Annotated in this window: 57 protein-coding genes, 1 tRNA gene and 1 pseudogene (2 of these 59 cut by a window edge); 37 read left to right on the forward strand and 22 right to left on the reverse strand. The window is 65.8% G+C overall.

Annotated elements, in window-relative coordinates; genetic code table 11:
* From SLQ31_RS05855 to SLQ31_RS05885, 7 genes are all read left to right on the forward strand, one after another.
* Positions 1 to 506: the 3' portion of a DUF5336 domain-containing protein gene (locus tag SLQ31_RS05855; RefSeq protein ID WP_319430455.1), read on the forward strand. 307 nt of this gene lie to the left of the window's left edge; only the last 506 of its 813 coding nucleotides appear in the window; its start codon lies off the left edge, out of view; the stop codon is at positions 504 to 506.
* Positions 507 to 555: 49 nt separating this feature from the next.
* Positions 556 to 1989, forward strand: coding sequence for a DUF6350 family protein (locus tag SLQ31_RS05860; protein ID WP_319430457.1), 1434 nt, complete (start codon positions 556 to 558; stop codon positions 1987 to 1989).
* A gap of 30 nt (positions 1990 to 2019) precedes the next feature.
* The gene (purN, locus tag SLQ31_RS05865) at positions 2020 to 2649 is read left to right on the forward strand and encodes a phosphoribosylglycinamide formyltransferase (protein WP_319430459.1); all 630 of its coding nucleotides are present in this window, start codon (positions 2020 to 2022) and stop codon (positions 2647 to 2649) included.
* The gene (gene purH / locus SLQ31_RS05870) at positions 2646 to 4229 is read left to right on the forward strand and encodes a bifunctional phosphoribosylaminoimidazolecarboxamide formyltransferase/IMP cyclohydrolase (protein ID WP_319430461.1); all 1584 of its coding nucleotides are present in this window, start codon (positions 2646 to 2648) and stop codon (positions 4227 to 4229) included. The genes purN and purH overlap by 4 nt, the downstream gene beginning before the upstream one ends.
* Positions 4230 to 4293: 64 nt before the next feature.
* The gene (locus SLQ31_RS05875) at positions 4294 to 5676 is read left to right on the forward strand and encodes a sigma 54-interacting transcriptional regulator (RefSeq protein WP_319430462.1); all 1383 of its coding nucleotides are present in this window, start codon (positions 4294 to 4296) and stop codon (positions 5674 to 5676) included.
* Entirely contained in the window at positions 5669 to 7660 is a 1992-nt protein-coding gene (locus SLQ31_RS05880; RefSeq protein WP_319430464.1) for a VWA domain-containing protein, read from the forward strand. Before SLQ31_RS05875 ends, SLQ31_RS05880 begins: the two co-directional genes overlap by 8 nt.
* 402 nt (positions 7661 to 8062) lie before the next feature.
* Positions 8063 to 9952, forward strand: coding sequence for a hypothetical protein (locus SLQ31_RS05885; RefSeq protein ID WP_319430466.1), 1890 nt, complete (start codon positions 8063 to 8065; stop codon positions 9950 to 9952).
* 91 nt (positions 9953 to 10043) lie between these two features.
* Here SLQ31_RS05885 and SLQ31_RS05890 read toward each other — a convergent pair whose 3' ends face one another.
* The 7 genes from SLQ31_RS05890 to SLQ31_RS05920 form a co-directional block, all read right to left on the reverse strand.
* Positions 10044 to 10643 (reverse strand): DUF1707 domain-containing protein, encoded by a 600-nt coding sequence (locus SLQ31_RS05890; protein WP_319430468.1) that lies wholly within the window; start codon positions 10641 to 10643, stop codon positions 10044 to 10046.
* A 64-nt stretch (positions 10644 to 10707) separates the two neighbouring features.
* On the reverse strand, positions 10708 to 11475 hold the full coding sequence (locus SLQ31_RS05895; RefSeq protein ID WP_319430470.1) for an enoyl-CoA hydratase family protein: 768 nt from the start codon (positions 11473 to 11475) through the stop codon (positions 10708 to 10710).
* Between the two features lie 35 nt (positions 11476 to 11510).
* The gene (locus SLQ31_RS05900) at positions 11511 to 12680 is read right to left on the reverse strand and encodes an acyl-CoA dehydrogenase (RefSeq protein ID WP_319432865.1); all 1170 of its coding nucleotides are present in this window, start codon (positions 12678 to 12680) and stop codon (positions 11511 to 11513) included.
* Between the two features lie 5 nt (positions 12681 to 12685).
* Positions 12686 to 14677, reverse strand: coding sequence for a biotin carboxylase N-terminal domain-containing protein (locus tag SLQ31_RS05905; RefSeq protein ID WP_319430472.1), 1992 nt, complete (start codon positions 14675 to 14677; stop codon positions 12686 to 12688).
* A 7-nt stretch (positions 14678 to 14684) separates the two neighbouring features.
* The gene (locus tag SLQ31_RS05910; protein ID WP_319430474.1) at positions 14685 to 16280 is read right to left on the reverse strand and encodes an acyl-CoA carboxylase subunit beta; all 1596 of its coding nucleotides are present in this window, start codon (positions 16278 to 16280) and stop codon (positions 14685 to 14687) included.
* Positions 16277 to 17434 carry an acyl-CoA dehydrogenase family protein gene (locus SLQ31_RS05915; protein WP_319430476.1) on the reverse strand — a complete coding sequence of 386 codons (1158 nt, stop codon included), beginning with the start codon at positions 17432 to 17434 and terminating at the stop codon, positions 16277 to 16279. The genes SLQ31_RS05910 and SLQ31_RS05915 overlap by 4 nt, the downstream gene beginning before the upstream one ends.
* A complete protein-coding gene (locus SLQ31_RS05920) occupies positions 17431 to 19116 on the reverse strand; it encodes an acyclic terpene utilization AtuA family protein (protein ID WP_319432867.1) in 1686 nt (561 codons plus the stop codon). The genes SLQ31_RS05915 and SLQ31_RS05920 overlap by 4 nt, the downstream gene beginning before the upstream one ends.
* A 220-nt stretch (positions 19117 to 19336) precedes the next feature.
* Here SLQ31_RS05920 and rpmF point away from each other — a divergent pair, with 220 nt between their 5' ends.
* The 6 genes from rpmF (at position 19337) to SLQ31_RS05950 (ending at position 25208) form a co-directional block, all read left to right on the forward strand.
* Complete coding sequence (gene rpmF / locus SLQ31_RS05925; RefSeq protein ID WP_319430479.1) at positions 19337 to 19510, forward strand: 50S ribosomal protein L32; 174 nt, start codon at positions 19337 to 19339, stop codon at positions 19508 to 19510.
* An 82-nt stretch (positions 19511 to 19592) separates the two neighbouring features.
* Positions 19593 to 20279 (forward strand): response regulator transcription factor, encoded by a 687-nt coding sequence (locus SLQ31_RS05930; RefSeq protein ID WP_319430481.1) that lies wholly within the window; start codon positions 19593 to 19595, stop codon positions 20277 to 20279.
* Positions 20279 to 21823 carry a HAMP domain-containing sensor histidine kinase gene (locus SLQ31_RS05935; protein WP_319430483.1) on the forward strand — a complete coding sequence of 515 codons (1545 nt, stop codon included), beginning with the start codon at positions 20279 to 20281 and terminating at the stop codon, positions 21821 to 21823. Before SLQ31_RS05930 ends, SLQ31_RS05935 begins: the two co-directional genes overlap by 1 nt.
* A gap of 63 nt (positions 21824 to 21886) precedes the next feature.
* Positions 21887 to 23350: a S1C family serine protease gene (locus tag SLQ31_RS05940; protein ID WP_319430485.1), complete on the forward strand. Its 1464-nt coding sequence runs from the start codon at positions 21887 to 21889 to the stop codon at positions 23348 to 23350.
* A 50-nt stretch (positions 23351 to 23400) separates the two neighbouring features.
* Positions 23401 to 23928 (forward strand): MogA/MoaB family molybdenum cofactor biosynthesis protein, encoded by a 528-nt coding sequence (locus tag SLQ31_RS05945; protein ID WP_319432869.1) that lies wholly within the window; start codon positions 23401 to 23403, stop codon positions 23926 to 23928.
* A 641-nt stretch (positions 23929 to 24569) separates the two neighbouring features.
* Entirely contained in the window at positions 24570 to 25208 is a 639-nt protein-coding gene (locus SLQ31_RS05950) for an MspA family porin (protein WP_319430487.1), read from the forward strand.
* A gap of 70 nt (positions 25209 to 25278) precedes the next feature.
* Here SLQ31_RS05950 and mscL read toward each other — a convergent pair whose 3' ends face one another.
* On the reverse strand, positions 25279 to 25734 hold the full coding sequence (mscL, locus tag SLQ31_RS05955) for a large-conductance mechanosensitive channel protein MscL (RefSeq protein ID WP_319430489.1): 456 nt from the start codon (positions 25732 to 25734) through the stop codon (positions 25279 to 25281).
* A gap of 150 nt (positions 25735 to 25884) precedes the next feature.
* On the opposite strand from mscL, the gene SLQ31_RS05960 reads away from it, so the two are divergent.
* Complete coding sequence (locus SLQ31_RS05960; protein ID WP_319430491.1) at positions 25885 to 26091, forward strand: hypothetical protein; 207 nt, start codon at positions 25885 to 25887, stop codon at positions 26089 to 26091.
* Position 26092: 1 nt separating this feature from the next.
* Here the strand turns inward: SLQ31_RS05960 and SLQ31_RS05965 are convergent, their stop codons facing one another.
* Positions 26093 to 26746, reverse strand: a complete 654-nt coding sequence (locus tag SLQ31_RS05965) for an SAF domain-containing protein (protein WP_319430493.1) — start codon at positions 26744 to 26746, stop codon at positions 26093 to 26095.
* A 205-nt stretch (positions 26747 to 26951) separates the two neighbouring features.
* Between SLQ31_RS05965 and SLQ31_RS05970 the strand changes: the two genes are divergently transcribed.
* Positions 26952 to 28085: an EAL domain-containing protein gene (locus SLQ31_RS05970; RefSeq protein WP_319430495.1), complete on the forward strand. Its 1134-nt coding sequence runs from the start codon at positions 26952 to 26954 to the stop codon at positions 28083 to 28085.
* 17 nt (positions 28086 to 28102) lie between these two features.
* On the opposite strand, the gene SLQ31_RS05975 is transcribed toward SLQ31_RS05970, so the two are convergent.
* Positions 28103 to 28450 carry an FmdB family zinc ribbon protein gene (locus SLQ31_RS05975; RefSeq protein ID WP_319430497.1) on the reverse strand — a complete coding sequence of 116 codons (348 nt, stop codon included), beginning with the start codon at positions 28448 to 28450 and terminating at the stop codon, positions 28103 to 28105.
* A 165-nt stretch (positions 28451 to 28615) separates the two neighbouring features.
* A complete protein-coding gene (locus SLQ31_RS05980) occupies positions 28616 to 29221 on the reverse strand; it encodes a 5-formyltetrahydrofolate cyclo-ligase (protein ID WP_319430499.1) in 606 nt (201 codons plus the stop codon).
* 63 nt (positions 29222 to 29284) lie between these two features.
* On the opposite strand from SLQ31_RS05980, the gene SLQ31_RS05985 reads away from it, so the two are divergent.
* The 6 genes from SLQ31_RS05985 (at position 29285) to SLQ31_RS06010 (ending at position 34015) form a co-directional block, all read left to right on the forward strand.
* The gene (locus SLQ31_RS05985) at positions 29285 to 30205 is read left to right on the forward strand and encodes a UTP--glucose-1-phosphate uridylyltransferase (protein WP_319430501.1); all 921 of its coding nucleotides are present in this window, start codon (positions 29285 to 29287) and stop codon (positions 30203 to 30205) included.
* Positions 30206 to 30254: 49 nt separating this feature from the next.
* Complete coding sequence (gene glp, locus SLQ31_RS05990) at positions 30255 to 31508, forward strand: gephyrin-like molybdotransferase Glp (RefSeq protein WP_319430503.1); 1254 nt, start codon at positions 30255 to 30257, stop codon at positions 31506 to 31508.
* Positions 31509 to 31524: 16 nt separating this feature from the next.
* Entirely contained in the window at positions 31525 to 32178 is a 654-nt protein-coding gene (locus SLQ31_RS05995) for a GNAT family protein (RefSeq protein ID WP_319430505.1), read from the forward strand.
* 145 nt (positions 32179 to 32323) lie between these two features.
* Positions 32324 to 33364, forward strand: coding sequence for a gephyrin-like molybdotransferase receptor GlpR (glpR, locus tag SLQ31_RS06000; RefSeq protein ID WP_319430507.1), 1041 nt, complete (start codon positions 32324 to 32326; stop codon positions 33362 to 33364).
* Between the two features lie 51 nt (positions 33365 to 33415).
* A tRNA-Ala gene (locus SLQ31_RS06005) sits at positions 33416 to 33488 on the forward strand.
* 101 nt (positions 33489 to 33589) lie between these two features.
* Positions 33590 to 34015 carry a PPOX class F420-dependent oxidoreductase gene (locus SLQ31_RS06010; RefSeq protein WP_319430509.1) on the forward strand — a complete coding sequence of 142 codons (426 nt, stop codon included), beginning with the start codon at positions 33590 to 33592 and terminating at the stop codon, positions 34013 to 34015.
* Positions 34016 to 34035: 20 nt separating this feature from the next.
* Here the strand turns inward: SLQ31_RS06010 and SLQ31_RS06015 are convergent.
* Positions 34036 to 35430: pseudogene (locus SLQ31_RS06015) on the reverse strand (serine hydrolase domain-containing protein); the annotation flags it as partial.
* A 19-nt stretch (positions 35431 to 35449) separates the two neighbouring features.
* Positions 35450 to 35872 carry a PPOX class F420-dependent oxidoreductase gene (locus SLQ31_RS06020; protein ID WP_319430511.1) on the reverse strand — a complete coding sequence of 141 codons (423 nt, stop codon included), beginning with the start codon at positions 35870 to 35872 and terminating at the stop codon, positions 35450 to 35452.
* Positions 35873 to 35906: 34 nt separating this feature from the next.
* Between SLQ31_RS06020 and SLQ31_RS06025 the strand changes: the two genes are divergently transcribed.
* From SLQ31_RS06025 to SLQ31_RS06035, 3 genes are all read left to right on the forward strand, one after another.
* Complete coding sequence (locus tag SLQ31_RS06025; RefSeq protein ID WP_319430512.1) at positions 35907 to 36392, forward strand: DUF5313 domain-containing protein; 486 nt, start codon at positions 35907 to 35909, stop codon at positions 36390 to 36392.
* Positions 36393 to 36575: 183 nt separating this feature from the next.
* A complete protein-coding gene (locus SLQ31_RS06030; protein ID WP_319430513.1) occupies positions 36576 to 38030 on the forward strand; it encodes an aldehyde dehydrogenase family protein in 1455 nt (484 codons plus the stop codon).
* 19 nt (positions 38031 to 38049) lie between these two features.
* Complete coding sequence (locus SLQ31_RS06035; protein ID WP_319430515.1) at positions 38050 to 39456, forward strand: aldehyde dehydrogenase family protein; 1407 nt, start codon at positions 38050 to 38052, stop codon at positions 39454 to 39456.
* Positions 39457 to 39516: 60 nt separating this feature from the next.
* On the opposite strand, the gene SLQ31_RS06040 is transcribed toward SLQ31_RS06035, so the two are convergent.
* Positions 39517 to 39867 carry a hypothetical protein gene (locus tag SLQ31_RS06040; protein WP_319430517.1) on the reverse strand — a complete coding sequence of 117 codons (351 nt, stop codon included), beginning with the start codon at positions 39865 to 39867 and terminating at the stop codon, positions 39517 to 39519.
* 235 nt (positions 39868 to 40102) lie between these two features.
* On the opposite strand from SLQ31_RS06040, the gene SLQ31_RS06045 reads away from it, so the two are divergent.
* From SLQ31_RS06045 to SLQ31_RS06075, 7 genes are all read left to right on the forward strand, one after another.
* Positions 40103 to 40705: a TetR/AcrR family transcriptional regulator gene (locus tag SLQ31_RS06045; protein ID WP_319430519.1), complete on the forward strand. Its 603-nt coding sequence runs from the start codon at positions 40103 to 40105 to the stop codon at positions 40703 to 40705.
* Positions 40706 to 40776: 71 nt separating this feature from the next.
* Complete coding sequence (locus SLQ31_RS06050; RefSeq protein ID WP_319432873.1) at positions 40777 to 41424, forward strand: hypothetical protein; 648 nt, start codon at positions 40777 to 40779, stop codon at positions 41422 to 41424.
* Between the two features lie 124 nt (positions 41425 to 41548).
* Positions 41549 to 43078 carry a MorD protein gene (locus tag SLQ31_RS06055; RefSeq protein WP_319430521.1) on the forward strand — a complete coding sequence of 510 codons (1530 nt, stop codon included), beginning with the start codon at positions 41549 to 41551 and terminating at the stop codon, positions 43076 to 43078.
* The gene (locus SLQ31_RS06060; protein ID WP_319430523.1) at positions 43075 to 43860 is read left to right on the forward strand and encodes a CbbQ/NirQ/NorQ/GpvN family protein; all 786 of its coding nucleotides are present in this window, start codon (positions 43075 to 43077) and stop codon (positions 43858 to 43860) included. The genes SLQ31_RS06055 and SLQ31_RS06060 overlap by 4 nt, the downstream gene beginning before the upstream one ends.
* Positions 43861 to 43875: 15 nt before the next feature.
* The gene (locus SLQ31_RS06065) at positions 43876 to 44007 is read left to right on the forward strand and encodes a hypothetical protein (protein ID WP_319430525.1); all 132 of its coding nucleotides are present in this window, start codon (positions 43876 to 43878) and stop codon (positions 44005 to 44007) included.
* On the forward strand, positions 44004 to 44705 hold the full coding sequence (locus SLQ31_RS06070) for a hypothetical protein (protein ID WP_319430527.1): 702 nt from the start codon (positions 44004 to 44006) through the stop codon (positions 44703 to 44705). The genes SLQ31_RS06065 and SLQ31_RS06070 overlap by 4 nt, the downstream gene beginning before the upstream one ends.
* 21 nt (positions 44706 to 44726) lie before the next feature.
* The gene (locus tag SLQ31_RS06075) at positions 44727 to 45146 is read left to right on the forward strand and encodes a hypothetical protein (protein ID WP_319430529.1); all 420 of its coding nucleotides are present in this window, start codon (positions 44727 to 44729) and stop codon (positions 45144 to 45146) included.
* Here the strand turns inward: SLQ31_RS06075 and SLQ31_RS06080 are convergent.
* Complete coding sequence (locus tag SLQ31_RS06080) at positions 45143 to 46135, reverse strand: alpha/beta hydrolase (RefSeq protein ID WP_319430531.1); 993 nt, start codon at positions 46133 to 46135, stop codon at positions 45143 to 45145. The genes SLQ31_RS06075 and SLQ31_RS06080 overlap by 4 nt on opposite strands.
* A 20-nt stretch (positions 46136 to 46155) precedes the next feature.
* Here SLQ31_RS06080 and SLQ31_RS06085 point away from each other — a divergent pair, with 20 nt between their 5' ends.
* The gene (locus SLQ31_RS06085; protein ID WP_319430533.1) at positions 46156 to 46671 is read left to right on the forward strand and encodes a GNAT family N-acetyltransferase; all 516 of its coding nucleotides are present in this window, start codon (positions 46156 to 46158) and stop codon (positions 46669 to 46671) included.
* Here the strand turns inward: SLQ31_RS06085 and SLQ31_RS06090 are convergent.
* Positions 46654 to 47316: a hypothetical protein gene (locus SLQ31_RS06090; protein ID WP_319430535.1), complete on the reverse strand. Its 663-nt coding sequence runs from the start codon at positions 47314 to 47316 to the stop codon at positions 46654 to 46656. The genes SLQ31_RS06085 and SLQ31_RS06090 overlap by 18 nt on opposite strands.
* Positions 47317 to 47451 (reverse strand): hypothetical protein, encoded by a 135-nt coding sequence (locus tag SLQ31_RS06095; protein WP_319430537.1) that lies wholly within the window; start codon positions 47449 to 47451, stop codon positions 47317 to 47319.
* Between the two features lie 141 nt (positions 47452 to 47592).
* On the opposite strand from SLQ31_RS06095, the gene SLQ31_RS06100 reads away from it, so the two are divergent.
* Positions 47593 to 48384 (forward strand): hypothetical protein, encoded by a 792-nt coding sequence (locus SLQ31_RS06100; protein ID WP_319430539.1) that lies wholly within the window; start codon positions 47593 to 47595, stop codon positions 48382 to 48384.
* On the opposite strand, the gene SLQ31_RS06105 is transcribed toward SLQ31_RS06100, so the two are convergent.
* Entirely contained in the window at positions 48365 to 48982 is a 618-nt protein-coding gene (locus tag SLQ31_RS06105) for a helix-turn-helix domain-containing protein (RefSeq protein ID WP_319430541.1), read from the reverse strand. The genes SLQ31_RS06100 and SLQ31_RS06105 overlap by 20 nt on opposite strands.
* A 90-nt stretch (positions 48983 to 49072) precedes the next feature.
* Here SLQ31_RS06105 and SLQ31_RS06110 point away from each other — a divergent pair, with 90 nt between their 5' ends.
* Both SLQ31_RS06110 and SLQ31_RS06115 read left to right on the forward strand, forming a co-directional pair.
* Positions 49073 to 49990 (forward strand): metal-dependent hydrolase, encoded by a 918-nt coding sequence (locus SLQ31_RS06110; RefSeq protein ID WP_319430543.1) that lies wholly within the window; start codon positions 49073 to 49075, stop codon positions 49988 to 49990.
* Complete coding sequence (locus tag SLQ31_RS06115) at positions 49990 to 51126, forward strand: hypothetical protein (RefSeq protein ID WP_319430545.1); 1137 nt, start codon at positions 49990 to 49992, stop codon at positions 51124 to 51126. The genes SLQ31_RS06110 and SLQ31_RS06115 overlap by 1 nt, the downstream gene beginning before the upstream one ends.
* On the opposite strand, the gene SLQ31_RS06120 is transcribed toward SLQ31_RS06115, so the two are convergent.
* Positions 51015 to 51599, reverse strand: coding sequence for a TetR/AcrR family transcriptional regulator (locus SLQ31_RS06120; RefSeq protein WP_319430547.1), 585 nt, complete (start codon positions 51597 to 51599; stop codon positions 51015 to 51017). The two genes, SLQ31_RS06115 and SLQ31_RS06120, sit on opposite strands and share 112 nt — an antisense overlap.
* Positions 51600 to 51784: 185 nt before the next feature.
* Here SLQ31_RS06120 and SLQ31_RS06125 point away from each other — a divergent pair, with 185 nt between their 5' ends.
* Positions 51785 to 53005: a cytochrome P450 gene (locus tag SLQ31_RS06125; protein ID WP_319430549.1), complete on the forward strand. Its 1221-nt coding sequence runs from the start codon at positions 51785 to 51787 to the stop codon at positions 53003 to 53005.
* Between the two features lie 5 nt (positions 53006 to 53010).
* Here the strand turns inward: SLQ31_RS06125 and SLQ31_RS06130 are convergent, their stop codons facing one another.
* Together SLQ31_RS06130 and SLQ31_RS06135 are read right to left on the reverse strand one after the other, a co-directional pair.
* On the reverse strand, positions 53011 to 53502 hold the full coding sequence (locus tag SLQ31_RS06130) for a hypothetical protein (RefSeq protein ID WP_319430551.1): 492 nt from the start codon (positions 53500 to 53502) through the stop codon (positions 53011 to 53013).
* The gene (locus tag SLQ31_RS06135; protein WP_319430553.1) at positions 53499 to 54497 is read right to left on the reverse strand and encodes a TNT domain-containing protein; all 999 of its coding nucleotides are present in this window, start codon (positions 54495 to 54497) and stop codon (positions 53499 to 53501) included. Before SLQ31_RS06135 ends, SLQ31_RS06130 begins: the two co-directional genes overlap by 4 nt.
* Here SLQ31_RS06135 and SLQ31_RS06140 point away from each other — a divergent pair.
* Positions 54460 to 54960, forward strand: a complete 501-nt coding sequence (locus tag SLQ31_RS06140; RefSeq protein WP_319430555.1) for a hypothetical protein — start codon at positions 54460 to 54462, stop codon at positions 54958 to 54960. The genes SLQ31_RS06135 and SLQ31_RS06140 overlap by 38 nt on opposite strands.
* 184 nt (positions 54961 to 55144) lie before the next feature.
* On the opposite strand, the gene SLQ31_RS06145 is transcribed toward SLQ31_RS06140, so the two are convergent.
* Positions 55145 to 55960 carry the 3' portion of a PE-PPE domain-containing protein gene (locus SLQ31_RS06145; RefSeq protein WP_319430556.1) on the reverse strand. The gene runs 528 nt beyond the window's last position, so the window shows 816 of its 1344 coding nt (coding positions 529-1344); its start codon lies off the right edge, out of view — the gene reads right to left on this strand; its stop codon occupies positions 55145 to 55147.

Consider the following 55960-nt stretch of genomic DNA (forward strand, 5'->3'; position numbering starts at 1 on the left):
GGGATTACGGCGGCGTCATCGCGGCCGCATCCGGCGTCGCGCTGTTGACGGCGATCGCCCAGGTGGTCGGAAAGCCGACCGGTTTCACCGTTGGTTGGGGACTGTGGGTGATGATCGCCTTCACCCTGTTGCAGACGATCGCGGCGGTGGCGGCGCTGCTGCTGGAAGCCGGGATCATCACTGCTCCGGTGCCTCGGCCCCGCTACGAACAGTTCGGTCAATACGGCCCGCCCCCCGGCGGCTACTACGGCCAGCCCGGCCCCCAGGGCCCGCCGCAGGGATTTCCGCCCCGGCCGGGTTACCCCTCGCAGTACGGCGGCGGCTATGCGTCGGGTCCGTCGACCGGCGGGTTCGGTGGGCTCGGTGCGCAGAGTGGTCCGCCCACTCCGCCGACCGGTTTCCCGAGCTTCAGCCCCCCGCCGCCGTCCGGCCAGCAGCCCCCCGCGCAGCCGGATCAACCGCAGGCGCCGTCATCGTCGCCGTCATCGGGTCCCACCCCGTCGTAACCGGGCGCTCGTCGCGCTGCATGTCTGACTGGCGCGACGAGTGACACGGATGGAGGACAAGCGACCAGTCGGGGCGCGCCAGGCACGTGACCTGGTTCGGGTCGCGTTCGGCCCGTCGTTGGTGGCGCTGGTGGTCATCGCCGCGGTGACACTGCTGCAGTTGGTCATCGCCAACAGCGATATGACCGGCACCCTCGGTGCCATCGCCAGCATGTGGCTGGCCGTGCACCAGGTGCCCATCTCGATCGCCGGCCACCAGTTGGCGGTTCTGCCGCTGCTGCCCGTGCTGCTGATGATCTGGGGCACTGCCCGCACCACCGCGCGGGCGACCTCCCCGCGGGCCTCCTGGTTCGTGACCCGCTGGATCGTCGCCTCGGCCCTTGGCGGTCCGATGCTGTTCGCCGCGATCGCACTGGCCGTGATCCACGACGCCTCATCGGTGATCACCGAATTGCAGACGCCCAGCGCACTGCGCGCGTTCTCCGGCGTGCTGGCCGTGCACGGCATCGGTGCGCTGATCGGCGTGGGGTCACAGGTCGGGTGGCGCGCGCTGCGCGCCCTGCGGCTGCCGCTCTGGCTCGGCGATACCGTTCGCGCCGCGACCGCGGGACTGCTGGCGCTGCTGGGGCTGTCCGGTGCGGTCACTGCGGTATCGCTGGTTGTGCACTGGGGCACCATGCACGAGCTGTACGCGGTGACGGACTCGCTGTTCGGTCAGCTCAGCCTCACGCTGTTGTCGGCGCTGTATGTGCCCAACGTGATCGTCGGGGCGTCGGCGATGGCGGTCGGCTCCAGCGCGCACATCGGCTTTGCGACCTTCAGTTCTTTCACGGTGTTCGGCGGGGACATCCCTGCGCTGCCGATCCTGGCTGCGGTACCGACGCCACCGCTGGGCCCGGTGTGGGTGGCGCTGCTGATCGTCGGCGCGGCCTCCGGGGTCGCGGTGGGTCAGCAGTGCGCGCGCCGGCCACTGCACTGGCCGGCCGCACTGGCCAAGCTCGCTGTCGCATCGCTGCTGGCGACCGTCACGATGGTCGTGCTGGGCTACGCCGGCGGCGGCCGGCTCGGCAACTTCGGCGACATCGGGGTGGACCAGAGCACGTTCGGGCCCGGGGTGTTCTTCTGGTTCTTTGCCGTCGGCACTGTCACGGTCGTGATGACCGGCGGCGTCCGGCGTCGCCCCAAGCGGGTGAAGCCACCCGAGCCGGTACTCGCGGAAGAAGTGGCCGAGCCTTCCTTCTTCGAGGACGGCGACTTCGAGGACGGCGAAGCGCTGACCACGCCCCTTCCCGACCTGGACGACGAGCCCGACGTTGCCGACGAGCCCGAGTCGCACACCGAGCCAGAACCCGAATCTGACCCCGAGCCTGAGCCGGTGCCGTCGGCGCCCCCACCGCCGGTTCGGCCCGCGCCCGACCTGGAGGACCTCGAAGACCTGATGATCGTCGACGACGACATCGAGACCGGGCCGCCCGAGCGTTGACCGCCCGTCGTTCCCGCTAGGCTCATCGCCGTGCAGCAACCCATCCACGTCCTCCCGAGCGCGCCGGCACGGCTCGTCGTCCTGGCGTCGGGGACCGGGTCGTTGCTGCGCTCACTGCTGACGGCCGCTGTGGGCGACTATCCCGCGCGCGTTGTCGCCGTCGGGGTGGATCGTGACTGCCCGGCCGTGGACATCGCCCAAGCCGCGTCGATCCCCACCTTTCGCGTGCGACTCAAGGATTACCCCGATCGCACCGACTGGGACGCCGCGATCACGGAAGCCACCGCAGCGCACAGCCCCGATCTCATCGTGTCCGCGGGTTTCATGAAAATACTTGGCCCAGAATTTCTTTCGCGTTTCCTTGGCCGCGTCGTCAACACCCATCCGGCGCTGCTACCGGCCTTTCCCGGCGCGCACGCCGTGCCCGATGCGCTGGCCTACGGGGTCAGGGTCACCGGCTGCACCGTGCACCTGGTGGATGCCGGCGTGGACACCGGCCCCATCGTCGCCCAGGCGGCGGTCGAGATTCGCGACGGTGACGACGAGGCTTCGTTGCATGAACGCATCAAAGTCGTCGAACGACGGCTGTTGGTGGATGTACTGGCGGCGCTCGCGACGCGCGGCGTGACCTGGAGTGGCAGAAAGGCGACCATAGGATGACCTCGGGGACATTGATCGGGAAGAGGCCGATCCGGCGAGCGCTGATCAGCGTGTATGACAAGAGCGGATTGATTCCGCTCGCTCAAGGTCTGCACGATGCGGGCGTGGACATCGTGTCGACCGGGTCGACCGCCAAAACCATTGCCGACAAGGGTATTCCGGTGACTCCAGTGGAGTCGGTCACCGGCTTCCCCGAGGTTCTCGACGGCCGGGTCAAGACGCTGCACCCGCACATCCACGCGGGTCTGCTCGCCGACACCCGCAACCCTGCGCACGTCCAGGCGCTCGAAGAGCTCAAGATCGCGGCGTTCGATCTCGTGGTGGTCAACCTCTACCCGTTCAGCGAGACGGTGGACTCGGGCGCCGAAGTCGACGAGTGCGTCGAGCAGATCGACATCGGCGGTCCCTCGATGGTGCGCGCGTCGGCCAAGAACCACGCCAGCGTGGCCGTGGTCGTCGATCCGCTCGGCTACGACGGTGTGCTGGCCGCGGTCCGGGCCGGCGGCTTCACCCTGGCCGAGCGACAGAAGCTGGCGGCGTTGGCTTTTCGGCACACCGCGGAGTACGACGTCGCGGTGGCCGGCTGGATGGGCTCAGTGCTGGCACCCGCAGAAGACGATGGGGCGGCATTCCTGCCGCGATGGTTCGGCCGCACCTGGCGGCGCACGTCGCAGCTGCGCTACGGCGAGAACCCGCATCAGCAGGCCGCGCTCTACAGCGATGACGGCGGCTGGCCGGGTCTGGCGCAGGCCGAGCAGCTGCACGGAAAAGAGATGTCCTACAACAACTTCACCGATGCCGATGCGGCCTGGCGGGCGGCGTTCGATCACGAGCAGACGTGCGTGGCGATCATCAAGCACGCCAATCCATGTGGCATCGCGATCTCGTCGGTGTCGGTAGCCGACGCGCACCGCAAGGCCCACGAATGCGATCCACTGAGCGCCTTCGGCGGAGTGATCGCCGCCAACGCCGAGGTCACCGTGGAGATGGCCGAGTTTGTTTCGGAGATCTTCACCGAGGTGATCATCGCGCCGGCGTACGAACCGGGCGCAGTGGAAATCCTGGCCCGTAAGAAGAACATTCGCGTGCTGGTCGCGTCCGAGCCGCCGGTCGACGGAACCGAGATGCGACAGATCAGCGGCGGTCTGTTGATGCAGGAGCGCGACACCATCAACGCGCCCGGGGACGATCCGGCCAACTGGACCCTGGCCACCGGAACGCCGGCGGATGAGGCAACCCTGTCCGACCTGCAGTTCGCCTGGCGCACCTGCCGCGCGGTCAAGTCCAACGCGATCGTGGTTGCCGCCGACGGGGCGACCGTCGGTGTGGGCATGGGCCAGGTCAATCGGGTTGATGCGGCCCGGCTTGCGGTGGAGCGCGGCGGTGAGCGCGTTCGCGGTGCAGTCGCGGCCAGCGACGCCTTCTTCCCGTTCCCTGACGGCCTGGAGACGCTGACGGCGGCCGGGGTCAAGGCCGTCGTGCATCCCGGTGGTTCGGTGCGCGATGACCTGGTCACCGAAGCCGCCGCCAAGGCCGGTGTCACCCTCTATCTCACCGGGGCTCGCCACTTCGCGCATTGAGTCCTAAATGGCGTTGCGCTGACCGCGTAATGCCGTCATGGCACGGCAGTCGTAGCGTGGAGAGGTGACTTCACCTGACAACCTCCCCCGCACTCTTGGCGATCTGCGCGCTTCCGGCCATCGGGAGCGCAGCGTCAAGCAGGAGATCCGGGAGAACCTCCTCACCGCGCTGGCTGCGGGAGACGACGTCTGGCCAGGCATTTTCGGGTTCGAGGACACCGTCTTGCCGCAGCTGGAGCGGGCCCTGATCGCCGGGCACGACTTCGTCCTGCTCGGTGAGCGCGGTCAGGGCAAGACCCGGCTGCTGCGTTCGTTGCAGAACCTGCTCGACGAGTGGACGCCGGTGATCGCGGAGTCGGAACTCGGTGAGCACCCGTACACCCCGATCACCCCGCAGTCGATCCGCAGGGCCGCCACGCTCGGCGACGACCTGCCGGTGGAGTGGCGGCACCGCAGTGCGCGCTACACCGAGAAGCTGGCCACCCCGGATACCAGCGTCGCGGACCTGGTCGGCGACATCGACCCGATCAAGGTCGCCGAAGGACGTTCCCTCGGTGATCCGGAAACCATCGCCTACGGCCTGATCCCGCGGTCGCACCGCGGCATCGTGGCCGTCAACGAGCTGCCCGACCTGGCCGAGCGCATTCAGGTGTCGATGCTCAACGTGATGGAGGAGCGCGACATCCAGGTGCGCGGTTACACGCTGCGGCTGCCGCTGGACGTGCTCGTGGTGGCCAGCGCCAACCCGGAGGACTACACCAACCGCGGACGCATCATCACCCCGCTGAAGGACCGGTTCGGCGCCGAAATCCGTACGCACTACCCGCGTGAACTCGACGCGGAGGTCGGCGTCATCACCCAGGAAGCGCACCTGTCCGCGCAGGTTCCGACCTACCTGATGCAAATTGTTGCCCGCTTCGCGCGCTACCTGCGTGAGTCCACCTCCGTCGACCAGCGTTCGGGAGTGTCTGCGCGGTTCGCGATCGCGGCCGCCGAGACCGTCGCGGCCTCGGCCCGTCATCGCGGCGCCGTGCTGGGCGAGGAGGACCCGGTGGCCAGGGTGGTCGACCTGGGCACCGTGATCGACGTGCTACGCGGCAAGCTGGAATTCGAGTCCGGCGAAGAGGGCCGCGAGCAGGCGGTGCTCGAGCACCTGCTGCGCCGTGCCACCGCCGATACCGCGCAGCGCGTGCTCGGCGGAATCGACGTCGGCCCGTTGGTATCCGCGGTCGAGGGCGGCTCGGCGGTGACGACCGGCGAGCAGGTGTCGGCCAAGGATGTGCTGGCCGCGCTGCCCGACTTGCCGGTGATCGAGGCGATTGCCACCCGACTGGAGGCAGAGACCGAAGGTGAACGCGCTGCGGCGCTCGAATTGGCGCTTGAGGCACTGTATTTGGCCAAGCGCATCGACAAGGTGACAGGAGAAGGCGAAACCGTCTATGGCTAAAGCTGACCGGGGACACGGGCACGACTCCCGGTATTCGGCCTACACCGGGGGCCCGGATCCACTTGCCCCACCGGTGGATCTGCGTGACGCGCTCGAGCAGATCGGGCAGGACGTCATGGAGGGCACCTCGCCGCGCCGGGCCTTGTCCGAGCTGTTGCGTCGCGGCACCAAAGACGCCAAGGGCGCCGACCGCCTCGCCGCCGAGGTCAACCGGCGCCGTCGAGAGCTGTTGAATCGCAACAACCTTGACGGCACTCTGCAAGAGATCAAACAACTGCTCGACGAGGCGGTGCTATCCGAGCGCAAGGAGCTGGCACGGGCACTCGACGACGACGCCCGGTTCGCCGAACTGCAGATCGAGGCGTTGTCGCCGTCGCCGGCCAAGGCCGTCCAGGAGTTGTCCGACTACAACTGGCGCAGCCCCGAGGCGCGCCAGAAGTACGAGCAGATCAAGGATCTGCTCGGCCGGGAGATGCTCGATCAGCGGTTCTCCGGGATGAAGCAGGCGCTGGAGAACGCCACCGACGAGGACCGGCAAGCCGTCAACGAGATGCTCGACGATCTCAACGACCTGCTGGACAAGCACTCTCGCGGCGAGGACAGCCCCGAGGACTTTCAGAATTTCATGCGCAAGCATGGCCAGCACTTCCCGGAGAATCCGAAGAACGTCGATGAGCTGCTGGACTCGCTGGCCAAGCGGTCCGCGGCGGCTCAGCGGTTCCGCAACAGCCTGAGCGCCGACCAGCGCGCCGAGCTGGATGCCTTGGCGCAGCAGGCATTCGGTTCGCCGTCACTGATGAATGCGCTCAACCGGCTGGACTCGCATCTGCAGGCGGCCCGGCCCGGCGAGGACTGGAACGGCTCGTCGGAGTTTTCCGGTGACAACCCGATGGGGATGGGGGAGGGGGCGCAAGCGCTCGCCGATATCGCCGAGCTCGAGCAGCTCGCCGACCAGTTGTCGCAGAGCTACGCCGGGGCCACCATGGAAGACGTCGATCTCGACGCGCTGGCTCGCCAGCTCGGCGATCAGGCCGCCATCGATGCGCGGACGCTGGCCGAGCTCGAGAAAGCCCTGATGAATCAGGGCTTTCTGGATCGCGGCTCGGACGGGCAGTGGCGGTTGTCGCCGAAGGCGATGCGGCAGCTCGGCCAAGCCGCTCTTCGCGATGTCGCCCAACAACTTTCGGGACGCCACGGCGAACGGGACACCCGTCGTGCCGGCGCAGCAGGCGAGTTGACCGGCGCGACCCGGCCCTGGGCATTCGGCGATACCGAGCCATGGAACGTCACCCGAACACTGACCAACGCGGTGCTGCGGCAAGCAGGCACCGACACCTTGGACGGGCCGCTCCGGATCACCGTCGATGACGTCGAGGTATCCGAGACCGAGACCCGCACCCAGGCGGCGGTGGCGCTCTTGGTCGATACCTCGTTCTCGATGGTGATGGAGAACCGGTGGCTGCCGATGAAGCAGACCGCGCTGGCGCTGAGCCATCTGGTGAGCACGCGGTTCCGGTCCGATGCACTGCAGATCGTCGCCTTCGGGCGCTACGCCCGGACCGTGACCGCAGCCGAGCTGACCGGCCTCGAGGGCGTCTACGAGCAGGGCACCAACCTGCACCACGCGCTGGCCCTGGCGGTGCAGCATCTGCGCCGTCATCCCAACGCCCAACCGGTGGTGCTCGTGGTCACCGACGGCGAGCCGACTGCGCACCTGGAGGATTTCGACGGCCAGGGCTCGTCGGTTTTCTTCGACTATCCGCCGCACCCGCGGACGATCGCGCACACCGTGCGCGGATTCGACGAGGTCGCCCGCCTCGGAGCGCAGGTGACGATCTTCCGCCTCGGAAACGATCCGGGTCTCGCCAAGTTCATCGATCAGGTTGCTCGACGGGTGGAGGGACGGGTAGTCGTTCCCGACCTCGACGGTCTGGGCGCGGCGGTCGTCGGCGACTACTTGGGGTCCCGTCGCCGCCGTCGCTGATGAGAAACTCTCAGGTAGTCAGCAAACCTTTACGCCACATGGTTCCCAGTGCGCCCGCGATTCGCCATGTCGAAGGGCCCGGCAAACCCATTGTTATTTGCGTCGACGTCATTCTTGGGGCGCGGCGCTAGCGAACACAGGCAACACACCGGTAACGCCAATGTTTCGCAGCCGTCAATTAGCTACTCGACACGCGTCAACGCTGCGTGAATGGTGTGACAGAAGCGAAGTACTTAAGTCCTCGAGTTCGGCCGTACCGCTTGCTGAAGGGCAAACAGCCCCTTAGTATCTATCAGGATCTTCTAAGATTGACATCAGCAAAGCAACGAGTTCGTCACGACCTGGACGAACATGCACTAGCAAGGGGAACTAGCAATGGCGTCAAGAACTCGGCCTTTCCTGATGACGGGCGCGGCTCTGGCCAGTGCCGCCGCCATCGTCGCCGCTTCACCGGCGATGCTTCCGACTCACGACCTCGCGGTGGGGGTGCCTACCCCGCTGCCGCTTTCGTCCGCCAAGTACGAACTGACGGCGCTGTCGGACATCACCATCAACGGCATCAACAACGCGTACTGGAACGGCTATGGCGGCTATGTCGGCTCGGCCGGTGGCAGTGGCAGCCCCGATCCGTACTTCCCGAACGTTGGCGGCGTTTTCGTCGGCGGCGCGGCGGGAGCCCTGTACTACCTGAGCGACAACATCCTCAACACCAACCTCGACAACTATTACTTCGAGATCGGCAACGCTTACAGCACGAACGCCTACGGCGGCCTCGGCCCGCTGTACGGCGGACTGGGCGCGGTGGCGTTGGTGGCCGCGAACGAGTACCTGGGGTCCGGGCCGGGCAGCCTGGTCTACATCGCGCAGAATTTCCCGGCGTACGTCAACACGCAGATCCTCGGCGTCACCTCGCTGGTTCCGACGGTCAATATCGGACCCGTTGTGGTGGGCGGCGGCATCCTGTCGAGCCTGTACTTCACCGGAGCCACTCCGGACTGGAACTACGACACCGGCACCGGCCGGTACAACTACGGCGGCACGGGACTGCCGGCGATCTGGGGCTACCTTTCGTCATCGCTGAACGGCACCGTGCCGGCGGCAAGCGCTGCCGCCGCTGCCGCGGCCGCCAAGCAGTCGGTCACGGGACTGGCTTCGGTCAATCAGACCGGCGGCTCGTTGATCGGATTCCTGGTCGGCAATGGCGCAAACGCCCAAGCCGGCTGCACCGGGTCCGCTTGCAACGGCGGTCACGGCGGCCTGCTGTGGGGTAACGGCGGCAATGGTCTCAACGGTGGCACGGGCGGCGACGCAGGCTTCTTCGGCGGTAATGGCGGCAATGGTGGTAACGGCCTCGATGCCACCGGAACCACCGCTGCCAACTATGTCGCCGCGACTGCCGGTGGTCAGGGCGGCAAGGGTGGACTGCTTGTCGGCAACGGCGGTGACGGCGGTAACGGCGGCGCTGACAACACGGACATCGAGGGTGTTTCGGCCGGTGCCGACGGCGGTGCCGGTGGCAACGGCGGCCTGTTGTCCGGCAACGGCGGCAAGGGCGGCAACGGTGGTCAAGCAACGGCGCCCACCAAGGGCAGTGCCGAGGGCGGCTACGGCGGCGCCGGCGGTTCCGGCGGCATCGTCGGTGCGGGTGGCGCCGGCGGTAACGGCGGAAAAGCCGAAGCCACAAGCGATGACACCGACGACTACGCGTCCGGCGGTTTCGCCGGTAACGGCGGCGGCTCCACATCCGGCCAGGGCGGACAGGGCGGCGTCGGCGGCGACGGCGTAGGCCACGACAAGGCTGCCGGCTACGGCGGACCCGGTGGCAACGGCGGCAGCTCGACCACGGGTACCGGTGGCAACGGCGGTGTCGGTGGCAACGGAACTGCGGTCGACGGTGACTCGGCCGGCGCGTATGGCGGTGACGGCGGCCACGTCATCATCGGCAAGGGTGGCAACGGCGCTGCCGGCGGTTCCAGCACGAAGCCCGGCGGCAGCACGACCGGCACCAACGTCGGCGGCGACGGTGGCTACGGCGGCAACGGTTCCTTCGGCTCGAAGGGCGGAAACGGCGCCAAGGGCGGCAACGCCATTGGTGGCGGAAAGGCGCCCGCCACAGGCCAGACCAACCCGGTCGGTGGCTTCGGCGGCGGAGCAGGTTCGGGTGGTCCCGGCGGCACCAACGGCACCGCCGGTGCGGACGGCACTCCCAGCCCGAGCTCAGGCGCTGCCGCGACAGGCGGCTCCAAGACGGCCGGCAAGACGACCACCAAGAAGGCGGCCGGCAAGAGCTGACCTCTTATCCCATCGAAATAACTGCGGCCCCTTCCAGATTGGAAGGGGCCGCAGTTATTTGGCTGATCCCGGGGCAGCCGCGGGGTTCGCGCTAGCGGGGCGGCTGCTCGGAGCTGCCGGGCTTGCGATTCTTGCGTTTGACTCCCACGCCACCCCACAACGAGAACCCCCGGATGGTGACCTTTGGCGCGCCTGGCGTACCGACACCGTCGACGTTGTGGTCAAAGCCGCCCATCACACCGATGCCGCGGACTTCCAGGTTGATCTCCGGCGGCAGCAGAATCGTCTGCCCGCCCATGATCGAGTACGCGTGGATTTCCACGGTGGCTGAGGTGAAGTCGGCGTAGCGCAGGTCGACAACGCCGCCGCCGAACAAGGTGAACGTGGTGATCCGGCCCGGAACGTTCCATCGGCCGCGCCGCTCGAAACCGCTCAAGATGGCCAGCAGTAGCGTCTTGGGCGCCGGTTTGGATGCGCCGCGCCGGTGCGAAGCGTCCGCTTCCGGCAAGTCCTCGGTGAGCCGATCCAATTCCTCGTAAGTTTGCGCGGCGTAGGCCTTCGCCAGCCGCTGCTCGTACTCTCCGAGTTGCAGACGTCCCTTGGCCGCGGCTTCGGTGAGCAGCTGAGCAACCTGGATGCGGTCGGTGTCAGCGGCTCGCGTCGTCGCGTCCCGTGGTGTCAAATTGCTCATCGCCTACGAGGGTACGACTCTGGAAGGCAACCGCAAGAGTGTTCGCTGATCTATCACAGTGGTGTTATCGCAGCCAGCGGGGCTGACGTTTCTCCAGGAACGCCAGCATCCCTTCCCGCGCTTCCTCCGAGACGAACAGCCGCGCCGATTCCATGGCCAGTCGTTCGGCATCGCGGTCGAATCCAGCCAGGACATCGGCCGTGGTCAGGGCTTTCGACGCGGCGAGCCCCTGGGGCGACCCCCGACCCAGGTCGGCCACGACTGTCGCCAGCGCAGAGTCGAGGTCGTCGGCGGCGATGGTGATCAGCCCGATCTCGGCGGCCGTCGCCGCGGTGAACGTCTCACCCGTGAGGTAGTAGCGGGCAGCCGCGCGCGGCGACATCTTGGGCAGCAGCGTCAGGGAGATGATGGCCGGCGCCACACCGATGCGCGCCTCGGTGAGCGCAAACGTGCTGCGCGGACCCGCGACCACGATGTCGCATGCCCCGACCAGACCCAGTCCGCCGGCCCGGACGTGGCCATCGATGGCGGCGACCACCGGTACCGGCGACTCGAGGATCGCGCGCAGCACAGTTGCCAGTTCGCGAGCCCGCGCCGCGGTGGTTTCCACGGGGTCTCCGTCGGCGGCTTCGCTCAGATCGGCGCCAGCGCAGAATGTGCCGCCGGTGTGCCCCAGCACCACCGTGCGCACCGCGGGATCGGCGGCTGCGTCCCGCAAACCGGAGTGCAGCTGCTCGACCAACCGAGTGGACAGCGCGTTGCGGTTGTGCGGTGAGTCCAGCGTCAGCCGGGCGACGTGACCGTCGACGGCATAGGTGACGAGGGTTGTCATGTCATTCCCCATGTCGCTTCGTTCCTGCCCGCCGCTCAGTACGACCGCGGCAGGCCCAGGGATGTCTGCGCGACGAAGTTCAGAATCATCTCGCGGCTCACCGGGGCGATGCGGGCCAGCCGTGAGGCGGTGATCATCGACGCGATGCCGTACTCCTTGGTCAGCCCGTTGCCGCCGAAGCATTGCACGGCCTGGTCGACAGCCCGGGTCGAGGCCTCGCCCGCGGCGTATTTGGCCATGTTCGCCGCCTCGGCGGCGCCGAAATCGTCGCCGTGGTCATAGAGCGTTGCCGCCTTCTGCATCATCAATCTGGCCAGCTCGATCTCGATGTGGTTTTGCGCCAGCGGATGGGCGATGCCCTGATGGGCGCCGATCGGCGTCTTCCACACCTGGCGTGTTTTGACGTAATCGGTCGCCTTGCTGATCGCGAAGCGTCCCACCCCGATCGCGTTGGCGGCGCCCATGATCCGTTCGGGATTCAGGCCCGCAAAGAGTTGTGCGATCGCGGCGTCCTCCGAACCCACCAGGGCATCGGCGGGCAGCCGGACGTCGTCGATGAACACCGAGAACTGGTTCTCCGGACTGACGATCTCCATGTCGATCTTGGTGAACGTGAAACCGGGGGTGTCGGTCGGCACGATGAACAGCGCGGGCTTCAGGTTGCCGGTCTTGGCATCTTCCATCCGGCCCACGACGAGCACCGCTTGAGCTTGGTCGACACCGGAGATGTACACCTTCTGACCGGACAGGATCCAGTCGCTGCCGTCTCGTCGCGCGGTGGTGGTGATGCGGTGCGAGTTCGATCCGGCGTCGGGTTCGGTGATGGCGAACGCCATGGTGATCGAGCCGTCGGCGATTCCGGGCAGCCAGCGCTGTTTCTGCTCGTCGGTGCCGAACTTGCTGATGATCGTGCCGTTGATGGCCGGTGACACGACCATCATCAGCAGGGAGCAGCCGCCTGCCGCCATCTCGTCCATGACCAGCGACAGCTCGTACATGCCGGCGCCGCCGCCACCGTATTCTTCGGGGAGGTTGACCCCGATGAAGCCGAGTTTTCCTGCCTCGGACCACAATTCGTCGGTGTACTCACCGGCACGCGCCTTCGCCAGATAGTATTCCTGGCCGTAGCTCGACGCCAGCGCCGAGACCGCCTTGCGCAACTCTTGCCGTTCGGCGCTCTCGATGAAGCCGGTGTCGCTGTTCAAGACGGTCACAGTTCTCCTTCTGTCTTGTTTTCGTTCTCTACCCGGGCAAGGACTGTCCCCACGTCGACCTGCTGGCCGACCTGGACGTCGAGTTGGGTCACCACGCCGTCGGCGGGTGCGGTGATGGTGTGTTCCATCTTCATCGCTTCCAGCCACACCAGCGGCTGGCCGAACGTCACGGTGTCGCCCAGTGCCGCGCCGAGCCGGATCACCGCGCCGGGCATGGGTGCCAGTAGCGAACCCTTCTCGACGGTCGAGCCCGGCTCGGGAAAGCGCGCCACGGCGGTCAAGGCGACAGGGCCCAGGGGCGAGTCGACGAAAACCTCGGTGCCGTAACGGCTTACCTCGAACGCCGAGGCCACCCCACTGACGGCGAGCACCACCTGCTCCGGCCGCGCCGACACCAGCGTCACGCCCTCGTCGTCGGGCAGCACCAGGCCGTCGCGGGTGAACCGATACGCGACGCGGTGCTCGTGTTCGGCCGCGTCGAGGTAGGTCTTGTGCTGATTGTCCGACACGACATTGCGCCAGCCGCTCGGTATCTCGCCCATCACCGTGGCAGCGGCGCGGTTGTGGGCGGCGTCGGCCAGGGCGGCGGCCACTGCCGCCAGTCGGGTCGTGCGGTCATCGGCCAGCGGGCGGGCCAACTCCGCCAACCCGTGAGTGTCGAAGAACGCGGTGTCGGTGGCGCCATCCAGAAACGCTTGGTGCCGTAGGACGTTGACCAACAGATCACGATTGGTGCGAATACCGTGCACGCGGGTACGGGCCAGCGCATCGGCGAGCACCTGTGCCGCGCGCCGCCGGGTCGGCGCGTACGAGATCACCTTGGCCAGCATCGGGTCATAGTGAATCGATACCGTCGACGAGTCGCCGATTCCGGAGTCCAGCCGGATACCGGTACCGGTGAACAAGCCGAAAGATGTTCCTGCGCCGGGCACCTCGAAGCGATGGATGTGGCCGGCCTGGGGTTGCCAATGCCGGGCCGGGTCTTCGGCGTAGATCCGTGCCTCGATGGAGTGCCCGCGGGCCGGCGGTGGCTCGGGATCGAGTCGCTGGCCGTCGGCCACCGCAAGCTGGAGCTCGACCAGATCCAAACCGGTGGTGAGTTCGGTGACGGGGTGCTCGACCTGCAGTCGGGTGTTCATCTCGAGGAAGTAGAACTCGCCGTCGTCGCCGGCGAGGAACTCCACCGTGCCCGCCCCGGTGTAGCCGATTGCCCCTGCGGCCAGGCGAGCCGCCGCAAACAGCCTCTCCCGCATGCCCGCAACGCGTTCAACCAGGGGCGAGGGTGCTTCCTCGATGATCTTCTGGTGTCGGCGTTGGATGGAGCACTCCCGCTCACCGACCGCCCAGACCGTGCCGTGCTCGTCGGCGAGCACCTGCACCTCGACGTGGTGGCCGGTGGGAAGGTACCGCTCGCAGAACACCGTCGGGTCGCCGAACGCCGACTGGGCCTCTCGGCTGGCGGCCTGCACCTCGCCGGGCAGCTCGGATAACTCGGTCACCACCCGCATGCCGCGTCCACCGCCACCGGCCGACGCCTTCACGAGCACCGGCAGCTGTGCTTGGCTGACCGTCGCCGGGTCGAGTTCGTCGAGCACCGGAACCCCGGCGGCGGCCATCATCTTCTTGGCTTCGATCTTGGAGCCCATCGATGCGACGGCGGCGACCGGCGGCCCGATCCACGTCAGTCCGGCGTCGAAAACGGCTTTGGCGAAATCGGGGTTCTCGGAAAGGAATCCGTAGCCGGGGTGGATGGCATCGGCGTTGGAGGCCTTTGCCGCGGCGATCAGCTGGGTTGCGTCGAGGTAACCGAGGTTGCCGTCGAGGCGTACCCGGGCGTCGGCCTCGGTGACGTGGGGGGACTGTGCGTCGGGGTCGGTGTACACGGCCACCGTGGCGATTCCGAGGCGGCGGCAGGTGGCGAAGACGCGGCGCGCGATCTCGCCACGATTGGCAACGAGAACTCGACTGATGCTGGATTGGCTGCTCATCGGGGGCTCACATCCGGAAGACGCCGAAGTTCGACGTCCCCTCGATCGGTGCATTGGCTATGGCGGACAGGCACATTCCGAGCACGGTTCGGGTGTCGCGGGGATCGATCACCCCGTCGTCGTAGATCCGGCCCGAGAGGAACATCGGCAGCGATTCGGCCTCGATCTGCGCTTCGACCGCCGCTCGCAGCGCCGCGTCGGCCGTCTCGTCGACCGTTCCGCCGCGGGCCTCGGTGGCCGCGCGGTTGACGATCGACAGGACGCCCGCCAGCTGTGCCCCACCCATCACCGCGGATTTGGCGCTGGGCCAGGCGAACAGGAAGCGGGGATCGTAGGCGCGCCCGCACATCCCGTAGTGGCCGGCTCCGTAGGAGGCGCCGATCAGCAGGGAGATGTGCGGGACCCGAGAGTTGGAGACTGCGTTGATCATCATCGAGCCGTGCTTGATCATCCCGCCTTCCTCATAGGCCTTGCCCACCATGTAGCCGGTCGTGTTGTGCAGGAACAACAGTGGCGTGTTGGACCGGTTGGCCAGCTGGATGAACTGCGTCGCCTTCTGGGATTCCTCGCTGAACAGCACACCCCGGGCATTGGCGAGGATTCCCACCGGATAGCCGTGCAGGGTCGCCCAGCCTGTCACCAAGGATGCCCCGTACATCGCCTTGAACTCGTCGAAATCGGACCCGTCGACGATGCGGGCGATCACCTCGCGGGGATCGAACGGAATCCGCAGATCGGCCGAGACGATGCCCAGCAACTCGTCGGGGTCGGCCAGCGGCGCGGTCACCGGTCGCGGTGCGGGCCCCTGCTTGGCCCAGTTGAGCCGGGCCACGATCCGACGTCCGATACGGATGGCGTCGAGCTCGTCGACCGCGAAGTAATCGGCCAAACCCGATACTCTGGCGTGCATTTCGGCCCCGCCGAGGGATTCGTCGTCCGCCTCCTCGCCGGTGGCCATCTTCACCAGCGGGGGACCGGCCAGGAAGACCTTCGACCGTTCCTTGATCATCACGACGTGATCGGACAACCCCGGCATGTAGGCGCCACCGGCCGTGGAATTGCCGAACACCAATGCGATCGTGGGGATGCCTGCCGCGGAGAGCTGCGTCAGGTCACGGAACATCCGACCACCCGGGATGAAAATTTCCTTCTGGGTGGGCAGATCCGCACCGCCGGACTCCACCAGGGAGATCACCGGCAGCCGGTTCTCGAATGCGACCTGGTTGGCCCGAAGCATCTTCTTCAGTGTCCAGGGGTTACTAGTGCCGCCCTTGACGGTGGGATCGTTGGCGATCAACAGACACTCGACGCCTTCCACCACGCCGATGCCGGTCACCAGACTGGCCCCGACCTGAAAGTCGCTGCCGTAGGCCGCCAATGGGCACAGTTCCAGGAACGGCGAATCGGGGTCGACAAGCAGTTCGACGCGTTCGCGGGCGGTGAGCTTGCCACGACCGTGATGCCGGTCCACGTACTTTGGGCCACCACCGGCCAGAGCCTTCGCCAGTTCGCCGTCGATCTCGGTGAGCTTTTCCACCATGGCCTGCGCCGCCTCGACGTAGGTCGGCGCCTTCGGGTCGAGAGTGCTCTGCAGGCGGGTCATGCCTGGTATCCCAGTGCCTTGGCGGCCAGGCTGGTCAGGATTTCGGTGGTTCCCCCGCCGATACCCAGGATCCGCATGTCCCGATATTGGCGTTCGACTTCGCATTCGGTCATGTAGCCCATCCCTCCGAACAGTTGCACGGCCTGGTGTGCCACCCACTCGCCGGCTTCCACCGCGGTGTTCTTGGCGAAGCACACCGCCACGATCAAATCCGCCTCGCCCGATAACTGCCGTTCCACCACGTTGCGCGAATACACCCGCGCCACATCGATGCGACGGGCCATCTCGGCGAGCGTGTTCTGTACCGACTGGCGGGAGATCAGCGGACGCCCGAACGTCTCCCGGTCGCGGCACCACTGCACGCTCAGGTCCAGGCAGCGTTGCGCCGACGAATACGCCTGGGCTGCAAGACCGATGCGTTCGGACACGAAAGCCTGCGCGATCTGCGCGAACCCGGTGTTCTCGCTGCCGACCAGATTGGGCGCAGGCACTCGAGCCTCGGTGTAGGAAAGCTCGGCGGTGTCCGAGGACCGCCAGCCCATCTTGTCCAGCCTGCGGGTGACATCAAATCCCGGTGTGCCCTTTTCGACGACGAGCAGCGAGACCCCTGATGCCCCGGGAAGTTCGGTGCCACCGGTCCGCACGGCGGTGACGACATAGTCGGCTCGCACGCCCGAGGTGATGTACGTCTTGGCACCGTTGACGACGTATTCGTCATTGGCGCGCGTCGCCGTCGTCCTCAGGTGGCCGACGTCCGAGCCGCCGCCCGGCTCGGTGATGGCCAGCGATCCGATCAGCTCACCACGCAACGTCGGCCGGACGAATTTCTCGATCAGCCGTTCGTCACCGGAGGCAACCATGTGCGGCACCGCGATACCGCAGGTCAACAGTGAGGCGAAAACCCCACCGGGAGTGCCGGCTTCGTGCAATTCCTCGCAGATGATCAACGAGTCCGCGGCGTCACCGCCTCCGCCACCGACCGATTCCGGTAGCTCGGCGCCCAGCAGGCCGGCCGCGGCGGCCCGGCGGTGCAGATCGCGGGGGAGCTCACCGGCGCGTTCCCACTCCTCGATATGGGGCAGGATCTCGCGTTCGGCGAAGCCGCGCACGGTCTTACGCAGCTGCTGGCGTTCGGGGGTGTTCCAGATACTCACGACAGGATCGCTTCCGGGATGTCGATGTGCCGGCTGCGCAGCCATTCACCGAGGCCTTTGGCCTGCGGATCGAACCGCGCCTGATAGGCGACACCCTGCCCGAGGATGCCATCGATGACGAAGTTCACGGCTCGCAGGTTTGGTAGCAGGTGCCGGGTGACCGGGAGAGCCTTTGTCTCCGGCAGTAATTCGCGTAGGGCATCGACGGTCAACGTGTGTGCCAGCCAGCGCCACTGGTCGTCGGTGCGTACCCACACGCCGACGTTCGCCGCCCCACCCTTGTCCCCGCTGCGTGCCCCGGCGATCGTGCCAAGCGGCAGCCGCCGGGTCGGCCCGGGGGCAGGGGCTTGGGGCAGTGGTGGCGCTTGGACGTCGGATAGTTCGCGGGTGGTGGTGGCCGCGGCAATGTCGGTGCGGGTTCCGTCGGGCCGCACAGCGACCTGTGCGACCTCGTTCGCCGGTACATAGCCGGCGGTGAACACGCCGTAGACCTGACCGTCGCCCGGTGGTGCGGTGGAGGTGAAGCCGGGATACGAGGCCAGCGCGAGTTCGACTGCGGCCGAGGAGAACTGGCGGCCGACCTTCTTGGGATCGGGATCGCGTACGACACAGCTCAGTAGCGCGCTGGCGGCTTCCTCGGTGTCGGCATCGAAGTGGTCGGTCCGCGCCAGCGTCCAGCCCATCTCGGTGGGCCGCACGTGCAGCGCCGACTCCAGCTGGTCGCGTACCAACGCGGCCTTGGCCTCGATGTCCAGGCCGGTGAGCACGAACGTCACCGCATTGCGGAACCCGCCGATGCTGTTGAGCGACACCTTCAACGACGGCGGCGGCGGCTCACCGCGCACACCGCTGATGCGGACGCGGTCGGGGCCGTCGGCGGCCAGCGCGATCGTGTCGAAGCGGGCGGTGACATCGGGGTTCGCGTAGCGCGGGCCGGCGATCTCGTAGAGCAGTTGCGCGGTCACCGTGCCCACGCTGACCTGACCGCCGCTGCCGGGGTGCTTGGTGATCACCGACGAGCCGTCGGCGTAGAGCTCCGCCAGGGGAAACCCGGCATGGCCCAGGTCGGCGATCTCGGTGAAGAAGGAGTAGTTGCCGCCGGTGGCCTGCGCACCGCATTCGATGACGTGGCCGGCCACCACTGCGCCGGCCAGCTGGTCGTAGTCGTCGCGGCCCCATCCGAAATGGGCCGCGGCGGGACCCACCACCACCGACGCGTCGGTGACCCGGCCCGTCACGACGACGTCGGCACCAGCAGCAAGGCAGTCCGCGATACCCCACGCGCCCAGGTAGGCATTGGCCGTCAACGACGCTCCGAACCCCAGCTCGTCCGCCCGGGGGAGCAGGTCATCGCCTTCCACATGGGCGACCTTCGCCGGGACGCCGAGCCGATCGGCGAGCTCGCGGATCGCATCGGCCAGACCCGCCGGATTCAGGCCGCCGGCGTTGGCGACGATGCGCACACCCCGGTCATGGGCGGTCCCGAGGCACTCCTCGAGCTGGGTCAGGAAGGTCTTGGCGTAGCCGCGCTCGGGATGCTTCATCTTGTCGCGGCCCAGAATCAGCATGGTGAGTTCAGCCAGATAATCGCCAGTCAGATAGTCCAGCTCGCCCCCGGTGAGCATCTCGCGCATCGCGGCGATGCGGTCACCGTAGAAGCCTGAGCAGTTGCCGATCCGCACCGCAGTTGCCACGCGCGCCGTCTTCCCTTCCGATAACCAACCAACTGGTAGGTTACTGGCGAGTTGCGGTCCGCAGTCAAGGGGTGAGGGCGCCAGCGGCGGCCGTGGCGGGACGTTTTGGATCCGACGCAGGTGAGCGGCTATCCTCAAGTGCAACCGTTGGCCGCCGGCACCGAAAAAGTCCCTGTGCGGCGAACCCCTGATCAAGGAGAAGTACGTCATGGCTGTGCCCAAGCGCAGAATGTCGCGGTCGAATACCCGCAGTCGGCGCGCGCAGTGGAAGGCCGAGGCCACTGGTCTGGTCAACGTGTCCGTCGCCGGTCGCCTGCATAAGGTTCCCCGCCGGTTGCTCAAGGCCGCGCGGCTCGGATTGATCGATCTCGACAAGCGCTGATCGCGTTCGCTTGCCGCGAATTGCCTGCTAGTGCGGCGTGCCTCTCAGGCCTATCTCAGGCGTTGGGCACAGACTGGTAGCTGTGCGAATTCTTGTCGTTGATGATGATCGCGCAGTGCGCGAGTCCCTGCGCCGGTCCCTTTCATTCAACGGATATTCCGTGGACCTCGCGCAGGACGGTGTCGAAGCGCTCGACGCGATCGCTAATGAACGGCCCGACGCACTCGTGCTGGATGTGATGATGCCCCGGCTCGACGGACTCGAGGTCTGTCGGCAGCTGCGCAGCACCGGCGACGATCTACCGATCCTCGTTCTGACCGCCCGCGACTCGGTATCCGAGCGGGTGGCGGGCCTGGACGCCGGTGCCGACGACTATCTGCCCAAGCCATTTGCCCTCGAAGAGTTGCTGGCCCGGATGCGCGCCCTGTTGCGCCGGACCGGCCCCGACGATCAGTCCGATTCAGCGGTGATGGCGTTCGGCGATCTGACGCTGGACCCGGTGACCCGCGAGGTGCACCGTGGCAAACGCGCCATCAGCCTGACCCGGACCGAGTTCGCGCTGCTCGAGATGCTCATCGCGAATCCGCGGCGGGTGTTGACCCGCAGCCGCATCCTCGAAGAGGTGTGGGGTTTCGATTTTCCGACCTCCGGCAACGCGCTGGAGGTATACGTCGGCTACCTACGCCGAAAGACTGAAGCAGAAGGAGAATCGCGGCTGATCCACACCGTGCGGGGTGTGGGTTACGTGCTGCGTGAGACACCCCCCTGATGGCACGACTGAGGCGGCGCGCGCGAGCTGGGCGGGCGCCCGACGAACCGACGACATCGCTTTCCCTGCGATGGCGGGTGATGCTGCTGGCGATGTCCATGGTGGCGATGGTCGTCGTATTGATGGCGGTCGCGGTGTATGCGGTCGTGTCGGCCGCGCTCTACACGGATATCGACAATCAGCTGCAGAGCCGGGCGGGCCTGCTGATCGCCAGCGGGTCGTTGGCCGCCGACCCCGGTAAGGCGATCGAGGGCACCGCCTATTCCGACGTCAACGCCATGCTCGTCAACCCCGGCCGTTCGATCTACACGGCAAACCAGCAGGGTCAGAAGCTGCCGATCGGTGAGCCGGAGAAGTCCGTCATCGGCGGGGAGTTGCTGATGTCTCGCCGGACGGTGACCAACCAGCGGGTGCTGGCGGTGCACTTGCCCAACGGCAGCTCGCTGCTGATCTCGAAGAGCCTCGCCCCCACCAACGCGGTGATGACGAAGCTGAAATGGGTGCTGCTGGCGGTGGGCGGTATCGGCGTGGTGGTCGCCGCGATCGCCGGCGGCATGGTGGCCCGAACCGGCCTGAGGCCAGTGGCCAGGCTGACCGAGGCGGCCGAGCGGGTGGCGCGCACCGATGATCTGCGGCCTATTCCGGTGTTCGGCAGTGACGAGCTGGCAAGGCTCACCGAGACGTTCAACACGATGCTTCGTGCGTTGACCGAATCGCGGGAGCGGCAGGCGCGCCTGGTCGCCGATGCCGGACACGAGCTGCGCACCCCGTTGACCTCGCTGCGCACCAATGTCGAATTGCTGATGGCCTCGATGCAACCGGGAGCTCCCCGCCTGCCGGACAGCGAGATGGTCGACTTGCGCACCGACGTGATTGCGCAGATCGAAGAATTGTCCACTCTCGTAGGCGATTTGGTCGACCTCACGCGTGAGGACGCCGGCGGGGTTGTGCACGAGGCGGTCGACCTGAGCGATGTCATCGAACGCAGCCTGGAACGGGCGCGCAGGCGCCGCAACGATGTTCAGTTCGACGTCGACGTCATCGGATGGCAGGTCTATGGCGACCCCGCCGGACTGTCGCGGGCGGTGGTGAATCTGCTCGACAACGCGGCGAAGTGGAGCCCCTCTGGCGCCCACGTCGGGGTCCGGCTGCGCCAGGTGGACGCCGCCCACGCCGAGTTTGTGGTGTCCGACCACGGGCCCGGAATTCCGCCTGAGGAACGCGGCCTGGTGTTCGAGCGGTTCTACCGGTCGATGTCGGCGCGGGCGATGCCCGGCTCGGGGCTCGGCTTGGCGATCGTCAAGCAGGTGGTCGTCAAACACGGCGGGATGATTCGCATCGCCGACACGGTGCCCGGTGGACAACCGCCCGGCACGGCGTTCTACGTCCTGCTGCCTGGCCTGCCTGCCGGCGCCGTGATGTATCCGGATCCTTCAGCTGAGAGCGAAATCACGACCAAAAGGGCCAAGACGAATGGTGATCGAGGGCACTCCCAGCAAAAACCACCGGCTGTAACGAGTGTTGTCTCAGTCGATTCTCAGTAGTGCAAGGCAAGCTTTAGTCAACAGTTTTCTGCATCTCGTGACGAGAAAGAGCGATCTGACGATATGACCGACCCCTCGAGGTACTCGCCGCAGCAGCAACCCGGCCATCCCGGGCCGAATCAGCATGCGGCACCGGGGTATTCGCAGCAGCCCCGCCCGGTCGGTTATCAGCAGCCCTACGACTGGCGCTATGCCACCCAACAGCAGCATGCGCAATACCGCCAGCCCTATGACCCGTATCAGGCTGCGCGACAAGGACATCCGGCCACCGCACCGGGTATGCCCCCGATGCCCCCGCGTCGGCGTTCCCGCGCAGGGGCCTTGACTGCGGGAGCTCTGGCGATCGCGGTCGTGTCGGCGGGCATCGGCGGCAGTGTGGTCCTGCTCGCCCACCCCGACCGGCAACCGATCGGCAACGTGCTGCAGGGCGGGCCGAACGGGGTGTCCAACGTTCCTGCGGCAAATTTGCCGGTGGGTTCGGTCGAGCAGGTGGCCGCCAAGGTGGTCCCCAGCGTGGTCAAGCTCGAGACGGAGTTCGGCCGCCAGTCCGAGGAGGGTTCGGGCATCATCCTGTCCTCGGACGGACTGATCCTGACCAACAACCACGTGGTCGCCGCGGCCAAGCCCGGCTCGGCTCCTCCCGCCGCTCCGCCGCCCGCGATCCCCGGTCTGCCGCCGCTGGCCCCGGGTGGTCCCAGTGCACCGGGTAGCCCTAGTGGACCGGGCAACTCCGGCGGGCCGAGCGCTCCGCCGGCCGGCGGAGCCCCGACGACGACCGTGACGTTCGCCGACGGCCGCACCGCACCCTTCACGGTGATCGGCACCGATCCAGCCAGCGATATCGCCGTTGTTCGGGCGCAGGGGGTCTCGGGCCTGACTCCGATCAGCCTGGGCTCGTCGTCCAACCTGCGGGTCGGCCAGGACGTGGTGGCGGTCGGCTCGCCGTTGGGCCTGGAAGGCACCGTGACCACCGGGATCGTCAGCGCCCTGAATCGCCCGGTGGCCACCGGCGGCGACGCCAACAACCAGAACACCGTGCTGGACGCGATCCAGACCGACGCCGCCATCAACCCCGGCAACTCCGGTGGCGCGCTGGTGAACATGAACGGCGAATTGGTGGGGGTGAACTCGGCGATCGCCACCCTCGGTGGTGACTCACCGGACGCCCAGAGCGGTTCGATCGGGCTGGGCTTCGCCATTCCGGTGGACCAGGCCAAGCGGATCGCCGACGAGCTGATCAGCACCGGGACGGCCACGCATGCCTCGCTTGGGGTGCAGGTCAGCAATGACACCACCACTCACGGAGCGAAGATTGTCGACGTCACGAAGGACGGTGCGGCCGCGTCCGCAGGCCTGCCCAGCGGCGTGGTGGTGACCAAGCTCAACGACCGCGTGATCGGCAGCGCCGATGCCCTGGTCGCCGCGGTCCGGTCGCGGGCGCCGGGTGACAAGGTGACGCTGACCTACACCGATCCGTCCGGTTCCCCCCGCACTGTGCAGGTCACGCTCGGAAAGGCGGCCCAGTGATCCGGGTGGTGGGTGAACATCCCGTGACGCTGACCAGCACGACTGCCAGGATGTCGGCGGGCGGATATACGGTGACATCCATGGAACAGCCAGGGGAGCTGGTGGGGCGCGCACTCGTCGTCGTCGTCGACGACCGCACGGCCCACGGCGATGAGGAGGACCACAGCGGTCCGTTGGTCACCGAGCTGCTCGCCGAGGCGGGCTTCGTGGTGGACGGCGTCGTGGTGGTTTCTGCCGATGAGATCGAGATTCGCAACGCGCTGAACACCGCTGTCATCGGTGGTGTCGACCTGGTGGTGTCGGTCGGCGGCACAGGTGTCACTCCGCGCGACGTGACGCCGGAGGCCACCAAGACGATCCTCGATCGTGAGCTGCTCGGCATCTCGGAAGCGCTGCGCGCCTCGGGGCTGTCGGCGGGAATCACCGACGCGGGCCTGTCGCGCGGCCTCGCCGGGATTTCCGGCAGCACCCTGGTGGTCAACATTGCGGGCTCGCGCTATGCGGTTCGCGACGGCATGGCAACGCTGAACCCGCTGGCGACTCATGTCATCGGCCAGCTTTCCAGCCTGGAGATCTAAGCAAGCTCCCTCGGGAGTGATGCGGTGGCCGCGGGTGGCGGCGTACCGTCTGTTAAGCGCGTCGCAACCGGGGTTGGAGGCCTTGTGTTAACACCCTGTGAACTGCGCAAACATCAAGATTGTGATCTTTGTCACAATTATGGGGGGTTGTGATGGCATCTTCGTCTCAGAACCGGACCGCAGTTAACAAGATCTTCGGTACCGAACTGCCTCAGGAGTCCTCTGACGAACGCGACCCCGACGACAATCGCGACTCTGCGGACCGCGAGCAGTGGTTCAGGGATAACGTTCCGCCGCACCACCATTGATGATCGGCAGGCCGTGGGTTCCGGGGTGGCGGGCGAACACAGCTGTGATGGGGCTCGCCCAGTCGAAGCCGCATCGGCATCCGGTTAACCGCGGTTGGCCTTCCAGCAAACTTCCTCCGGCAAACGGCGTTTCGGCGCACCGCGCTTCTATGCGTTGCCGCCCAGATGCCATCCCGTTATGTTCCTCGTGTCAACGATGAGCAGAGCGTAAGAGCGGTGTGTGAGGACTCTCATTACTGCCTAACGCCGTGTGCGGTGCCAGCAGTAGGGACCCGACCACGAACTACACACTCGGTGAGCCCACGGGTCACCGTCGACATAGCTAGGGAGAACATGAAGGTAATCGGTCGGGTACTGGTGGCGATGATCGCCGCCGTCGCGGCGTTGTTCGTCGGGACAGGTACCTCGCACGCAGGTTTGGACAACGAGCTCAGTCTGGTTGACGGCGGTGGCCGCACGATGACCGTTCAGCAGTGGGACACCTACCTCAACGGTGTGTTCCCCCTGGACCGCAACCGGCTGACTCGTGAGTGGTTCCACTCCGGCAAGGCCGTCTACAGCGTCGTCGGCCCGGGTGCCGATGAGTTCGCGGGCACCTTGGAGCTGGGCTACCAGGTCGGCTTCCCGTGGTCGCTGGGTGTGGGCATCAACTTCAGCTACACCACCCCCAACATCCTGCTCGACGACGCCAACATCTCCCCGACGGGTTTCAACCCGCTGGGCTCGGTCATCACCCCGAACCTGTTCCCGGGTGTGTCGATCAGCGCTGACCTGGGCAACGGCCCCGGCATCCAGGAAGTCGCCACCTTCTCGGTGGACGTCTCGGGCCCCAATGGCTCGGTCGCCGTGGCCAACGCCCACGGCACCGTCACCGGTGCCGCCGGCGGCGTGCTGCTGCGCCCCTTCGCCCGCCTCATCTCCAAGGCCGGTGACAGCGTCACCACCTACGGCGAACCCTGGAACATGAACTAACTCCCTGAGCACGGCAACAAAATGGCCCCCGGCACACGCCGGGGGCCATTTTGTTGGTGCTGCGCCGCGATCAGTCTCTGTCGGCACTCGTGGTCTCCGCGGTGTCAGGGCTCGGGCCGGTACCCGGGCCGGTGACCTTCTTCGGCGTACCGCTTGCGTCGGCCAGGAGATCGCGGATCTCGGTCAGCAAGCTGAGCTCGGTGTCACCGGCCTGCTCGACCTCGCCCTTCCTGCGGAGCCGGTTGTAGGGCACGACGACGAAGAAATACACCACAGCCGCTACGAGAACGAAGTTGATCACCGCCGACAGCAGGATGTTCAAGTCGATGGCTTGTCCACCGCCGATGCCGATCCGCAGGAGGCCGTACTCGGCGTCTTTGCCCGCCCCGATCCGATCGATCAACGGCGTGATGATGCTCTCGGTGAACTTGGTGACCAGGGCGGTGAACGCGGTGCCGATGACCACTGCCACGGACAGATCGACGATGTTCCCGCGGGAGAGAAACTCCTTGAACCCTTTCAACACGGTATTGCCCCTTTCGATTGGGTCTCGCTTGTCAAATTAGGACTGCGCCCCCCGAGACCTCGAAGGTTAATACGGGCCGGGCAGGTCAGCCGGGGACCTGTTAGCTTGGCCGCATACGCCTTTGGAAGGACCCTGTGGAAGGACAACGCCATGTGGATTCGCGCGGTCGCGACGGCGGCTGTGTTCGGTGTGTTTGCGGCCTCAGGTGCTATCGCAGCGGCCGCGCCGAGCTCCACCCCGGCGCCCGGGCCGGCCAGCACCTCGTCGTCGGATGAGATCGCCGACATGGTGATGGATGCGATTCAGCGACCGGGGCCGCCCGACGACACACCGGTGCCCCCGCCCCCGCCTGGTTAGCTCAGTGGATCGTCAACGTGACGGTCTGGACCAGCGTGGCCGCGGCCAAGGAGTGCGCGCCTGCGGCAGGCAGGGCCACCAGTACCACCCGGTCATCCTCGGCCCCTGCCGTTTTCGGCTTCGGTGAAATCAGCACGACGATGGCGTCGGAGGCCACCAGCGTCGGCTTGGCGTCGGTGCCCGCGTCCACTGCGCCCATGACGTCGACGACGTCACCGGGCCGGATCAAGTCGAGCACCGCCGCGTCGGCAAGGTGCAGGGGCACCACCCGCGCATCAGGGCCGGCGGCGAGACCCGCGAGGCGTGAACCGAGCACTCTGACATCAGTGAGTACTTCCCCGCGGCGGGCCGGCCCGGCCAGAGTGGTGCCGACAAGGGCGTCAACCGTCGTCTGAGCACCATCGGGCACCATTGTGGCCGAACGCTTTTCAAGCTTGATGTCGGAGACGGACAACGCCAGCCCGGGACTGAGGTCGTGGGCGGCAACCACCACGTCGGATCGCCGGTCGCTCGGATCCGGCCGAAATGCGGCGATTCCGGCGAGAATGACCAGCCCGCCCGCTGTGGCGCGCCGCGCCAGCATTGTGCGGGTGAAGTCGGGCCGCAACAATTGCCGAATCCGAATCGTCAACGTCGGATTGAGCGACTCACCCATGCGGCCACGCTAGCTGCGCGACCCGCGCCGAGGCTTCGCCGCGCTTTCCAGCCTGTTGATAAGTGGGCTGCGTACGGCACTTTTTGGTGGTTTGTTCGCTCTAGAATGGCTTTGCCTGTAACTTACCTAAGAGTAGTTACGGCGCCTGAGCGGGTGAGAAGGAGGCGCAGCTGTGAACGCTGATCAGCTTCTCGCGCGCAATCTTTTGTCCGCGCTGGCCAACGGCGCCGTCGAGCCTTTTTTTCAGCCGATCGTGTCCCTGGATGACGGCCGCGTTCTCGGGTTCGAAGTTCTTGCCCGGTGGCATGATCCGATTGAGGGAGACATTCCTCCGGACCGATTCATCCCTGTCGCCGATCGCTTCGGACTGCTTGATCGCCTGCTTGATCAATTGATGCGCACGTCATTTCGGGCCGCGGCGGATTGGCCGCACAATATGTTCCTCGGTTTCAACGTCTCTCCGACGCAACTGCGTAATTCGGAGTTGGCGACCAGGATCGCCAGGGCAGCGATCGAGACGTCATTTCCGTTGAGCCGCGTACACATTGAGGTGACGGAGTCGGGCTTCATCGACGATCTGACCCAGCCGCGACGGACGCTCGACCGGTTGATCAACCTTGGCTGCATGATCGCGATGGACGACTTCGGCACCGGCTATTCGAGCTTGACCTGGCTGAGCTCAATGCCGTTCTCCAAAATCAAGATTGACGGCAGCTTCGTCATGGCGATGAACGACCACCGGCAGAGTCGCAAGATCGTCGCCGCGGTGGTGGGCCTTGGCCACAGCCTGGGACTGGCCGTCGTGGCGGAGGGCGTGGAGACCGCTGAGCAGGCGGACCTGCTCAGGGGCATGGGATGCAAGCTGGCACAGGGCTACCTGTTTGGTCGGCCGACGCCGGCGAGCCAGGTTCCGAACGCCCTGTCCGCCGTCGTGTCGACTGCTGACGAAGCCGAATCGTTGGTGCCGATGTCCCTGGAACTGTGCGCCCACCAGCTCTCCGGCGCGTGTGAGTCCGACGCTGCCATCGCCTTCATGGACCCGACCGGCACGGTCGTCGCATCGAGTACCGCCTTCGACCAGACGATGGACGTGAGTCGGGGTGAAGCGGCGGGGCGGCACATCTGGGATCTGATCGGGGTCACCCCGGAGACCTTCGCCGAACTGCGGGCAACCGATCTTCTCGACGAACAGTTTCCGGCACTCGAAGAAACGACCGCCAACGGGTCGAGGACTCGCATTCTGATACGTCCGGTCAAGGACGAAAGCAGTGAATTACTGGGCTACTCGGTCGAATTCGGGGACAACGCCAGTCCCGATTCGACTGAGGTTGCTTCTTGACTGCGTGACGAGGCTCGTCAGCTGGAGGCTGCGGCGGCCGGCGCCGAGCTGCTCGAGTCACTCGAACTCGACGATTTCGCCGAACTCGATGAGCTGGACGACGAGTCATTGGAGCTCGAGGATTTCTCTGAGCTCGACGACTTCTCTGAGCTCGACGACGACGATTCCGACTTGGAGCTCTTCACGGAATCGCGGCTGTCGTTACGGTAGAAGCCGCTGCCCTTGAACACGACGCCAACCGAGTTGAACAGCTTGCGCAGCCGTCCGGAACACTGCGGGCAGCTGGTCAGCGCGTCATCAGTGAACGCCTGCACCGCATCAAAGCGGTTGTCGCACTCGGTGCAGGCGTAGCTGTAGGTCGGCACATGAACCTCCGGGACGAAACTTGGTCTTTAGCACTCTATCGTGTCAAGTGCTAGAACCGCCACGTGGCACGTATCATTCCCCCTACCGCGCGGGGGAGTGGTGCGGCGAAATGCGGGTAAAACTCTTCGAGGGGCGACGCTCGGGTGCATCGTAGGCCGATGGCCTTACACCGTGTCGGCCAGCGCGAACAGTCCATGTTTGGGGGTGAGGGCATGAGTCATCCGAACGTCGTGAGCCTCACTGGGCAGTTCGTCGACAACCTCGTCGTCCCGCACCACTGCGACAAGCTTGGCGCCGGGCCTGCACAGTGCCAAGGAACGGTCGTAGAACCCACCGCCGCGCCCCAGCCGAACTCCGTTGCGGTCCACGGCCAGTGCCGGGACCAGCACCATGTCAGCCTCGGCGATCGCCGAGCTCGGCAACCATGGCTCGGCAGGCTCGCGCAGGCCGAACCGCGCCGCAACCAGCGCGCCGGGCACGTAGACCCCCCACAACAGGGCGAGCGGCTCACCGTTGGCGCCGAGACGGGTCACCGGCAACAGGACTCGGGCGCACAGTTCGCGAAGGCGGTCCAGCAGCTGCGGCGAACCCGGCTCGGCGCCGACAGGCAGGTATGCGCACACGGTGTCGCCGGGACCCACGATCTCGCCGAGGTGGTCGGCCAACGCGCACGCGTCGGCCGCCCGGATCGCGTCGGGGACGGCGCGCCGCGCCGCCAACAGGGCCTCCCTGTGTTGGGCTTTCGTACCGGCGAGCACGCCGTCCACCATGTCAGCGTGCGTGTCGGTTGCGCCAGAGTGAAGGGCCAGGATGATGCCGATAGGGTGTGAACGATGAGGCCGCCAGAGGTCCCGATTCCCCGGACAGCGATCGTCCCCGCGGCAGGGCTGGGTACGCGGTTCTTGCCTGCGACCAAGACAGTGCCCAAGGAATTGTTGCCCGTCGTGGACACGCCGGGCATTGAGCTGGTCGCCGAGGAAGCTGCCGAGGCCGGCGCCGAGCGTCTGGTGATTGTCACCTCCGAAGGCAAGGACAGCGTCGTCGCCCACTTCGTCGAGGACCTCGTGCTCGAGGGCACGCTGGAGGCCCGCGGCAAGAAGGCGATGCTGGAGAAGGTGCGCCGCGCCCCCGCCCTGATCAAGGTCGAGTCGGTGATCCAGCACGAACCGCTGGGCCTGGGCCATGCGGTCGGGTGCGTGGAGGCGGTGTTGTCCCCGGACGAGGACGCGGTCGCGGTGTTGTTGCCGGACGATCTGGTGCTGCCGACGGGCGTGCTGGAGACGATGGCGAAGGTGCGGGCCAAGCGCGGTGGCTCGGTGCTGTGCGCGATCGAGGTATCCGACGAGGAGATCAGTGCCTACGGCGTCTTCGACGTCGAAATCGTGCCCGATGCGGCCAACCCGAACGTGTTGAAGGTCCTCGGAATGGTCGAGAAACCCAAGGTGGAGGATGCGCCGTCACGGTTCGCCGCGGCAGGCCGCTACCTGCTGGATCGGGCGATCTTCGACGCGCTGCGCCGGGTCGATCGCGGCGTCGGCGGCGAGATTCAGTTGACTGACGCCATCGAGTTGCTGATCAAAGAGGGCCATCCGGTGCATGTCGTGGTGCACCGCGGCTCTCGACACGACTTGGGAAATCCCGGCGGCTACCTCAAGGCTGCGGTTGACTTTGCGTTGGATCGTGACGACTATGGCCCGGATTTGCGGCGATGGTTGGTGGCGCGACTGGGCCTGGCCGTAAAGACCGAACAGTAGAAGCCGCGGCCGGCCCGCGCGACCGGTGCTCGAGGCAGAAAGGCGCGCGGTGCGTTCGGTAGAAGAACAGCAGGCCAGGGTGGCGGCCGCCGCCGTGGCGCCGCGTCCGGTTCGAGTGCCGATCGCCGAGGCCCAGGGCCTGATGTGCGCTGAGGAAGTGATCACCGAACATCCACTTCCCGGTTTCGACCAGGCGGCCATCGACGGCTATGCCGTGCGCAGCGTGGATGTCCAGGGCGTTGGCGCCGATACCGGCGACGAGCAGGGCGGCGAGATCAGCCTGCCGGTGATGGGCGTCATCGAAGCGGGCGCGCGCACGCCGAGCCGGTTGCAGCCCAAACAAGCGGCCCGAGTGCAGACCGGTGCGCCGATGCCAACGCTGGCCGACGCGGTGCTCCCGATGCGGTGGACCGATGGTGGTCAGGCGCGCGTACGAGTGCTGCGCGGGGTTCGGTCCGGGGCGTATGTGCGCCGGGCCGGTGACGACGTACAGCCGGGCGACGTCGCCGTGCGGGCCGGAGCGATCATCGGCTCCGCGCAGGTCGGGCTGCTGGCCGCAGTCGGTCGCGAACGGGTGCTGGTCCATCCCCGCCCGCGGGTAACCGTGCTCAGTGTGGGTGGCGAGCTCGTCGACATCTCCCGTACGCCGGGTAATGGCCAGGTCTACGACGTGAACTCGTATGCGATTGCCGCCGCGGCCAGGGACGCGGGCGCCGAGGTGAACCGGCTGGGCATTGTCAGCACCGATCCCAAGGAACTGCGCGAGGCGGTCGAAGGCCAGCTCACCCGCGCCGAGTTGGTGGTGATCGCAGGTGCTGTCGGCGGGGCGGCCGCCGAGAGCGTGCGCACGGTGCTGTCCAAGCTGGGCGAGATGGAAGTCACCCGCATCGCGATGCATCCGGGATCGGTCCAGGGTTTCGGGCAGCTGGGTCGTGAGGGCGTGCCGACCTTCCTGCTGCCGGCCAATCCGGTGAGCGCTCTGGTGGTGTTCGAGGTCATGGTCCGGCCGCTGATCCGGCTGTCGCTGGGTAAGCGCCAGCCGATGCGGCGTGTCGTGCAGGCGCGGGCCGTGTCGCCGATCTCGTCGGTTCCAGGCCGCAAGGGATTCCTGCGCGGGCAGCTGATGCGGGACCAGGACACCGGCGAATATCTGGTGCAGGCGCTCGGTGGTGCGCCCGGTGCCTCATCGCATCTCTTGGCGACACTCGCCGAAGCCAACTGCTTGGTGGTCGTCCCCACCGAAGCCGATCAGGTCCGGACCGGCGAGCTCGTCGACGTCGCCTTCCTCGCTCAACGCGGCTGAACCGCGGAATCGCACTGTGAATCTGTGGCGTAACAGTTCTCTGCATCCGGGATGGCCCGCGCAGGTCGGTCCGCTTCGGGTGCGTGCCGGTGTCATCCGGTTGCGGCCGGTGCGGATGCGCGACGCGGCGTTGTGGAGCCGCATCCGCATGGCCGATCGTCGCAACCTCGAACCATGGGAACCGACGGCCGAGGTGGATTGGACTGTGCGGCATGCAGTTTCGTCATGGCCGCCGGTCTGTTCCGGGCTTCGCGCGGAGGCTCGCAAGGGCCGGATGCTGCCGTACGTGATCGAACTCGACGGCCAATTTTGCGGTCAGCTCACGATCGGCAACGTGACCCACGGGGCGTTGCGCTCGGCCTGGATCGGCTATTGGGTGTCCAGTGCGGTGACCGGCGGAGGGGTGGCAACCGGTGCGCTGGCGCTGGGGCTGGACCACTGTTTCGGGCCGGTCACGCTGCACCGGGTGGAGGCGACGGTGCGCCCGGAGAACGCGGCCAGTCGCGCGGTGCTGGCCAAGGCCGGCTTCCGGGAGGAAGGCCTTCTCGAGCGGTACCTCGACGTCGACGGCGCGTGGCGGGATCACCTGCTGGTGGCGTTGACGGTGGAGGAGATCGAAGGGTCGGTGGCGGGCCGGTTGGTGCGCCGCGGACTGGCCCAGTGGGCATGATTGCGAACCCACTTGTTACTAATGTGACATTTGGGGCTGTTGGTGCTTGTAAAGGGGTAATTACACGTGTGTAATTGACCGCGGCGCGCCGTCACGGTTTGCGTAGGTCACGGACCTAGCCTGGACGGGAAAGGAGCAGGCCATCATGCCAAGCATCCCCCAGTCATTGCTGTGGATATCGCTCGTGGTGCTGTGGTTGTTCGTGTTGGTCCCCATGCTCATCAGCAAGCGCGACAACGTTCGTCGGACGAGCGACGTCGCGCTGGCCACCCGGGTACTCAACGGGGGCGCGAAATCGCGCCGGTTCAAGCGCAGCGGACCCTCGGCCGGCCATCGCCACGACCCCGATTGGCAGCCAGAGGAAGACCAATTCGACGAGCTTGACTCCGACGACGAGGTGGCGCCGTCTCGCACCCGCTCGGTGGTCGTGGTCGCCGCGGTGGCCGTGGAGGCTGAGCCGGACTATCTCGACGTCGACGTGGTCGACGAGGATTCCGGCGCGCTTCCGGTCGGTGGCACGGCTCGTGTCGCCGAGCCCCAGCCGACCCTGTTCGACGAATCCCCTGTACCGGTCGCGGAGGAGCCTGTCGTCGCCGAAGACGAGGTCGAGACTGAAGCCGATGGCGATAACACCGACCAGTTCCAGGCGATCGCCGAGGACGAGCCGCAGGACGGCACGGCCGACGACTACGAATACGTCGAGGACACTTCGGGTCTGGAAGCCGAGGACGAGCCGGCGACGACCATGACGCCCCGCGCGAACAGGCCGCGCCGGGCAGAGACGACGGCCGCAGCGGTCACCGCGCGCAAGTTCCGATTCCGCAAGCGAGTGCTGATGGCGATGGCGGCGATCATGGTGATCACGGCCGTGCTGTCGTTCACCGTCAGCCCCGATCTGTGGTGGGTCTGCGGTGCGGCCGGCGCGGTGACCGTGCTGTACCTGGCGTATCTGCGTCGCCAGACGCGGATCGAGGAGCAGGTGCGGCGCCGCCGCTCGCAGCGGATGGCACGCTCGCGGCTCGGGGTGGAGAACACCGAGGACCACGAGTACGACTTGGTGCCGTCACGGTTGCGCAGGCCTGGTGCCGCGGTACTGGACATCGACGACGAGGACCCGGTCTTCGAGCATCTCGACGAGGTTGCCTTCGCCCGGCATTTCGACCTGCCGCGGGCGGCTGGGCAGTAGGTCACCGGTTTCGGCTAGGCGGCCTCCGGCTGGTAGCCTGCCAGAGACCAAGGGGCTATAGCGCAGTTGGTAGCGCGTCTCGTTCGCATCGAGAAGGTCAGGGGTTCGATTCCCCTTAGCTCCACAACGTTTCAGCAGTTCACGACACTGGTTGCCTGTCAGGCCTCTGAGGTCGCCTCACCGCCACGCCTTCCATGCTTTGTCCAAGGGTGGACGATTCCGCAAGTGATACGTTTCGGTGTGCCCCCACCGCTCCCTGACGGCCTGCTCGAACTGCTCGGCAAGCCGAGCCCGTGCTTCATCGCCACGCTCATGCCCGACGGATCGCCTCAGCTAACCGAGACTTGGGTGACGACCGACGGGGCGAACGTGGTGATCAATATCGTCGGCGGTATGCAGAAGGCGAAGAACATCGAGCGTGATCCCCGCGTCGCCGTCAACGTCGTGGACCCCGACAACCTCGCGCGGTTCTATGCGGTGCGCGGTCGGGTGGTCAAGACGACCTCCGAAGGCGGACGGGCGAGCATCGACGAGATCTCGCACAAGTACCTCGGTATTCCGTACCCCAACTTCAGCGGAAACCCGGACGAGACCAGGCTGATCATCACGATCGAGGCAGACAAAATCACACCGCCCCCCGGCGAAGAATAAATCGTCAGCCGTTCCACGCACTATTGGCGTCGGAACAGGCGGCCGGCATGGCGAAACCAGGCGATGGCGCCGTCGGCGTCGCGGACGAAATTCGATCGGCTGCCGATGGGTTTGTTGTCGGCTCCGAGGTCGAGGCAGTAGTCGGGTCGGTAGAACGCCAAGCCCAGTCGTTCGGCTTCCTGATTCGGATCACCACCGAAGACGTCGTCGGCGCTCACGGTGCCGTCGAGTTGACCGTCCCCGGCCCGGAATTCGATGACTACCTTCCCGAGATCGCCGGACACGGCGATCTGCTCACCGATGTAACGCCCTTGATAGGGCGTCAACTCGGCGGCGCTGAGGTGCTCAGGTGTCGCGGGCAGGTTGCTGATCCCTGCGAAGCGGCGCAGAGCCCAGTCGCCGGCGAAGAGGTCGTTGGTCAGTTGGGCGCCGCCCGCAGAGTTGGTCAGGACCGTCATCGCGAAGTTGCGATCGGGCACCATGAAGAACCCCGAGTGCTGCCCATTCCAGGTGCCACCGTGCTGGACGATCGTCACATCTTCCGCCGACGGTCGCAGCATCCACGTCACGCCCATGCCAGTGAGATCCACCAGCAGCGTTCCGCCGGCACCCGGGTCGGAACGCATCGCCACCACCGCCTGTTGAGACAGCAGCCGGGCGCCGTCCGGCGCGGTACCGTCGCCGAGGTGAAACCGCGCGTACCGCAACTGATCTCGCGCGGTCGATATCAGCCCACCGGTGGGATGGCAACTGCGCGGAAACGCCCAGAATCCGGGATCGACAACCGCTTTGCCCTCGACCACGTTGTGTGACGCCGCCACATTCAGGCCGACGATCTGCTCTGAGAAGTAGTGCGTATGACCCAGCCGCAGCGGGTCGAGTATCAGGGTTTGCGCGGCCGACTCGTAGGTCGATCCGGTGACGATCTCGATGATCCGGCCAGCGACCACCAAACCAGCGTTGTTATAAGCGAATACGGCTCCCGGTTGCGTCAGCTGGGGGAGTCGGGTCATCGAGGCGACGTAGCGTGCCACCGCGTCGTCGCCGCGTCCGAAGTCCTGAACATCATCACCCGTCCAGCCCGAGGTGTGATTCAGCAATTGGCGCACGGTCACCGTCGCGCTTGCGCTCGCATCAGCCACCGCGAAGTCAGGGAGATATTGGCGAACAGGCGCATCCAAATCAACCTTGCCCTGATCCGCCAACCGCATCATCGTGGTGCCGGTGAATGTCTTTGTGGTGGAGCCGATCCGGAAAACGGTGTCGCCGTCGACGGGTGTCGGATGGTCGACGTTGGTGATCCCGTAGCCCTGGACATACTCCTGACCGCCGGCCCAGACGGCGACTGCCGCTCCGGGCACAGCGTGGGCCGTCATGCCCGTGATGATCTTGGCGTCGAGTTCGTCGAACGCCGCATTCATCTCCAACGGGCGCTCAATCAGCGACGTTGAATCCGGCGATGACCTTCGTCGGCGTTATCCGCACGACCAACTCGCCGGGCACGCCGTTGCGCCGACCGTATTCCTCGGCGCGGTCCGCGCCCACGTAGCGGGCAGCGATGCGGGTGGCGGTGTCCAACAGGTCGTTGGGGTCTTCCGACGTGGATGCGGTCCCTTGCACCTGGACAAACGAAAACGGGGGATGCTGGTCGTCCACGCACACCACGACCCGCGGGTCACGGCTCAAGGCTCGGCCTTTGGCGGCGTGCTTTCCGGTGTTGAACACCAGCTGGTTGCCCTCGACGATGAACCACACGGGCGCGACCAGCGGCCTGCCGTCCGCGGCGACGTAGCCCAGCTTGGCCGTTCGGGTGCCATCGGAGAGGAAGGCAATCACTTCTTCGGAGAGTTCGTCCATACGGTCGAGGCTAGGCCTGACGGCCGCGTCAGCCATGTCGAAATGGGCGAGTAATCTCTTGGGAGATCATCCAACCCGAGGAGGAGCTACGTCCGCCACCAGGCCCAACCTTCTCCAGAACCTTGCCTACTCGTATGGCTTCCGACGGCTACCCGCCGCCATGCGCGACTGGGTCGCCAACGACCTCGCGGGGCCGGGCTGCGTCAAACGGTTCATGCTCAAAGCAGCGATACCCCCGTTCTTCATTCTGGCGCCGTTGTGGCTGCTGCCTGTCGAACAGAACGCGCTGTACGTGCACGCGGAAATGACGGTGCCGATCTACCTGTGGACGTTGGCCATCTCGCTTGCGCTGAACAAGGTGTGGCGACGGCACCGGCTCGCGGTGCACGGTCTGGATCCGAATCTCGTCGATGTCGGCAAGCGCAAGAAGAATGCGCGCCGTGACGAGGACTACGTCGCCCGCTTTGGGCCGCGGCCGCAAGAGGCCGACTATCAGAAGAACAGCAATCCGTTCTTCTGAGCCGACGCGTCACCCGGCAACCACGCCGCACCCTAACCGCTGACAAGAGATTCACCCGCACATGCGGGTCTATCAGTTATTCGCCGCCGTGCATGCGGCTATTGACCCACCGCTGACGAAAATGCTAAGCAGTTGCTCAGCATTCGGGAACCGCTCGACGACGCGAACAAGATGAGGTCAACGATGACGCTGCAAGCCGTATTGGACGACATCCGAAGCAGGTCGGGCGACGGCGAGCTCATCCCGATCATCGACCCGGTGTCCGAGGAGCGCATCGGCGAGTTCACCGACTGCGGAGGGACGGGCGTCAACGAGGCGGTCGCCACGGCCAAGTCATCGTTCGAATCCGGTGTGTGGTCCGAGCTGCCGGGGCGTGAGCGGGCCAAGGTCATGTGGCGCATCGCGGACCTGATCGACGAGCATGCGGCGGAATTCGCGGCGATCGACTCTGCCAACACCGGAATGATGAAGCTGCAGTCGGAGATGGTGGTCCCCACCTGTGCCGAATTCTTCCGCTACTACGCCGGTTGGTGTTCCAAGATCAACGGCACGTCCTACAACGTGAAGACCACCGGCATTGCCGCCGACAGCTACGTCGACCTGCACGCCTACACGCTCAAGGAACCCTACGGCGTTGTCGGGCTGATCTTTCCGTGGAACGGACCGATCTTCAACGCCTGCGCCAAGATCGCCCCCGCGCTGGCGGCCGGGTGCAGCAGCCTGGTGAAACCCGCTGAGGAGACACCACTTTCGGCATTGCTGCTCGACAAGCTGATTCACCAGGCCGGCGTTCCCGAGGGCGTGGTCAACCTGATCACCGGCTACGGGCACACCGCGGGCGCGGCGATCAGTGCGCATCCTGATGTCGAGAAGGTCGCGTTCACCGGGTCGACCGAGGTCGGCAAGATGATCGTGCAAGCCTCAGCGGGCAACCTCAAAAAGGTGATGCTGGAGCTCGGCGGTAAGTCGCCGGTGCTGATCTTCGACGACGCCGATCTGCAGAAGGCCATCTTCGGTGCCGCAATGGGCATCTTCGTGCACTCCGGGCAGGGGTGCGTCTGCGGTTCCCGGATCTTCGTGCAGCGCGGCGTCTACGACCAGGTCGTAGAGGGCATTGCCGGAGTCGCGAACTTCATGAAGTACGGCGCCCCGGACGAAGAAGGGGTTATGAGCGGTCCGTTGATCAGCGCGAAGCAACTCGACCGCGTGCTGGGATTCATCGACGAGGGTAAGCGCGACGGTGCCGAGGTTGTCACCGGCGGGTACCGGCTCGACCGCAAGGGGTACTTCGTCCATCCGACGGTGCTCACCAACGTCAACCCCGATATGCGCCTCTATCGGGAAGAGATCTTCGGACCGGTGGTGTCGATCATCCCGTTCGACGACGAAGACGAAGCCATTGCGATGGCTAACGACACCACCTACGGACTCGCGGGCACGGTGTGGACCACCGACATCAGCCGGGGCCACCGGCTGGTGAAGAGACTGCAGGCGGGCAGCGTGCAGATCAACTGCCAGTTGATCTTTGACCACGATGTGCCGTTCGGCGGCTACAAGCAGTCCGGTTGGGGCCATGAGTTCGGCAAGGAAGGCCTCGAGGGCTACCTGAAGACCAAAACGGTGTGGGCCCAGCTGTAGTCGAAAGGGATCACAGATAATGACTGCCACTATTGAGGTCTTCAACCCGTCCACCGAGGAGCTCATCGCCGAAGTCCCCGACGCTGACAAGGCGGCCGTCGACGCCGCGGTGGCGCGCGCCCGTGAAACGTTCGAGTCGGGCGTGTGGCGCAAGCTGCCCGCCGCGCGCCGCGCCGAGGTGCTCTTCAAGGCCGCCGAGATCGTCAAGCAGCGTACCGATGAGCTTGCTGCGCTGGAGTCCCAGGACAACGGCATGAACCCGGTGGCTGCGCAGCAGATCATCAAGGTGGCCAACGAGATGCTGCTGTACTACGCCGGCTGGGTCGGCAAGATCCACGGTGAGTCAAGCAATGTCGTGTCCGACGGTCTGCTCGGCCACTACGAGACCTTCCACAACTTCACTCAGCTCGAGCCGGTCGGGGTCGCCGGGCTGATCATCCCGTGGAACGGCCCGTTCTTCGTCGCCATGCTCAAGGCCGCGCCCGCGCTCGCCGCGGGGTGCAGCTGCGTTCTCAAGCCGGCGGAGGAAACACCTCTCACCGCACTGAAATTGGAGGAGATCTTCCGCGAGGCGGGGCTGCCCGACGGTGTCTTCAACGTCATCACCGGTTACGGCGAGACGGCGGGCGCGGCGCTGGCCGCGCATCCCGATGTGGACAAGATCGCCTTCACCGGGTCGACGGAGGTCGGCCGGCTGATCGTGCAGGCCGCCGCCGGCAACCTCAAACGGCTCACCCTCGAACTCGGCGGCAAGTCACCTCTGATCATGTTCGACGACGCCAACCTCGACAAGGCGATCATGAACGCGAGCCTGGGCCTGCTGGCAGGCTCGGGCCAGAACTGTTCCTGCACTTCGCGGATCTACGTCCAGCGCGGCATCTACGACCAGGTCGTCGAGGGCATTGCGGGTTTCGCGAAGATGCTGCCCATGGGCGGTAGCGCGGACGCTGACTCCGTGCTGGGCCCGCTGATCAGTGAGAAGCAGCGCCAGCGAGTGGAAGGCATTGTGGCCGAGGGCGTTTCGCGCGGTGCCGAGATCATCACCGGCGGCAAGCGGCTGGACCGCAAGGGCTTCTTCTACGAGGCCACGATCATCACCAACACCACGCCAGACATGCGGCTCATCCGCGAAGAGATCTTCGGCCCGGTCGGCTGCATCATCCCGTTCGACGACGAGGACGAGGTGCTCGCCGCGGCGAATGACACGGAATACGGACTGGCGGGCGCCATCTGGACGGAGAACCTCGGCCGCGCCCACCGGATGGCCAATGAGCTTCGCGCTGGACAGGTCTGGGTGAACTGCGCCCTCGGGGCCGACCCGTCGATGCCGATCTGCGGTCATAAGCAGTCGGGCTGGGGTGGCGAGCGCGGCAAGAAGGGTATTGAGGCCTACTTCAACACCAAGGCGGTCTACGTCAGCCTGTAGACAAGAGCACGTACCTCCCCGCGCGCACGACGCTTACGCGGGGAGATACGTGCGTCTGGACTAGAGAGCCACGAACGAGGTCCCCACCTGGACGCCCCAGACCTGGGCCTGCGCGCTCCACACCACCGGGGCGAAGGGCGCCCACGGCGGGGGCGGGGGAGCCGGCGGTGCCCACACGGGCGGGATCACGTTGTCGACGTTCTCGTGCACCCACCGATGGCCCGGCGGCGGGAAGCCGTCGTGTCCCGGCGGTAACGGGTGACCAGGTCCGCCGACGTTGACGCCCGGTCCCGGCGGCTGCGGCCACGGCCAGTGGGGGTCGGCCTGTGCGGTTGCGGCACCAGCACCCAGGACACTGGCCCCGAGCGCGGCCGCAACAGCTGTCTTGGCGGCGAATTGCATCAGTTTCATCGTGATACTCCTTCGTCATTGGTCTGCGCCGCATGCCGGTTGGCATACGACACGTTCTCGCAGACATTGGATGGAGAACGGGCAACGCAGGCGCCATGTCTTCAAGCGCTCATCCCCGACCCATCTTGTCTATCGGGCTTGGTGGCGTGCTGCGTTACCCCGAACTCGTCGCTCATCTCGATCAACTGACCGAAGTCAACCCGTTCGTGCGTGGTCGGAGCGATATTCTCGGAGCATGTCGGTGGGAGAAAAATCGTCTGCGCGTGAGACCAAACGGCTTCAGACTCGCGAGCGACTCATGGGCGCGGCGATAGCCGAGTTCAAGAGATCGGGGATCGCCGCCGCGGACGTCGGAGCCATCGTTACCGCCGCGGGCGTTGCGCATGGCACGTTCTTCTTTCATTTCCCGACAAAGGAACACGTGCTCTTGGAATTGGAGCGCCGCGAAGAAGAACGGATCGCCAAGCAATTCGCCCGTTACCTGGCGGATTCCGAGCGTGACCTGTCCTCGACGCTCAGCGAGGCCGTCCGCCTGGTGGTGGGACTGGAACGTCGGCTCGGCCCGGTTCTCTTCAAAGACTTTCTTGCGCTGCACTTCTCGCAGACCCGACCGACGGACGAGAGCAAAGAACACCCGGTGGTCGTCGCCGTGGCCGGAGAAATCGAGCGTGCCCAGCGGCGTGGTCAGGTTGACCCTGCGGCCATTCCGATCAATAGCGCCGTTTTCTTCCTGCTGGGCCTCTACGCACTGCTGACGACCACGCATGACTGGCCGGCGCAGAGCGCGCTGATCGAGGACTACGTAACCAGGACCCTGTGCAGTATTGAGTTTCGCTAGTTTCACTGACTATAGTCAGTTTCGTGAGCCGCCCTTCGCCCATAGCCACTGGCAGCGGACTCGATGAGCACATGGAGGAGTCCCGGCTCGCGCAGCGCCAAGCCGATCGGTGGCTGATCTCGGGCAGCATCCTCATCGGTTCGGCGGCCCTCGGCATCTTCGGCCTGCCGTTGTTTCTGCGCGGGGTGTGGCTGTTGCGCCGGGCCCAGCGCACCGGACTGACGGTGCGGCCAATGCTGGTCACGCTGCTCGGTTACCTGGTGCTCGTCGACGCCGCGATCAACGCCGTCGGCTGGGCGCTGGACGTGGTCGGCAACCACACTCTGCTGGCTCGTGTGTTGTTGACCGGCTGGGGCAACATGTTCGATGCCGGTTACTTCTGGCACTTCAACGAGCTGTGGATCGGTGGTGCGGCCGGTCCGGGGGAGAAGGGCTGGGAGATCGGCCTGGTCTTCACCGTCTTCACGATGCGTATCGCCGCGGCAATCGGGTTTCTGCAGATGAAGCGGTGGGGTCAGCAGTGGATGATCGTGACCTGCTGGATGGGCGTGGTCATCTGGTGCGGCTACGTGTTCAACATGACGATGTATGCCGATGTCCGTTACGCCGGTGTGGTGTTGCCGGTGATCGGTTGGTGGCTCTACGACATCTTCTACATCACCCCGTTCCTGGCCATCCCGTATCTCCATACGGTCAACCGCGAAATCTTCTCCGACTGAAAGGGGCCAGTTGATGGGATATCTCTGGGAGATCCTTCGCTACGTCGCCGCATGGGGCGGCACCATTCTGATCATCGCGTTCTGGTACTGGCTGTTCTCCAACATCGGCACGTTCTGATTCGCCGTGACTGAACTGTCCGACGTTGGCGCTGCGTCGCTCGAGCGCAGTTGCGCGATCACCGCCGTCGCGCTGAGCGAGCAACGGCGAGAGGGTGTTCGGCTTGTCACCGGGCAACAGCGCTCCTTCGGATTGAACGCGACGCTGGGCTACGTACACGTCCCGTACCCGGCGATCGCCTCCGGGTGGACGCGGCGAACCATCACCTGCGGTGTCGCACTGCAGTGTTCGCCGACCAAGGAACGCGTGACGCAGTACCGTCTCCATGAGCTTTCGACCCGCGAGCTGCGGGCGCTCACGCTTGTCGAAGCCGGTACGGCCCTGGGCTGGATCGCCTCACGCTGGCCGGGACTGCTGCCCGAACTGCGACGAACACTGCCCGATCTGGAGATCGTGCCGCCCGACATTGGTGTAGAGGAGATGCTCAACCGGGCAATCACCATGGCGCGCAGCGACAAACAGCTCAGGGTCGATCCGCTGCTGGGTATGCTGCCGCTGGCGCACACAACACCGCACGGCTTGGCCGACAAGATGCGCCGCACGTTCGGGCGGATGCCATGGACGACGACGCAGAAACGCATGCCGCGGCCGTACTCGGTACCGGTCGGCGGGGACGGCGGGCTCCGTAACTCCATCCTTCCGCCACCGAGCCGGCCGCAGGACAACGACCTGGACATCACTCCCGATCATCGCCCCGGCATCCCGTACCCGGAATGGAACGCCTGGACGAAGTGCTTCATGCCCAATCATGTTGCGGTGCTTGAACAGTCCCACCCCCGTACCCGCCAGTCTGGATCGAGCCCCGTCGACCTGCGCAAGTGGTTCGAAGAGCACACCCACCGGGCGATGACGAGCCGCCTCGAAGACGGATCGGACATCGACGTCGAGCAATACGTCAGTCACTACATCGACATGGCCACCGGCGAGGCGGGCGAACCGCGCATCTTCCGCGAGCTGTTGCCGATCAGTCGTGATGTCACCACCGCGCTGTTACTGGACGGCAGTTCGTCGTTGGGCACACACGGTGGACGGATCTTCCGCTTGGAGCTGGCGTGCGCCGACGCCCTATCGCGTGCAATGAATCTCGCCAGGGAGCGACACGGCGTGTTCGTCTTCACCGGCAATACCCGTCACCGAGTCGACGTGCGGTGCCTCAAGAACTTCGACGATCCGCGGTTCACCCCGCCCAGCAAGCAGGGCTTGGAAACCGGTGGCTACACCCGGCTCGGTGCGCCGCTGCGCCACTTGACAAGTCGGCTGTTGGCTCTACCCTCTGAGCGGCGTCTGCTCATCGTCATCGGTGATGGCCTGATCTCCGACGAAGGGTACGAGGGCCGCTATGCCTGGGCCGATGCCGCGCATGCCGTCGAGGAAGCCAACGACGCCGGCGTCTCCGTGTACTACATCGGCGTCGGACCCACTCGCGTCGACCCGTTGCCAGAGGTTTTCGGACCGCTTCGCTCCCAACGCATCCGGCGGGTGGACGAACTCCCGCGGGTGCTGGCCCACGTCCATCGAGAGCTGGTGTCGGCGTGACGGAGACCTATTTCGCACTCGGCAACGAAGTCACGCTGTTCGAGCAGGCCTTCCACCAACGTATCCCGGTCATGCTCACCGGCCCGACCGGATGCGGCAAGACGCGACTGGTCGAGCACATGGGGTTGCGGCTCGGCCGCCCGGTCGTCACCATCAGCTGCCACGACGACCTCACCAGCTCGGATCTCGTCGGCCGGTTCATGGTGACCGGCGGGGATGTCGTGTGGACGGACGGGCCACTCACCCGAGCCGTGAAGGACGGCGCCATCTGCTATCTCGACGAAGTCGTTGAGGCCCGCCACGATTCGCTCGCGGTGCTGCACTCGCTGACCGACCACCGCCGCACCCTGTATCTGGACCGAGCCGGCGAGGTCGTCCGCGCGCCGGCGGAATTCATGCTCGTCTGCTCGTACAACCCCGCCTACCGCAGCTCGCTCAAGGAGCTCAAACCCTCTTTCCGACAGCGCTTCGCGACGCTGTCGATGAGCTATCTGCCGCCGGAGCGCGAAGCGGAGGTCGTGGTGGCAGAAACAGGAGTCGGACTGCCGACCGCACAGCGGCTTGTCGGGTGCGCGGTCGCGATCCGCACCGCGGACGAAGCATTTCATTTCGAACCGCCGTCGACGCGGGTGCTGGTCACTGCGGCGCAGTTGATCACCGCCGGCGCGACCGAATTGGCGGCGGCCGACGCGTGCATCCTCGCACCGCTGAGCACCGACGGTGCGATCAGCGACGGGTTACGTGAAGTTGCGGCAGCCTGTTTGGCTGGCGCGGATATCTAGGAAAGGTGGACTGACGTGGTCGATCAGAAGGAGCGCAAGCGTAAGCGGGCGCTCATCATCGTGCAGCTCGTCATTTATGGCTACCTGTTGACGATGTTCGGAATCCAGCTCTACATGTCGTTCGCCCGCGGCTGGTGGGATTTATGACCGCATCCTCGGTCAGCGGTGCCCACAGCTCGGCCGGCCTGGACGATCATCACGAGCAGTCGCGGCTGGCGCAACGCCGCGCCGACAAATGGATGATCGTCGGCGCCGCCCTGATGGGCATGTGGGCACCCGGCCTCATCGGCTTTCCGATCTTTATGCGCGGAGTCTGGCTGCAGCGCCAAGCGTTACGGTCGGGTCTGTCGGTTCGGCCGATGATCGTCACACTAATCGGCTATCTCGTCCTGATCGACGGCGCGCTCAACAGCCTGGGCTGGGCGCTGGATCTCGTTGCCAATCACACCTTGATCAACCGGGTGTTGATGGTCGGCTGGGGCGCCATGTTCGATGCTGGTTACTTCTGGCACTACAACGAACTGTGGATCGGTGGGGCGGCCGGCCCGGGTGAAAAGGCCTGGGTCGCTGGGCTGATCCTCACTGTGTTCGCCATGCGCTGCGCCGCGGCGATCGGGTTTCTGCAGATGAAGCGGTGGGGTCAGCAGTGGATGATCGTGACCTGCTGGATGGGCGTTGTCATCTGGTGTGGCTACGTGTTCAACATGACGATGTATGCCGATGTCCGTTACGCCGGTGTGGTGTTGCCGGTGATCGGTTGGTGGCTCTACGACATCTTCTACATCACCCCGTTCCTGGCCATTCCGTATCTGCACACGGTCAACCGCGAAATCTTCTCCGACTGAACAGATCTAAGGAGCAAAGTTGTGACGACATCTGCTGATTCCGCGGAAGATCAGAAGGTCGAGGACCTCCCGCCGGGCACCACGCCGTACTACGCCCGGATGCACAAGTGGATCAAGCGTGCGGTGCTGGTGTGCCTGATCGCCCTCGTCGTCGAGGGCGCCTTCACTTTGCCGTTCATGGCGATCTATTACGGCTACCCGACGCTGAGTCTCACCGAGATCTGTAGTGAGCTGCTGAAGGTCCGCTACTCCGACGACACGCTGGAGTGCAAATACCCGTACCCGCCGTTGGGTCCGCCCGAAGGCGCCGAGGCCAAGGACACCGCTCAGGACCAGTGGGGCATCCAGCCGATCCCGAAGTACCACCGGATCGGGTTCCGCGAGTTGGTCCGCATTCACGACGAACGCATAGCGCGGCAAGCGCAACAGCACGCGCCTTAGGCGGGTCCCCCGGCCACGACGCGGTCGTACCACGCCACGATCTCCCGTGCCTCGACATCGGGTGCATCGAGTGCGATGACGTGTCCGCAGTCCATCCGGATGTACGCCCACGGCCCTGTCACCAGCGACTGCACGCGCGCGACATCGTCGTCGTCCAGCGCGCCCATCAGCCGCCCTTCGTGGAAAAAGAAATTGGCGTGCAGGAACAAGACGGGTTGGGTGATCCGCGCCAACGTCTCCGCGTGATCGAACCCCGCGCCGACGGTGCCGTCGACGAAGGCTCGCGAGAAGGTGCCGTCGAATTGCGATGTGCCGCGGATCATGATGCGCATGTGCCGCGGGAGGAACCGGAAGTCAATCGGTTGCCCCGGGGAGAGCGCCTGTTTGACCGCGATGAGCCGGGCGACGGCCGCCAGCGCCGCCTTCGGCGGTGTCTTGTCGTTCATCACGCCTGCGGCCTGAGCAAGCGTGGTTATCAGGTGCTCGCGAAAGAAGTAGGCATAGCCGCCGCCACCGGCAGCGGCCACGCGGCTGAATGCGAGAAAGGTGTCATACACCGCGGTGCTCTTGATATTCGGCCAGTCACAGCGGAACAAGGGCGGGTCCTCCAGGACGATCGCCATGACGTGCTCGGCGGCGTTGGCGGCAAGCCACGCGGTGAGCACACCTCCGGAGGAGTTGCCGACGACAACTGCGGGCCGGCCGACAACATCACGCAGGAACCTCGTGACGTCGTGTCCGAGTTGGTTGAAGGTGTAGGAACCCGGAGTCCAGCTCGATCGGCCGTGACCGCGCAGCGTAACGGCGTACACCTGAAACCGATTGGCTAGCAACGGCATGATCAGTGTGTACTCTTCCCACGTCACTGACTGCCCGTGGATGAACACCAGCGGCGGGCCGCTCGGTGGGCCGGCGACATAATTGAGGATCACATCGCCGGTGTGAAAGTACTTCTCCGCGAAGCCGAGCTTGGCAAGTGACGTGTCCATCTCAGAAGTATGGTGCCAAGGTGGTCGAGGTCCGCGACGCAACAGCCGATGACGCGATGGCGATGGCGCAGTCACATGTCCGGTCCTGGCAGGCCGGTTACCGCGGTCTGATCGCACAGGACTACCTCGACGGGTTGCTTCCCGAAGTGTGGGCGAGCCGGTACAGCTTCGACTCAGAACGCAGTGGGCGCCACAGCCTGGTCGCGGTCGACGGTGACGCGATATGCGGGCACGTCACCTTCGGACGATCACCCGACGACGAGCTGGCAGGCAGCGCAGAGGTGTGGGCGCTGTATGTCGACCCGCCACAGTGGGGCGCCGGGATCGGCGGCGCGCTCGTTGATGCCGCGTGCGCCCGGTTGAGTGAGGCCGGCCATGAACGCGCCCTTCTTTGGGCGCTTTCCGCGAATACGCGGGCTCGGCGGTTCTACGAACGGATGGGCTGGCGCGCCGACGGGCGTGAACGGACCGACGCGATCGACGGCAACCTCGTCGACGAGGTCAGGTACGTGACCGCACTAGGGCGCCACCCGTAATACTCCCGACCGGACGAGTGCTTGGACGACGCCGACTTTCTCGTCATCGGTGAGATCCCCTGGTAACTCGCGTACATAGAAATCGCGGGTCCTGGCGATGAAGTCAACTGCGTCACGGGCCAGCGCATCGACGTAAAGCACCGTGGCTCCAGTGCCGTCGATCAGCCGGACGGTGTGGTAGTCGGAATCCGCTATCAGGATTCCGGCACGATCGTTGATAACGCGGCGGGTTGGGACCACGCTGATGTCGTCGTACCAGAGTGCCGGCAGTGGCTGTCCGAACAGCTCCTGGTACCGCTGCTGAAAGTCGTTGAAAGAACCAACTTTCCGCAGCGGCGCCTCGGTGTCGTGATCGTCGACCGGGGAATGGTGCAGGTAGTCACCGAAATAGCGGTGACCGTACTCGGCGTATTCGGCGGTGAACAGGATGAACGTGTGCCAGGCCGCATCGACCATCGACGAATACATACCGAACGACATCTCCGGGGTTACCGCGCACAGCACCAGATATCGCTTGGCCTCGGCAAAGAGTTGTTCAGCTTCCGCTGGGGTCTCGGTGACCCGATCCATCACCAGCCGGTCGATGACGTAGGGCGCGGTGAACATCAACGCGTGTTCGAGCCGACCATCGAGTGTCGCGGACATCTACCGAGCCCGGACGAAGCACAGCGCGTCGCCGTGTGACTTCACAAAGCAGATCTGGTCGGCGGAGCGTCCATTGCTGGTGATCGTCAGCCGGCCGACGGCCACGGTCTCCCGGGTGGTGTGCGAGTTCGTCATGGGAACAATTGTTGCCCGCGTCACACGCCCGGGCTATCCGCCGGTCGGACCGTCTCCGGGTGAATCGGCTGTCCACCGATCGGTGGACCCCATAGAGTCGTGGAACGCCCGAGTAGCCGCATATCCGTTGGGGGATCGCCGATGAGTGGATGGATTGTGAGCAATATCCCGCCGGGGTTGCTTCTCGTCGGCCTGATCGTCGTCATCGGCGGGGGAGCGATGCTCCTCGTCACAGGGGTGCGCCGGTGGTTCCCCGCTCTCAAGCGTGACGAGCATAACGACGTCACCAAATTCACCTACAGCTTCATCGGCTTCATCTATGCCTTCTTTATCGGTTTCATCGTCTCGTCGATGTGGGGAGAGATCAACACCACAGACGCCAACGCACAGGCCGAAGGAGCGGCCGGAGTCGAAATGGCCAGGGATGTCAACGTTTTCGAGAAGTCCGACGCCGACCGGATCAGGCAGGCTCTGCTCGGCTACGAGAAGGCCGCAATCGTGGAGTGGGACAGTCACCTTGGCATTCGCACACCGGACGCCGACGCCGCGCTGGCACAGTTGTCGGCGGCCTACCGTCAGGTCAACGCGGCGACCGACAGTCAGAAGAGTCTGTTGTCGACGTCTTACGCCAACCTGGACAAGATAAGTCAGGCCCGGACCATTCGGCTGCTGATCACCCGCGACGACACCGGACCGCCATGGCCGTTGTGGGCGGTCATCTTCCTGACCAGTGCCATGGTGCTGGGCACCGTCATCATCTACGGGGTCGAGAAGGCGTCGCTGCACTATCCGATGGTGGCGGTCGTCGGCCTGATCGTCGCGACCAACCTGTTCCTCATCCTCCAGCTGTCACACCCGTTCATCGGGGGCGTTGCGACAACGAATGATCCCTTGTACGAGGTGATTTCAGTTCTCAACCAGCCGACCCGGTAGAGGCTCGGGGCGTCAGCGCCGGGCCGATCCACCGGTGAAGGTACGCTCGAAGTTCCGCGCCGCTGCGCGGCGGGTCCGGTGGTGCGATGACCATCGACTGGATCATTCGCAACAGAAGCTCGACGAGTTCGTCGATCATGCGATCGTCGAAGCCGAGTTGATCCCAGTCGATCTGGGCGTGGTGGAGTACCGCCCGGCAGCGTGCGATCACATCGGGGGTCAGCATCGCCCGGCTGAACATATTGGAACGGTCATTGGCCAGCAGCAGGGCCAGCTGAGGCTCCTGCGGAAGCCGCTCGATGATGTAGGCGACGACCTCGACGAGCTGCCCGGTCACGTCCATATCCGCAACGACCCGGTCGATCTGGGTGACGAAACTTCCGAGCGCGGCCTCGGCGGCGGCGGCGAACAACTCGTCGGTGCCGGTGAAGTAGCGATACACGGTTCGGCGGGTAATGCCCAGCTCGTCGGCGATGTCCGACACGGTCGTCCGCGCCGCGCCCCGCCGGTCGACCAGGCGCAACGCTGTGTCGATGATCCGCTTGCGCGCTTCGGCGTCGTCGGCGGGCGGAGAACCGCCCCAACCTTTTCGCGCCATCAGCCTTGACTCTTCCGTCCGATTGCTCCAAGAATACACACATGACACACAACTGAGCATTGTGTGTAATGACTAGTCGACGGAGGCGCGATGACGGCCCTGGAAGTCCGGCGGCCCAAGTTCGATTTCACCGGCGACGTGCCGTGGGAGTGGAATCCGGCCAACCCGCAGTTCTCGTTCTTCATGAACGCGACGTCGATCATCGCGGTCTGCTTCGAGCAGATGATCGTGGCCGCTGTCCAAGAGGCCGCGCCGTTGATCACCGACCCCGAGGCCGCCGCGGAGGCAACGGCTTTCCTGCGTCAGGAGGCTCAGCATTCCAGCACGCACCGCAAGCATGTCGCCGCGCTGATCCGCCGGTACCCTGGCCTCGCGAACACCCTTGACGACGCGATTGCCAGCTTCGATCACGTCACCAAGACCACGCCGCTCAAGTTCCGGCTGGCCTACGTCGCCGACCTGGAAGCCACGTTCACGCCGAGCTTCAAGATGATGCTCGACAACGAGGCGACCCTGTTTCGCCCCGGCGATGATCGGGTGGCGTCGCTGCTGATGTGGCACTTCGTCGAAGAGGTCGAACACCGCAGTTCGGCCCTGGTGGTCTACGACGCGGCCATCGGCGACAACTGGTATCGGATCAGGGCGCTGCCTGCCGTTGTGCGCCATCTCATGAGCGTGATGCGCATCATCGCCGAGGGGGTGAATGAGGCTGTCCCCGAGGCGGATCGCAAGGTCGATGCCCGCACCCTGCTGCCGGCGTTCGGCATGCGCCAGACAGTGAAACAACGGTTCGCGCGCCGCACGGCATCGACGCCGAACGCGTTCGCGACCGTCCCGCGTCGAGAGCGCCTCATCGCGGCGGGCCGGGTGTTGATGAGCCAGACCCCCTTTCACGATCCCGCCAACGACCAACTGCCGGAGTTCGCCGACCGGTGGTTCGCCCGCTGGAAAGCGGGCGACGACATAACGCGCTGGTACACAAGTCAACCCGTCGCTCCAGGAGCATGATGGCCGAACAATGCACTCCAGCCTTCGACGCGATAGCCCGACCGCTCGGCGGATTCACGTGTGAGCATGCGCCGGCGTTCATTCACCTGCGCAACCCGCTGGCGCTGAGCAATTGGACCCTGCCGGTCCTGGAGTTGATGATGGTGGTGGGCGCTGTTCTCGCGCTTGCCTACTCGATCCGGCGGCTGCGCCGGCACGGCGATCCGATCAACCTGGCGCTGTGGTGTGCCACCGTGATCTACCTGTTCGTGATCGAGATTCCCCAGTACTTTCCGACCGTGTTCGGCATCCAGGATCAACTCGGGGTGGTGTTCGCCCACAACGTCTTCACCGTGGAGTTCCTGTTCGATCGGCTGCCGCTGTACATCGTCGCCCTCTATCCCGCGGTCATCACCCTGGCCTTCGAAATCGTCCGTGGCCTTGGGGTTTTCCGTGATCGTGGCGTGGTCGTCGGCGCCATCTGCGTCGGCTTCGTGCACCATTGTTTCTACGAGGTGTTCGATCAACTGGGTCCGCAGCTTCGGTGGTGGGCATGGAACACGGCCAATCCGATCAACCATCCGATGTTCGCATCGGTACCCATGTCCAGCATGTTCATCTTCGCCGTACTCGGCCCGATCGCGGTGACCCTGCTGGTGATGCTGCTGGTCGGCCGCAAGAGCGGGCCGTCGGCTCCGCGGGGATGGGGGCTGGGCTGGCGGACGACGCTTGCGGGCGTTCTCGTGCCACTGGGATTGGTGATACTGAGCATTCCCACCTCGCTATTCGGCGGCGACACACCCAACACCACGGCGCAAGCAGCCGTCTTCGCAGCCGAATTGGCGATCGTCGCGGCGATCGCGGTGCCGGTACTGGTCCGGCAATGGCTGCGCACCCGAAACGATCTCGAGCCGAACGAATTCGTCCGCATCTTCGGGCCGATCTATCTGATTGTCCTGGGAGCACTGTGGGTCAGTGCGCTCGGTGACTATTTCGCGGCGGCGAACGGCATCACTTCCGACGGGACGCCGACGGGAAGTCTGGTTTACGCCGTGGTCTGTTTCCTGGTCTCAGCGCTGGCGGTCGCCTCGAATGCCGGCGCCACGAAGCGCCCCAGAGCCTCGCGCTCCTCGCGCACGCTCGCAATCGGCGAGTAGGCCAGCGATACGACGATGCGCACGATCCATTGCGCCGCTTGCGGATCGTCATCGGTGATCCCGGAGAGCTCGGCGGCAAGATGAGCGAGCACCGGGGAGGAATGCAATCCCCTCACCTCCAGTAGGTTGCCTGCGCTGAACATCAGGCGCCGCAGCGGATCAGATCGGATCTGCTCCAGTGCCACGGTGATGGCGACGATCACCCGATCCGAACCGGTGAGACCCTCGACGGCGCGCCGGACCTTGTCGACGATGCCGGCCGCCAGGCGCGTCAGCACCGCGTCGCGAATCTGAGCCTTGCCCCCGGCGTGGCGATAGACCGTTGCGCGCGAGCAGTGGACCGTCGCCGCCACGGTGTCGATGTCGAGGGCGTCCAGCCCCTCGCGGATGACGAGGTCGGTCGCGGCTGCGTAGATGCGATCCGCGGCCGCGGTTCGGCGATCGCCACCGAGTACCCAGTCGTCCCGAACCATGCCTGCCTCCCTGCATCACTGTGGCGATATCTTCGCAATTGTGAGACACCAATGTCGCGAGATCTATTTATTTGCCCAGCTCAATAAGCATTGATGAGACAACCCAGAGACCTAGCTGGCGGCTCGGTTCGCGACATTGTCGATCGCGATTGACGCAGCGTGTGCTCGGGGCTCAGCGTGATGAGATGACACTGGCGGATACCGGGCTCGGGCTGGCGCTGTTCGAGGACCGGTACATCCAGGATCCGCACGAGCTCTACGCCCAGATGCATCGGGCGGGACACGTCCACCGCATCGGGGAGTCGAGCTTCTACGCCATCAGCAGTTGGGCGGCCGTCAACGAGGCGGTCGCACGGAGCGGCGATTTCTCGTCCAACCTGACCGCCACGATGATGTATGAACCCGGCGGCGCGGTAACCGCTTTCGAGATCGGCGAACTCGGCGGGGAGGTACAGGCGCTGGCGACTGCTGACGAGCCCGCGCATTCGGTCCACAGGAAGCTGCTGCTACCGCAGTTGGCCGCCAAGCGCATCCGCGCCTTCGAGCCGTACATCGCCGACACCGCGACGCGCTTGTGGGAGGAGGCCGCGAAACACGGTGGTATCGAATGGATGAGCGCGATGGCAAATCGTCTCCCGATGATGATCGTCGGCCGGATCATCGGGGTGCCCGATACTGATATCGACACGCTCATCGAGTGGGGGTACGCGGCCACCCAAATGGTTGAAGGCTTGGTGAACCAAGCCCAGATGGACTCCGCGCGCGTCGCGGTGCTGGAGCTCAGTACCTACATCTCCGAGCAGTTCGGCCGGGCCGCAGCACAACCCCGGGACAACCTGCTAGGCGACCTTGCCTCGGCATGCTCGAGCGGCGACCTGGGCGACGTGGCAGCGTTGACGATGATGATCACGCTCTTCAGCGCCGGGGGCGAATCCACGGCCTCGCTGATCGGTTCTGCCGCTTACCTTCTCGCGACACGCGCTGACATTCAACAACAACTACGCGACCGCCCCGAGCTCCTCGGGGCGTTCCTGGAAGAGGTGCTCCGCTACGAGCCGCCCTTTCGCGGGCACTACCGCCACGTCGTCAACGACACCGAACTGCTCGGCACCGAGCTCCACGCTGGTTCACGCCTGCTCCTGCTGTGGGGCGCGGCCAACCGTGACCCGTCCCACTTCGACGACCCCGCCGTGTTTCGGCTCGACAGAGCGGAAGGCAAGGGGCACATCAGTTTCGGCAAGGGCGCGCACTTCTGCATCGGAGCGGCACTCGCCCGGCTGGAGGCCAGAACCGTCATCGGGCAACTGCTCGAACGCACCTCGGCGATCGAGGCGGCCGAAGTCGGGAGATGGCTACCCAGTCTGTTGGTGCGGCGCCTCGAGCGGCTCCAGCTCACAGTTGCCTGACTGGGCTACCCGCCGAGGTCGGCCCGGACCATCCGCTCAATGTCTTCTTCGGATGTGTGCATCAGATGGCTGAATATCGTGGCATACGGTTCCCTGAGCACTGCCCGTCCTTCGGGCGATCGCAACTCGTAGATTCCCTCGCTTACGGGAATCGCCTCGACACCAGAAGCGAATCCCTGCGCATATAGCGTGGGGCCCAGAATGGGTGCGCGGACAACACTTCTGGCGGTCGAAGCCCACACCCAGACCAAATATTTCTCGGCGAGGTCATACGTGGAGAACCTGGCCGTGTCGTTCTGTCGCTGGTGCCGGTCATCGACGGTGTCGACGACCCACCAGTCGTCGTCGTGGCGAAGATGAACCGAGTAGTCATCCGAGTGGAAAAGGATGGTGCAGTCGGGGCAGGACGTCGATACCGACAGATTGGTGAGCTGTCCCAATTCCGACCAGTAAAGCCAGTTTTGGGACAGCCGGCCAAAGTCGGCAGCCTCGGTCACGCGTAGCCGAGGTACCCGGAATCAAGCAGTGCTTGCACCGGTGCGTCCGTCCCGTCCGCGTACGTGAGGCGGTATTGGATCGCTCCGCCGGGCTGACCGAACCACGGAGCGGCCTGGGACTGCTCGATGTGAATGCCGGGGGGAAGGGCTGACGGGTCCTTCACGACGTACGAGAAGTACGGCGAGACCTGGCTGGCCGGGGGCAGCGACAGTTGGGCGAAGTGCGTGCCTGCGGGGGCCAGGAACGCTCCGCCGGGGTAGCCCCAGCGCCCGATCGGAGTGCCTGCGGGAAGCTGGATGTCGGGGACGATTGTGCCCGGGATGGCGTACGGCTTGCTGGGGTCTTGGTCATTGGGGTAGACCGCGCCAGAGCCATTGGGGTTGATCTGCATCTGGCCGGGGGCCGGCGCGGGGGGTACTGGGACGTAGACCGGGTACGCCGCGGTGTATCCCTGGAAAAGCCAGGAGTCTTGCGCCAGCGGCTGAGCCCCGGCCGCGCCTGCGCGACCGAAGAACAACCCCGCTGCGCCGCCGACACCGCCGACACCGCCCCAGTTGGTCACGTGGCATTCGGTGTTCGCGCACTCAACGGTTCCGGGGCCGCCGATCCCGCCGCGACCGCCGACGCCGAACAACAATGCACCCCTGCCGCCGTTGCCACCGGTCGCGCTGGTCGCCGCCGAACCGCCCTCGCCGCCATTGCCGAGGAGCAATCCGGCCGATCCACCGTTGCCGCCATTACCGCCGTTGATGCTGGTGGTGCCGCGACCGCCGGCTCCGCCGTTGCCGATCAATCCCGCGTTTCCACCGACGCCGCCGTTGAAGCCGTTGCCGCCATTACCGAACAGCAAACCACTGCTGCCGCCGTTGCACTTGGTGGCCGCGGCGCAGGTCACGCCGTCGAAACTGAACCCGTTGCCGATCAACAAACCCGCGTCGGGATGAGACAGAGTTCCGTTGGAGACGAAGACCGCCAGGAGGGTCTCCGGGGTCATCGGGCCCGAGACCGTCAGCGCCGCCGACGGCGTGGTCTTGCCCGCCGAGGGCGTGACGTTCACCGGGGCTGCCGTGCGCGCGCTCTGGCTGGACTGGACTTTCGACGATGACGAATCAGCGGACGCCGACGGTGTCGCCGCCAGCCTGGGGGCGACGGTCGCCGCGCTCGGCGCCGCGTTCGACGAGGCGGTGATCGTCGCGTGGGCAGCCGCGCCGGACCGAGCGGACCGGGCTCCGGAACCACCGCTGCGGGGAGCCTTAGATGCGGACGAGGTGGAGGCATTGCTGTTCGAGGAGCCGGCCTTACTCGAGCCGGCGTCGGCGCCGGCAACACCCAGCCCTTGGGGGCCGGCGAGCGCCAAGCCCGTCACCAACGCCGCCGCGCCGATCCGCGCGGTGAGCCCGACTGCGACGCGATTGTTCCTTGACGACCCCGACTTCGGCATGCTTCCCCTTGCGTAACTCGCGACAGACGTGGAGAACGTAACAGCAAATATTGACGCTGTCCACGAAAACTCGTCACTGTCCAGGTAATCGACAGGAACTCCCAAAACTGTTCTGGCCCTTGCCGCCTCGGTCACGAAACGGCAGAGCCGCCCGGCGGCGGACATGCCGGGCGGCTCTTCTGCGGCTCAGCCCGACGGACTCAGGCAGCGGCGCGGTGGGACGAACCCGTCGAGCGAGCGGGCTTGGCGGTGTCACCCGCGGTCGCCGATTTTGCCGCTGCCGCAACCTTTTTGCGTGACGGCACGGCATGATCCGCGGTGGCCGCCGGTGCGACCGCGGTCAGCTTCGGCGTCGCCTTGGGCAGCGCCGCGCGAACCGCTGCCGCACTGCTGCTGGCCGGAAGCGCGGGGGCGGACGGGGGCTGCAGCCCCGCGATGTCCTGGCCCGCGTCGTGGATGCCCTGCTGGATTGCGCCGATCAGATCCTTGGTGAACGTGATCGGATTGATCCTCGGGATCAGCCCGAACGTCGTGTATTGGCCCGAACTGGCGGTGCGGTCGTAGCCGGTGTCGATCATGACTCGCAGGGCCGGAGACACCAGGTCGACGATCGGCGTGACGATCGCGGACGTGCCCGTCCATTTACCAAACCCAATGAGCGGCTGCATGATTGGTAGCACCTTGGTCGGGATCGTGATGTAGGTGGTGTTGTTGTAGTACTGGAAGTTCTCCGGGTGCAGCAGGGGGTTGAGCTGGTCTTGCAGCTCGGCGTTGGTGTATCCGTCGGGCAGTACCCACGGCTTGGTGTTGCCGTTGGGCGCGATGTAGGTGGTGTGGATGTAGACCAGCCCCAGCAATGCATTGGCCATGGCTAGCACGTTGAGGGGATAGGCCGGGGCGTCGCCGACCGGGTCGTACTCGAACGCGATATCGGTCACCGGGATCGGGAGGGCCCCGAGGAGGCCGCCGGTGGTGTCGGTGGGGGTCGGCACATCGGTCGAGATCTTCAGCCCGGG

The organism is Mycobacterium sp. RTGN5 (genome assembly GCF_033804465.1).
GTDB lineage: Bacteria > Actinomycetota > Actinomycetes > Mycobacteriales > Mycobacteriaceae > Mycobacterium.

What these genes read in the sequence shown, in the direction of transcription:
- SLQ31_RS05860 (WP_319430457.1), top strand. Translation starts at nt 556, where the DNA reads ATGGAGGACAAGCGACCAGTCGGGGCGCGCCAGGCACGTGACCTGGTT.
- purH (WP_319430461.1), top strand. Translation starts at nt 2,646, where the DNA reads ATGACCTCGGGGACATTGATCGGGAAGAGGCCGATCCGGCGAGCGCTG.
- SLQ31_RS05880 (WP_319430464.1), top strand. Translation starts at nt 5,669, where the DNA reads ATGGCTAAAGCTGACCGGGGACACGGGCACGACTCCCGGTATTCGGCC.
- SLQ31_RS05885 (WP_319430466.1), top strand. Translation starts at nt 8,063, where the DNA reads ATGACGGGCGCGGCTCTGGCCAGTGCCGCCGCCATCGTCGCCGCTTCA.
- SLQ31_RS05890 (WP_319430468.1), bottom strand. Translation starts at nt 10,643, where the DNA reads ATGAGCAATTTGACACCACGGGACGCGACGACGCGAGCCGCTGACACC.
- SLQ31_RS05895 (WP_319430470.1), bottom strand. Translation starts at nt 11,475, where the DNA reads ATGACAACCCTCGTCACCTATGCCGTCGACGGTCACGTCGCCCGGCTG.
- SLQ31_RS05905 (WP_319430472.1), bottom strand. Translation starts at nt 14,677, where the DNA reads ATGAGCAGCCAATCCAGCATCAGTCGAGTTCTCGTTGCCAATCGTGGC.
- SLQ31_RS05910 (WP_319430474.1), bottom strand. Translation starts at nt 16,280, where the DNA reads ATGACCCGCCTGCAGAGCACTCTCGACCCGAAGGCGCCGACCTACGTC.
- rpmF (WP_319430479.1), top strand. Translation starts at nt 19,337, where the DNA reads ATGGCTGTGCCCAAGCGCAGAATGTCGCGGTCGAATACCCGCAGTCGG.
- SLQ31_RS05935 (WP_319430483.1), top strand. Translation starts at nt 20,279, where the DNA reads ATGGCACGACTGAGGCGGCGCGCGCGAGCTGGGCGGGCGCCCGACGAA.
- SLQ31_RS05940 (WP_319430485.1), top strand. Translation starts at nt 21,887, where the DNA reads ATGACCGACCCCTCGAGGTACTCGCCGCAGCAGCAACCCGGCCATCCC.
- SLQ31_RS05945 (WP_319432869.1), top strand. Translation starts at nt 23,401, where the DNA reads ATGTCGGCGGGCGGATATACGGTGACATCCATGGAACAGCCAGGGGAG.
- SLQ31_RS05950 (WP_319430487.1), top strand. Translation starts at nt 24,570, where the DNA reads ATGAAGGTAATCGGTCGGGTACTGGTGGCGATGATCGCCGCCGTCGCG.
- SLQ31_RS05960 (WP_319430491.1), top strand. Translation starts at nt 25,885, where the DNA reads ATGTGGATTCGCGCGGTCGCGACGGCGGCTGTGTTCGGTGTGTTTGCG.
- SLQ31_RS05965 (WP_319430493.1), bottom strand. Translation starts at nt 26,746, where the DNA reads ATGGGTGAGTCGCTCAATCCGACGTTGACGATTCGGATTCGGCAATTG.
- SLQ31_RS05980 (WP_319430499.1), bottom strand. Translation starts at nt 29,221, where the DNA reads ATGGTGGACGGCGTGCTCGCCGGTACGAAAGCCCAACACAGGGAGGCC.
- SLQ31_RS05985 (WP_319430501.1), top strand. Translation starts at nt 29,285, where the DNA reads ATGAGGCCGCCAGAGGTCCCGATTCCCCGGACAGCGATCGTCCCCGCG.
- glpR (WP_319430507.1), top strand. Translation starts at nt 32,324, where the DNA reads ATGCCAAGCATCCCCCAGTCATTGCTGTGGATATCGCTCGTGGTGCTG.
- SLQ31_RS06020 (WP_319430511.1), bottom strand. Translation starts at nt 35,872, where the DNA reads ATGGACGAACTCTCCGAAGAAGTGATTGCCTTCCTCTCCGATGGCACC.
- SLQ31_RS06025 (WP_319430512.1), top strand. Translation starts at nt 35,907, where the DNA reads ATGTCGAAATGGGCGAGTAATCTCTTGGGAGATCATCCAACCCGAGGA.
- SLQ31_RS06030 (WP_319430513.1), top strand. Translation starts at nt 36,576, where the DNA reads ATGACGCTGCAAGCCGTATTGGACGACATCCGAAGCAGGTCGGGCGAC.
- SLQ31_RS06035 (WP_319430515.1), top strand. Translation starts at nt 38,050, where the DNA reads ATGACTGCCACTATTGAGGTCTTCAACCCGTCCACCGAGGAGCTCATC.
- SLQ31_RS06040 (WP_319430517.1), bottom strand. Translation starts at nt 39,867, where the DNA reads ATGAAACTGATGCAATTCGCCGCCAAGACAGCTGTTGCGGCCGCGCTC.
- SLQ31_RS06045 (WP_319430519.1), top strand. Translation starts at nt 40,103, where the DNA reads ATGTCGGTGGGAGAAAAATCGTCTGCGCGTGAGACCAAACGGCTTCAG.
- SLQ31_RS06050 (WP_319432873.1), top strand. Translation starts at nt 40,777, where the DNA reads ATGGAGGAGTCCCGGCTCGCGCAGCGCCAAGCCGATCGGTGGCTGATC.
- SLQ31_RS06070 (WP_319430527.1), top strand. Translation starts at nt 44,004, where the DNA reads ATGACCGCATCCTCGGTCAGCGGTGCCCACAGCTCGGCCGGCCTGGAC.
- SLQ31_RS06080 (WP_319430531.1), bottom strand. Translation starts at nt 46,135, where the DNA reads ATGGACACGTCACTTGCCAAGCTCGGCTTCGCGGAGAAGTACTTTCAC.
- SLQ31_RS06090 (WP_319430535.1), bottom strand. Translation starts at nt 47,316, where the DNA reads ATGTCCGCGACACTCGATGGTCGGCTCGAACACGCGTTGATGTTCACC.
- SLQ31_RS06095 (WP_319430537.1), bottom strand. Translation starts at nt 47,451, where the DNA reads ATGACGAACTCGCACACCACCCGGGAGACCGTGGCCGTCGGCCGGCTG.
- SLQ31_RS06100 (WP_319430539.1), top strand. Translation starts at nt 47,593, where the DNA reads ATGAGTGGATGGATTGTGAGCAATATCCCGCCGGGGTTGCTTCTCGTC.
- SLQ31_RS06105 (WP_319430541.1), bottom strand. Translation starts at nt 48,982, where the DNA reads ATGGCGCGAAAAGGTTGGGGCGGTTCTCCGCCCGCCGACGACGCCGAA.
- SLQ31_RS06110 (WP_319430543.1), top strand. Translation starts at nt 49,073, where the DNA reads ATGACGGCCCTGGAAGTCCGGCGGCCCAAGTTCGATTTCACCGGCGAC.
- SLQ31_RS06115 (WP_319430545.1), top strand. Translation starts at nt 49,990, where the DNA reads ATGGCCGAACAATGCACTCCAGCCTTCGACGCGATAGCCCGACCGCTC.
- SLQ31_RS06120 (WP_319430547.1), bottom strand. Translation starts at nt 51,599, where the DNA reads ATGGTTCGGGACGACTGGGTACTCGGTGGCGATCGCCGAACCGCGGCC.
- SLQ31_RS06125 (WP_319430549.1), top strand. Translation starts at nt 51,785, where the DNA reads ATGACACTGGCGGATACCGGGCTCGGGCTGGCGCTGTTCGAGGACCGG.
- SLQ31_RS06135 (WP_319430553.1), bottom strand. Translation starts at nt 54,497, where the DNA reads ATGACCCCGGAGACCCTCCTGGCGGTCTTCGTCTCCAACGGAACTCTG.